This window comes from Streptomyces sp. NPDC032822 (assembly GCF_055578825.1).
This window is the reverse complement of record NZ_JBVIOL010000003.1, coordinates 676,252-732,523: the sequence shown is the minus strand read 5'-3', so window position 1 is coordinate 732,523 and position 56,272 is coordinate 676,252. Positions and strand designations below refer to the sequence as shown.

Sequence of the window (56,272 nt, the reverse complement as noted above, 5' to 3'; positions counted from 1 at the left end):
CAGCTTGCGCAGCGACTCGTTCAGCGCGGCCGTGCCCGAGTCCTTGAGCTTGCCCGCCATCAGGGAGACGGCGGCGCCGGTGAACTCGCCGTCGATGCGGACCGTCGTGGCGTCGCCGTCGGGCGTCAGGGTGTAGCGCGTGGCGACGTTCACGGCCATCGGGCCCTTGCCGCGGATCGCGAGCACCCGGGCGGGTTCCAGTTCCGCGATGGTCCACTCGACCTCGGCGGGGAACCCCATGAGCTTCATGTTCTCCTCGAACGTCCCGCCCACGGCGAGGGTCTCGGGGCCGCCCTTGGGGAAGTTGGTGTGAGTGGCGTTCCACTCGCCGTAACCGGACCAGTCGGTCAGCCGGCCCCAGACCTTCTCCGCGGGTGCCTCGATACGTGCCTCCGCGCTGATTTCCGCCATGCGGCCACCTCTTCGTGTCGGGCTACGGTGTCGCGGAACGTAGCCGCCGGGCCCGGAACATTCAATACTGATGACCCGTCAGGAATGTGCGGAGCGAAGCCACTGAGCCGGTCCGCCCATTCGATCCGCTCGGTCGGTCGGCCTCAGCCGACCCGCTGTATCACCGCCGCGTCGAACAGGTCCCACGCGCGCGGGAGCCTGCTCTCGTCGTGACAGTGCCACGCCTCCCAGAACAGGTCGGCGAGCAGTGCGTCCTCCGGGGCGTAGACCCGGTACACGTACTGGTTGCCGTCCACGGCCGGCAGCGCGACCAGCCAGTACCTGCTCTCCATGTCCCTGTGGGACGAACACCGCGATGTGCCCGGTTGCATTCGGGGCGCACGGCAGGGCGGCGTGCGCCTCTCGGGGGAAGGGGTCGTGATCTCATCCGTAAGGAGGAGATCACGTCCTCCGGGGTCCGCTTTCCGTGGGACACCAAGATGCTTCCTCTCGCGGATGCCAAGAGAAGGCGGGACTGATGGGGTAGAGGGTGTGCAACCCCGTATCCCCCGGCAGTCGGCCGAAGAGCCCGGCGGCAGGCCCCCGGTCCCCGTGGACAACGATGCCAGGCTCAGCGCCGAGTTGGCAGCGGCGGTCACCGGCGCCCGTCGGCGGGCGGTGCGGGACGGGGACCGGCAGATCGACACGGCCCATCTGTTGCACTCGCTCCTGGAGGGCGATGTCGAGGTGCGGGACGTCTTCGACACCGAACCGCAGTTCGCCCGGCTCCTCGGCTATCTCGTGCAGCGCAGCATCGGCTATGGACTGCGCTGGCAGGGCAGCGTCGAGGACTCCGGCGCGGTGCCGGTCGTGACCGACGCCGAGGGCTTCTCGCCGCTGGCCGCGGGGGCGATGGAGGACGCCTGGGCGCGCGCCGCCCGACGTGGCGACGGCCAGGCCCGGGGCATCGACCTGCTCGCGGCGATCGTCGTGGACCCGCAGGCGCGGGCCGTGGAGGTGCTCGGCCGCGCGGGTATCGACGCGGGGGAGTTGTTCGCCCGGATCGACCGGCGCCTACAGGGAAGCGTCTGAGAAACACCTGACGAGCACCCGACGAGCACCCGAGCCCCGAGCCCCGAGCCCCGAGGGTCGTCTGAGGAGTACCCGAGGGTCACCTGAAGTGCATGTGGCGGGGGAGTGCGGCGGTCCAACCGCTGAGACAGGTGTCAACAGGGGTGACGCTCCTGTCATCGCCTGTCATCATGTGCCGGTGCATACCTCTCAGAGCAGTCAGGGCAACCGTGGACGCGGCGTCGGGCTCGGTCTCGCGCTCGGGTCCGCGCTCGCCTTCGGCGGATCCGGGGTCGCGGCCAAGCCGCTGATCGAGGCGGGCCTCGACCCGCTCCACGTGGTGTGGCTGCGGGTGGCGGGCGCGGCCCTGGTGATGTTGCCGGTCGCCGTACGGCACCGTGCGCTGCTGCGTCGCCGTCCCGCGCTGCTCGCCGGGTTCGGACTGCTCGCCGTGGCAGGCGTCCAGGCCTGCTACTTCGCCGCGATCTCCCGGATACCCGTCGGCGTCGCGCTGCTCGTCGAGTACCTCGCACCGGCTCTCGTGCTCGGCTGGGTGCGGTTCGTGCAGCGGCGGCCGGTGACCCGGGCCGCCGCCCTCGGCGTGGTCCTCGCGGTCGGCGGACTCGCCTGCGTCGTCGAGGTCTGGTCGGGCCTGAGCTTCGACGCCCTCGGTCTGCTCCTCGCGCTCGGCGCCGCCTGCTGCCAGGTCGGCTACTTCGTCCTGGCCGACCAGGGCAGCGACTCCGGCACCGAGGCTCCCGACCCGCTCGGGGTCATCGCGTACGGCCTCCTCGTCGGCACCGTCGTCCTGACGGTCGTGGCCCGCCCCTGGACCATGGACTGGTCGCTCCTGGCCCGGAACGCGGACATGGACGGCACGCCGGTCGCCGCCGGTCTGCTGCTCGGCTGGATCGTGCTCGTCGCCACGGTCCTCGCCTACGTCACCGGGGTCGTCTCGGTACGGCGGCTCTCCCCGCAGGTCGCCGGTGTCGTGGCCTGCCTCGAAGCGGTCATCGCCACCGTCCTCGCCTGGGTGCTGCTCGGCGAGCGCCTCTCGGCACCGCAGATCATCGGCGGCGGGGTCGTCCTGGTCGGCGCGTTCATCGCCCAGTCGTCGGCGCCCGCCAAGGGATCCCCGGCGCCGGTGGCGAGCGGCGGCACGGAAAGGGAGTTGTCGGCGCGCGGAACCGCGACCTAGGCACCCGATCATGCACAGTCATCGCCTCGTTCTTCCGCCGTCGGCCGCCTGAGGCGGGCCATCCGGTGAGCAGGGGCGTGCTGAACCGCCCCTGAAGCCCGGCAGCCTGCCGGGCGGATCGGTGCTGCCCGCAGAAGAAGTCCGTGGCCCCCGCCGAGCGGGCGTCCTGTCCCGAACTTCGGCGCCCTCGTGCGCATCTGCGGAGAGAACGCGTGTCGCATACTGCTTCCGGCCTGACCATCGGGCGAGGCCTTCTCCGTCTGATCGTCGCCGGCGTCGCCCGGGGCACAGCCGGCCGGGCGGCCTCACCGGCCTGCCGGGCCGGCGACATCGGGCCCGTCGCCCTGTCCCTCTGGCGCTGCGCGGCCGGCCTCGCGCTGCTGCTCGCCCCGCCTGCCTCGCACGTCTCGGCCCGCGCCTCACGCCCGGCGCCGGTCCAGCAACCGCGCGCGGGCCGCCGCGTCGCGTGGGCCGCTCCGGTCCGCGAGTCCGGCCGCGATCCGGTCCCGGACCTCCGCGGGCCGGTGGCCCGCGTACTTGAACTTCGCCCGTACGGCGACCACGTCGAGCCGCAGCCCGCGGATCCCGGACAGCAGCCTCCCGTACGGCGCCTCGCCCACCGCCGCCTGTGCGGAGCCGCCCTCCGGCTGGAAGTGGCCGACCTGCCGGTTGAGCAGCGCGGCCTTCTCGGCCGGGTCGTCCACCACATGGGCCGTGCAACGGAGTTGGACCGCCGCGTACAGGCTGGTCGGCGTACCGTGCTCGGGCGGGACGTCCGGGGGCGCCTGCCAGGGGCCGGGGACGTACACATAGTCGTCGACCACGCTCAACAGGACCTCCGGGTTCGCCTCCAGGGCGGGCCACAGGGGGTTCGGTCGGGCCAGGTGGGTGAGGGCCTCGCCGCGCTCGGCGTCGTAGGCGAAGTGCAGGGGCTGGACGTACGGCGGCTCGCCCGCGGGGCCGTTGACGGCCAGCTGGCCGAAGTCGTGGGCGGCCAGCCACCGTTGCCAGGTGGCGTCGTCGCGGGGCGCGTCCCAGGGGTGGATCAGCATCTACAGGACCGCCAGGTAGTCCGGGAGTTCGGTGCCGGGAGCGAGGCCGGGGTCGGCGATGGGGGTCGCATACCCCTTGCGCAGTGGGACGACGCCGGCCCAGTGCGCCAGGGCGAGGTCCTCGGGCTCGTCGTTGACACCGCCGGTACGGAGCTTGGCGGAGACCTCGTCCAGATCGAGGCGGATCACGGCGGTGGCGGCCAGCTCCTTCCGGTTCGCCGGCCGGGAGTCGAGGGCGCGGCCCGGGACGACATGGTCGACGAGCGCGTCGAGGGCGGCCCGCTTCTCGTCGGGGTCCCTCACGTCGCGGGCCACGCCGTGCACCACCACGGACCGGTAGTTGATCGAGTGGTGGAAGGCCGAACGGGCCAGGATCAGCGCGTCGACGTGGGTGACCGTCAGGCACACCGGCAGACCTGGGTCGGCCTGGCCCGTCATCCGCAGCGGGCGCGAGCCCGTCGAGCCGTGCACATAGAGCCGGTCCCCGACCCGGCCGTACAGCGTGGGCAGCACGACCGGCGTGCCGTCGCGGACGAAGCCGAGATGGCAGACGTAGCCCTCGTCGAGTATCGAGTGCACCAGGTCCTTGTCGTAGGAGGCCCGGTTCGGCGAGCGCGTGGGGACGGTGCGGTCGGTGGGGGTGTAAGCGGCCGTTGCCGTCTGCGGGGTCCCCTGCATGGCGCTCTCCATTGCACTAGTGCATACTTGGCTTTGTGCTAGGAGATTACCGGATTACGGGTCGGCGTGCAGCGGAGATTTCGGCGAGCATCGAGCAGGCGGTGGGCGTCGGCGCGCTGGCACCCGGGCAACTGCTGCCTCCGATGCGGGAGTTGGCGCTCGACCTGGGGGTGAATCCCAATACGGTCGCGGCCGCCTATCGCACCCTGCGTGAACGCGGGGTCATCGAGACCGCCGGGCGACGGGGCAGCCGGGTACGGCCCAAGCCCGCCACCACCGGACGCGAACACATCCGCGTGGATGTGCCCGAGGGGGTGCGTGACGTGTCGGACGGGAACCCCGACCCGGCACTGCTGCCCTCGCTGGCCCAGGCGTTCGCGGCAGCCGCCGAGCAGAGCGACCGACAGCCGGTCATGTACGGACAGGCCCCCGTCGAACCGGAGTTGGCACGGCTCGCGCGGGCCGGCCTCGACGCCGACGGGGTGCCGGACGGGCCGCTGGCCGTCGTGTCCGGGTCGCTGGACGCCATCGAGCGCGTCCTCGCGGTCCACCTCAAACCGGGGGACACCGTCGCCGTCGAGGACCCCGGGTGGGGCAGCCTGCTCGATCTGGTCCCGGCCCTCGGCCTGCGCACCACCGCGGTCGGCGTCGACGACGAGGGGCCGCTCCCGGACGACGTACGGCACGCCCTGGAATCCGGTGCCCGCGCCCTGATCGTCACCGACCGGGCGCAGAACCCGACCGGCGCCGCGGTGAGCGCCCCCCGCGCGCGCGGCCTGCGGTCCGTGCTCCGCGCCCACCCGGAGACCCTGCTGATCGAGGACGACCACGGCCACGGCATCGTCGACCTGCCCCTGCACCCCCTGGCGGGCGTCACCCGTAACTGGGCCTTCGTGCGCTCGGCCGCCAAGGCCCACGGCCCCGACCTGCGCCTGGGCGTACTCACCGGCGACACCGTCACCGTCGACCGGGTGCGCGGACGCCAGCGCCTGGGTCCCGGCTGGGTCAGCCGCATCACCCAGGGCGCCGTCCTGCGCCTGTGGGCCGACGGCGCGCTGGACACCCCGGCGGTCGCCGCCGCCTACCGGGAACGCCGGGACCTGCTGATCGACGCACTGGCCGACCGCGGTGTCCCGGCCCACGGCCGCTCCGGTCTGAACGTCTGGGTCCCGGTACCCGACGAGACCGGAGCCGTCGCCCGCCTCCTTCACGCCGGCTGGGCCGTCGCCCCCGGCGCCCGCTTCCGCCTGACCGCCCGACCCGGCATCCGCATCACGGTCTCGACCCTCACCGAGCCGGAGACGGGCCCGCTCGCGGACGCCATCGCCTCCGCCGTCGGGCCGGCTCCGGTGCGGAGTTATGTGTAGGACGGACCGGTAGTCGTGAGGGGGACCCTGGTCGCCGGGGCGAGGGCGTGGGCCGGGTGCCGGTGTGGAGTCCGCACCGGTTGCGCCCCGGCTTCCGCCGGGGCCGCGACTGCGGTGTGGCTCACCCCTCCGCGACGGCCGCGGGCGTGGACGGGGATCCGTGTGCCGGTACGACCGCGGAGTCGGCGCCGGGTGAGGCCGAGGCCGCGGACCCACGGCCAGGTGTGTGTCCCGGCCGGGCTCCGGCGTCGGCTCCGGCCCCGGTCCCGGCTCCGGTCCCGGTCCCGGCTTCGGCCCGGGCCCCGGTCCCGGCCTGGGCGTCGGCTCCGGTCCTGGCCCCGGCGTCGGCTGCGGCCCCGGTCCGGACCTCGGTGTCGGTCACGGACCCGGAGTCGGCTCCCGTGCGGGTCCCGACTCCGGGCACGATCCTGACCTCGGTCCCACCCTTCTCCCCCACCCCCGCCACGCCGTCACGCCGCTGGGGCCTCGCCTGGGTCAGTGCCGCTCCCGCCAGGACGATCGCCGCGCCGAGCGGTGTCGACCAGGTGAGGGGTTCGCCGAGGATGGCGACGCCCGCGGCGGTGGCGATGACCGGGATGAAGTAGGTGACCATCTGGGCGGTGGTGGGGCCGACCTCGGAGACCAGGCCGTACTGGAGGAGGAGGGCGAGGCCGGTGCCGAGGGTGCCGAGGGCGGCGACGGCCAGCAGGGGAGTGAGGGCGAAGCGGGTCGGAAGAGTGGTGAAGACAGGGGTGACGACGGCCAGTTGGAGCGTGGCGAGCAGGAGTTGGGCCCCGGTCATCGACAGGTTCGAGTGGCCGGTGCCGGCCAGGGTGCGGCGGATGTAGATCCACCCGATCGGATAGCTGAGCGAGGCCAGCAGGGCCATCGCCGTGCCCGAGGCGTCCAGGCCGTGGAAGCCCTGCCAGGCGCCGAGAACCGTCAGGACCCCGAGGAAGCCCAGGCCGAGACCCGCGACCCTGATCCGGGTCGGCCGGTCCTCGGAGAGGGCGACCAGCGACAGGGCCATGCCCCACAGCGGCGAGGTCGCGTTGCAGATGCCGGCGAGCGTGGAGGGGATCGTCAGTTCGGCGTAGGCGAAGAGGGAGAACGGCAGCGCGTTCACGAAGAACGCGGCCACCGTCAGATGGGCCCAGGTCCGCGCACCGCGCGGCAGCCGTTCCCGCCGCACGGCCATCGTGGCGGCGAGCACCGCCGTACCGAAGGCCAGGCGGCCGAGGGCGACCTGGAAGGGGGCGTAGCCCTCGGTGCCCACCTTGATGAGCAGGAAGCTGAAGCCCCAGATCAGCGACAGGACGCCGAAGCGCAGCCGCCAGTCGAGGGTGCGGCGGGGACGGGAGGCGGAGGCGGGCGAGGCCGTTCCCCGGGCAGGGGGTGTCGTGGTGGCGGTGACGGTGCTCATGAAAGCAACGATGCTGCGCCCGACCTCGTAGCACAATCGAGATTTGGCACCCGGTATCTCGTAGAATCACTTACATGTTGAACCTGGAGCGCCTGCGCACCCTCGACGCCCTCGCACGGCACGGCTCGGTCAGCGGGGCGGCCGAGGGGCTGCACATCACGACGTCGGCCGTCTCGCAGCAGATGTCCAAGCTGGAGCGAGAGGTCGGGCAGCAGCTCCTCGCCAAGAACGGGCGGGGGGTGCGGCTCACGGACGCGGGACGGCTGCTCGCCGAGCACGCGGCGCGCATCCTGTCGCAGGTCGAGCTCGCCCAGTCCGACCTGGAGGCCCAGCGCGGACAGGTCGTCGGCGAGCTCAGACTCTCCGCGTTCCCGACCGCCGCGCGCGGCCTGTTCCCCACCGCGCTCTCCGCCCTGCGCGTACGGCATCCGGCCCTGCGGCTGCGATCCTGCGAGCTGGAGCCCGAGACCGGCATCGCCGGAGTGATCCGCGGCGACCTCGACCTCGCGGTCGTCCTCGACTGGTACAACAAACCGATGCCGCTCCCCGACGGCCTGGTCAAGGCGCACATCCTGGACGACCCCGCGGACGTGGCACTGCCCGCCGCGCACCCCCTCGCCGGCCGTGCCGAGGTGGACCTCGCCGAGTTCGCCGAGGACGAGTGGATCACCTGGGCCGAGGGCGAGTTCTGCCACGAGTGGCTGATGTTCACGCTCCGCTCGAAGGGCATCGAGCCGATCGTCGGCCACCGCGCCGCCGAGACCCATACCCAACTCGGCCTGGTCGCGGCGGGGTTGGGTGTCTGTATCGCGCCGGTGATGGGTCGGCGGCCGATGCCCGCGGGGGTCGTCACCGTTCCGCTGAAGCAGCGGGTGCGGCGGCATGTGTACGTCGTCTGGCGGGCGGACGCCGACCGCCGCCCGTCCATCCGGGCGGCGGTCAAGGCGCTCAAGTCGGCAGCCGAGCAGCTCGGTTGAGAGCCGGAGGCGCTGTCCTCGGCTACGGCGACCCGAGCTTCCGGAAGTCCCAGGACACGATCTTCTCCGGTGTCAGCCGGATCCACGCGTGCCGCCCGTCGTGCGGCATCTCGTCCAGCCGGAAGTTCTTGCGGGCGAACAGGGTCTCGGGCAGGTCGAGTTCGGCGCGCAGCTCCCCGGTGCGCGGGGCCTCGCCCACGAACTCCACGGTGCCGGACAGCTCGACGCCGCGCAGCTCGTCGTACTCCTCGCCGGTGTCCACCACGATCGCGACCCGCTGATCGCGCCGCAGATCCGTCCACCGCTTGCTGCGCACCACCGAGTAGAGCCATATCGACGTGCCGTCCCAGGCGAACCAGAGCGTGCTCACATGCGGGGCGCCGGCCGCGGACACGGTGGCGACCCGGCAGGTGCGCTGGCTGGTGAGGAACTCGTCCAGCTCGCCGGGCGTCATCATGATCTTCCGGCCTCGGCGCTGGGTAACGGTCATGCGGCCCCCTTCTTTCTCTCACGTCGTGTCAGAGGAGATCCTCTGACATCACGTCAGAAAAGGATGGGTCGTCTTCCGTCCTCGCGCAATGGTGGCTACTCTCACCCGCTCCGGACCGTCGGCGACAAGGGGGAACCATGGCGTCGTACGACCGGCTCGGCGAGCTGATCGACCCCACGACCACCGTGCTGCTCACCGTCGAGTGCCAGCAGGGTGTCGTCGGACCGGACGGCGCGTTGCCCGAACTCGCCGAGGAGGCCCGCTCGTCGGGGGCGCTCGCCCACGTCGCCCGGCTGGTCGCCGCCGCCCACGAGGCCGGTGTCCAGGTGATCCACGCCCTCGCCGAACGCCGCCCCGACGGCCGCGGCGCCAACCGCAACGCCCGCCTCTTCCGCGCCGCGGAACGGCTGCCCGTCCAACAGCTGACCGGCACCGCCGCGGTCCGCCTGGCGGCGCCGATCGAGGTCACCGAGGAGGACTTCGTCGTACGACGGCTGCACGGGCTGTCCCCGATCCAGGGCACCGACGTGGACGCCCTGCTGCGCAACCTCGGCTGCCGGACGCTGATCGTCGCCGGGGTCTCGGCCAATGTGGCGATCCCCAACGCCGTGTTCGACGCCGTGAACCGCGGCTACACCGTCGTCGTGCCGACGGACGCCATCGCGGGGGTGCCCTCCGACTACGCCCCCGCGATGATCCGTCACACGCTCGCCCTGGTCGCCACGCTCGCGACCACCGACGAGGTGCTGTCCTGCGTACGGCGGCGGCCCCGCCCCGGCGGACGCGCCTGACGGCTCACGCGAGTTCGATGGAGTCCCCGCTCACGGTGATCTTCGCGGCCGGCAGCGCCTGGGTCGCCGGCCCCTTCTTCACACTGCCGTCCGTGACGGAGAACTCGCTGTTGTGGCACGGGCACGTGATGACCCCGTTGGCCACGCCCGTCACCGCGCAGCCCTGATGGGTGCATTTGGAGGAGAACGCCTTGAAGGTGCCCGCCGACGGCTGGGTGACCACGACCCCCTGCTCCTTGTAGATCTTGCCGCCGCCCTCCGGGATGTCCGACGTCTTCCCGAGAGCGCTGTCGGCCGGACTGTCCTCGGATCCGCAGGAGCTCAGCGCGAGGGAGAAGCCCGCCGCGCCGACCGCCGCCACGACGGTTCGACGGGAGGGTGCCCCCACGGGCGGAAACGGTTCGCTGGTCATCCTGACGTCCCTTCCACGGATGCCTCGTGATCTGTACACAGGTACGGCCTGGGGGCGGAGGCCGTTCAGGGCCCGCGGAGATCTAATCTGGGGCGATGCTCAAGGAAGTCATCGCGACCCGCTACATCACGCCCCTGCGTGAGGGCGGCTCGCTGCCGGGCCTCGTCGAGGCCGACGACCGCGGAACGTACGTCATGAAGTTCACCGGCGCCGGACAGGGCCGCAAGACGCTGGTCGCCGAGGTCGTGTGCGGGGAACTCGCCCGGCGCCTGGGATTCAGGGTGCCGCGCCTGGTGACGATCGACCTCGACCCGGTGCTGGGCCTCGGCGAACCCGACCCGCAGGTGCAGGAACTGCTCCGGACCAGCGGCGGCACCAACCTCGGCATGGACTTTCTCTCCGGCGCCCTCGGTTTCGACCCGCTCGCCTTCACGGTGAGTCCCGAGGAGGCCGGGCGGATCGTCTGGTTCGACGCACTGGTGAACAACGTCGACCGGTCCTGGCGCAACCCCAACCTGCTGATGTGGCAGGGCGAGCCGTGGCTCATCGACCACGGCGCGACCATGATCTGGCACCACAACTGGCCTGGCGCCGAGGCCTCGGCGGCCCGCCCGTACGACGCCTGCGAGCACACGCTCGCGTCCTTCGCGCCGGACGTCGCGACCGCCGCCGCCGAGCTGGCACCGCGGGTCACCGAGGAACTCCTCGCCGAGGTCACCGCCGAGATCCCGGACGCCTGGCTGGCGGGCGAGCCGGGCTTCGACGATCCCGACGCCCTCCGGCACGCCTACGCGGCGCCCCTCCTGGCGCGCGCCGCCGTCATCCACGAGCGCGTCAAGGGGGACCAGTGAGCGACCGCCACATCATCCGGCCCAGCGAGGCCAACGACCGGGACGTCTTCGAGTACGCCCTGCTGCGCGTCGTCCCCCGCATCGAGCGCGGCGAGTGCGTCAACGCCGGGGTGCTCGTCTACTGCAGGGCCCGGTCGTACGTCGGTGCGCGTACGCACCTCGACGAGGCGCGGCTGCTCGCCCTGGACCCGGACGCGGACGTGACCGGTGTGCGGGCCGCCCTGCGTGCCGTCGAGGGAGTCTGCGCGGGCGGGGAAGCCGCCGGTCAGGCCGCCGGTGACGACGCCGGCCGGCGCTTTCGCTGGCTGATCGCGCCGCGTTCGACGGTCCTCCAGCCGGGCCCGGTGCACACCGGGCTCACCCATGATCCGGTGGCCGAGACGCAGCGGTTGCTCGACCTGCTGGTCAGGTAATGGATCACACCCGTCACCTGTGGCGTTGACACCGGGTGCCAGGCCTTCTAGCGTCACGTGTGCTGAAGGTACTAAGCGGTCGCTCACCTGAATGGGCGTCCTTCTCAAGGGCGAGGAGAACCAGCAATGTCCACCACTGAGCAGCGGGTCGCCGTGGTCACCGGCGGAGCGCGCGGCATCGGTGCCGCCACCGCCGTACGGCTGGCCGCCGAGGGTCGCGCGGTCGCCGTCATCGACCTCGACGAGGCCGCCTGCAAGGACACCGTCGAGAAGATCACCGCGGCGGGCGGCAAGGCCGTCGCGGTCGGCGCGGACGTCTCCGACGAGACCCAGGTCGAGGCGGCGATCGCGCGCGTGGTCGCCGAACTCGGCGCCCCGACCATCCTCGTCAACAACGCGGGCGTGCTCCGCGACAACCTGCTCTTCAAGATGAGCGTCTCCGACTGGGACACCGTCCTGAACGTGCACCTGCGCGGCTCCTTCCTGATGACCAAGGCCGTCCAGAAGCACATGGTGGACGCCGGGTTCGGCCGGGTCGTCAACCTCTCCTCGTCCTCCGCCCTCGGCAACCGCGGCCAGGCCAACTACTCCGCCGCCAAGGCCGGTCTGCAGGGCTTCACCAAGACCCTCGCCATCGAGCTCGGCAAGTTCGGCATCACCGCCAACGCCGTCGCGCCCGGCTTCATCGCCACCGACATGACCGCCGCGACCGCCGCCCGGGTCGGCATGGGCTTCGAGGAGTTCAAGGCCGCGGCGGCCACCCAGATCCCGGTGGCCCGCGTCGGTGAGCCCGACGACATCGCCAACGCCATCGCCTTCTTCACGAACGAGGCCGCCGGCTTCGTCTCCGGCCAGGTGCTGTACGTCGCCGGCGGACCGCTCGACTAGGGGATCAGGAACATGACTTCGGTGGAACTCCCCGAGCCTTCGGGCAAGGTCGCGCTCATCACGGGCGCCAGCCGTGGCATCGGCTACGGCGTCGCCGAGGCGCTCGTCGCGCGCGGCGACCGCGTCTGCATCACCGGGCGCAACGAGGACGCCCTCAAGGAGGCCGTCGAGCAGCTCGGCGCCGACCGGGTCATCGGCGTCGCCGGCAAGGCACACGACGAGGCGCACCAGGCCGTCGCCGTCGAGCGCACCATGGAGGCCTTCGGCCGTGTCGACTTCCTGGTCAACAACGCCGGTACGAACCCGGTGTTCGGACCTATCGCCGACCTCGACCTGAACGTGGCCCGCAAGGTGTTCGAGACCAACGTGGTCTCGGCGCTCGGTTTCGCACAGCGGACCTGGCACGCCTGGCAGAAGGACAACGGCGGGGCGATCGTCAACATCGCCTCCGTCGCGGGCGTCTCCGCCTCGCCCTTCATCGGCGCCTACGGCATCAGCAAGGCCGCGATGATCAACCTGACCCTCCAGCTGGCGCACGAGTACGCGCCGGGGGTGCGGGTCAACGCCATCGCCCCGGCCGTCGTCAAGACCAAGTTCGCGCAGGCCCTCTACGAGGGCCGGGAGGCGGAGGCGGCCGCGGCCTACCCGCTGGGCCGGCTCGGCGTGCCCTCCGACATCGGCGGCACCGCCGCGTTCCTCACCTCGGACCAGTCCGACTGGATCACCGGCCAGACGCTCGTCGTCGACGGCGGCATCTTCCTGAACGCCGGCGTGGGCTGAACCCCGCAGGCTTCGGCCACCCCTCGACACGGGCGCTGGTTGACGAAAACGGCGCCCGTGTCGGCGTGTCGGAGGCCCACGGACGGATGACAACGTCGTCATGCGAAATCGATCAACCGGTCGATTCAAGGGAGGTTCAGCGGGCGGAGTGCTGCGGTAGGGTCTGCCGACCCTTGGTACGGCATTTCGAGGAGCAAGCGCGTGTTCATCCGGAACCGGTACCTGCCGCCACTCGCGGCCCTCGCGTCCCTGTCCATGGTGGCCGGATGTGGCGTGTTCTCCTCGGACGACTCCGGAGACGAGAACGCGGTCGTCGTGGGCACGACCAGCGCTCCGGCCACGCTGGATCCCGCGGCCTCCTGGGACAACTCCTGGGAGCTTTTCCGCAACGTGTACCAGACCCTCCTGAACTACACTCCCGGCGCGGCCGAGCCCGAGCCCGACGCCGCCGAGAGCTGCGCGTTCACGGACAAGTCGAGCACCGTGTACAGCTGCACGCTCCGTAAGGACCTGAAGTTCTCCAACGGGCACACGCTGGACGCCCAGGCCGTCAAGCACTCGTTCGACCGGATCAAGAAGATCAACGTCAACGGCGGGCCCGCGGGTCTGCTGGGGACGCTCTCCCGGGTCCAGGTGAAGGGCGACCGCGAGGTCGTCTTCCAGCTCAGCCAGCCCGACGCGACCTTCCCCTTCGTGCTGACCACCCCCGCCATGTCGGTCGTGGACCCCGAGGAGTACCCGGCGAACGCGCTCCGCAAGGACGGCAGGATCAGCGGCTCGGGGCCCTACAGCCTCGCTTCCTTCGACGAGGGCAAGGAGGCCGAGCTGGTCCGCAACGACAACTACAAAGGCATAGCGGACCGCAAGAACAACGCCGTCACCATCCGCTACTTCCAGCAGTCGGACGAGATGGTCAAGGCCCTCAAGGACAAGGAGATCGCGGTCATCTACCGCGGTCTCGGCGCCTCGGACACCGTGGACATCGAGGACAACCAGCAGGAGGAGGGGCTCCAGCTCGTCGCGAACCCCACCACCGAGATCAGCTACCTGGTGTTCAACCCGAGTGACCCGTGGTCCGCGAAGCCCGCGGTCCGCAAGGCGGTCGCCCAGGTCATCGACCGCCCGGCGCTCGCGCACAACATCTACAAGGACACCGTCGAGCCGCTCTACTCCATGATCCCGAGGGGGCTGGTGGGCCACACCACGGGCTTCTTCGACGACTACGGTGCCCCCAGCGTGTCCAAGGCCAAGCGGATCCTCGCGGACGACGGCATCACCGAGCGCGTCCCGATGACGCTCTGGTACACCAGCGACCGCTACGGCTCGACCACCAAGCCCGCCTTCGAGGAGCTGAAGCGGCAGCTGGAGGCCTCCGACCTGTTCACGGTCACCCTCAAGAGCCGCCCCTGGAAGACGTACGTGGCGGGATACCAGAAGGGCGAGTACCCGGTGTTCGGGCGCGGCTGGTTCCCCGACTTCAACGACGCCGACAACTTCATCGCGCCCTTCGTGGGCGAGCAGAACGCACTCGGCACCCCGTACGAAACACCCGAGATCACCGACACCCTGCTGCCTGCGTCCCGCGCGGAGAGCGACCGCGGGGCCGTGGCCGAACAGTTCGAGGACGCCCAGCAGATCCTCGTGGACGACGCGCGGCTGCTGCCCCTGTGGCAGGGCAAGCAGTACGTCGCCGCGAACGAGGAGATCGCCGGTCTGGAGAAGGTCATCGACCCGGCGACGATGATGGTGATGTGGGAGCTGTACTGGAAGACCAGCTGGTAGAGGTCCGGTCGTGCGGTCCGCGGGGCCCACTGTCAGTGCTCGCCTGTAGGTTCTGTGGCCTGGACGTGAGCGCACGTCGCAGTGACCGCACACCGTAAGGAAGTTGACGTGACCGACATCGCCATGCTGCCCGAGTCCTGGCGCGGGGTCCTGGGCGACGAGCTGCAACAGCCCTACTTCAAGGAGCTGACGGAGTTCGTCGAGGAGGAGCGCGCCCAGGGTCCCGTCTACCCTCCGCGCGAGGAGGTCTTCGCCGCGCTCGACGCGACACCGTACGACCAGGTGAAGGTCCTCGTCCTCGGCCAGGACCCGTACCACGGCGAGGGACAGGGCCACGGCCTGTGCTTCTCGGTCCGCCCCGGTGTGAAGACCCCGCCCTCGCTGCGCAACATCTACAAGGAGATGAAGGCGGAGCTCGGCCTGGAGATCCCGGACAACGGCTATCTGATGCCGTGGGCCCGGCAGGGCGTCCTGCTGCTCAACGCGGTCCTCACCGTCCGGGGCGGCGAGGCCAACTCGCACAAGGGCCGCGGCTGGGAGAAGTTCACCGACGCGGTGATCCGCGCGGTCGCCGAGCGCCCCGACCCGGCGGTCTTCGTGCTGTGGGGCAACTACGCGCAGAAGAAGCTCCCCCTGATCGACGAGACCCGCCACGTGGTGGTCAAGGGCGCCCACCCCTCCCCGTTGTCGGCCAAGAAGTTCTTCGGCTCCAGCCCCTTCACGCAGATCAACGAGGCGGTCGCCGCGCAGGGCCACCAGCCCGTCGACTGGACCGTCCCGAACCTGGGCTGACCACCGCCGGGCCGGTTCCCCGCCGAGCCGGCCCGGTGCCGCCTGACCGGGATTGCCGGTGGCGGCGGTTAGCGTCGGCGGGGACAGTCGGCGAGGGTGCGGAGGACGCGGTGGCGGAGCGACAGGGGCAGGCGGCCGTGGACCCCGTGATGACGCGGATCGGACAGGTCGTGATGCTGCATCACGCGGGGGACCGCGAGGAGGCCAGGCAGCGGTTCGCGGGGCTGTGGGCGGAGATCGGTGAGGACGGCGACCCGTTGCACCGCTGCACGCTGGCCCACTACATGGCCGACGCGCAGGACGACCCGTTCGACGAACTCGCCTGGGACCTCAGAGCGCTGACGGCCGCCGAAGAGCTGACGGACGACCGGCTGCGCGAGCACGAGGGCGCGCTCGCGGTGCGCGCCCTGTACCCGTCGCTGCATCTGAACCTCGCCGCCGACTATGTGAAGCTCGGCCGCACCGAGGTGGCCCGCACCCATCTGCGCCGGGCGCGCAGAGCGTCCGACGTGCTGGGCGACGACAGTTACGGGGACGGGGTGCGGGCGGCCATCAACCGGCTGGGGCTGCGACTCGGCGAGGGCGACTCCTCCTCCGCCCGCTGACGGGGGTCACCGCCGGTCCGTCTCCTCGTGCTCAACGCCCGTAGGTCCGGTCGCAGATCATCGACTCCGGGCTGTCCGCCTGCCAGCCCCCGTACCGCTTGCCGAGGGCACAGACGTCCCGCGCGTCCTTGGGGATCGACCCGGCCACGTCGGGGATCTCCACACGCGGCTGCCGGGCCTCGGGACGGCGGGGTTCGGGCCGCACCGGGGGCGCCGGGGGACGGGAGCGCGGGGGCTGGCGGCGCGTCTGCGGCGGCGCCGAGCGAGCAGCCGTACCGGCGTGCGACGCGGTCGATGTCGGATCCGGGCTGCCGGACGGGCCGATCATCGCCAGGGCCTCGCGGGCCGGTGCCTGCACGATCTGCGGCCGGTCCGGGCCGTCCGGCCGGGGCGCCGAGGGCTGCGACGGCGGAGCCGGCGGGCCGGACACGGGCGGACGCTGGACCGTCACACAGCCGGCGAGGGCCGAGACAGCCACGGTGACCAGGAGCGTTGCGGTGGTCGTCGTTCGATGCACCCGCGCAACTCTGCTGGGTCGGACGGCCTTTGGACAGCGGACAAGCACAGGATGCCCCGCACGGGTGACGTCCGTCCCCGGACGGCGGGCTCCGATCCACCACGGATGACGCCGGCCGGCACGCCTCCCGGTCTCCCCGCACGCCGTCGAGACGTTCACGGAGCGGGCCGGCGTGGCCGCCGTATGCTTCCGGCATGACCCCGGCAGGCAACCGCTGAAGGAGACCCCGTGAAGGTCGGCTGCATCGGACTCGGTGACATCGCGCAGAAGGCCTATCTGCCGGTGCTCGGCGGCCGGCCGGGAGTCGAGCTGCATCTGCAGACCCGGACCCCCGCGACGCTGGCCCGGGTCGCCGACGGGCTGCACCTTCCCGAAGGGCAGCGGCACGCGGATCTGGACTCGCTGCTCGGCCAGGACCTCGACGCCGCCTTCGTGCACGCGCCGACCGCCGTGCACCCCGAGATCGTGACGCGCCTCGTCGAGGCGGGCGTACCGACGTATGTCGACAAGCCGCTGGCCTACGAACTCGCCGACTCCGTGCGGCTGGTGGAGCTCGCCGAGGAGCGGGGCGTCACTCTGGCCGTCGGCTTCAACCGGCGCTACGCACCCGGGTACGCGCAGTGCGCCGAGCACCCGCGCGAGCTGATCCTGATGCAGAAGAACCGTGTCGGGCTCCCGGAGGAACCGCGCGCGATGATCCTCGACGACTTCATCCACGTCGTGGACACCCTGCGCTTCCTGGTGCCCGGCCCGGTCGACGACGTGACCGTGCGCGCCCGCACGGAGAACGGCCTGCTGCACCACGTCGTCCTGCAACTCGCCGGGGACGGGTTCACCGCGCTCGGCGTGATGAACCGGCTCAGCGGCTCGGCCGAGGAGATCCTGGAGGTGTCCGGACAGGACACCAAGCGTCAGGTGCTCAACCTCGCCGAGGTCGTCGACCACAAGGGTCAGCCGACCGTGCGGCGGCGCGGCGACTGGGTGCCGGTGGCCCGGCAGCGCGGCATCGAACAGGTGGCGGGCGCCTTCCTGGACGCCGTGCGCGCGGGCAAGGTGCTCAGCGCCCGGGACGCGCTGGCGACTCACGAACTGTGCGAGCGGGTGGTACGCGCGGTTCAGGAGAGGCCCGCCTGATCCGCAGCGTCCGGACGCCCTGCGTGACCCCCCACGCCGCGAGGACCAGCAGCGCCGCGTGCACCGGCCAGTCGCCGAGGCGGACGTACGGTGTGCCGCCGTCGCTCAGCGGAACGTCGTACACCGTGCTCGCGCTCGTGTCGGTGCCGAGCCACGGGCCGACGCGCCGCCCGCTCGCGTCGTAGACCGCGGACACGCCCGTCAGGGTCGCGTGGACCATCGGGCGGCCGGTCTCGGCGGCGCGCAGCGCGGCCAGCGAGGCGTGCTGCTCGGGGGCCCAGCTGCGCTGGAACGACGAGGTCGAGGACTGGCCCACGAGCACGTCGGCGCCGTCCTCGGTGAGATGCCGGGTCATGTCGGGGAAGGCGGTCTCGAAGCACACCAACGGGCCGATCCGCAGCCCCTTCCCGGCGTTCATCACCACCTGCCGGGACCCCTGCCTGCGGTCCTCGCCCGCCGCCTTGCCGACGGAGGTCGCCCAGCCGAGCAGCGAACGCGCCGGGACGTACTCGCCGAAGGGGACGAGCCGCATCTTGTCGTAGCGGTCCCCGGTGAGGCCGTGGGGGCCGACCAGGACGGAACTCTTGTAGATGCCGGGCCGGTCGGAGCGCCGGGCGTCCACGTTGACCAGGATGTCGGCGCCCGTACGGCGGGACAGTGCGGCGATCCGGGCCGCGAGGTCGGGCCGGTCCCCGAGGTCGTGGCCGACGCTGCTCTCACCCCAGACGATCAGGTCGACGTCCTGTCCGGCCAGCTCGCGCGTGAGCTGTTCCTCCCGCGCGAAGCGCCGGTCGGGGCCGTCGACGACCCCCGCCTGGACGACCGCGATCCTGGCCCGCCCCTCGACCTCGGGACGCGGCGACCACACCCAGGCCGCCGAGGTGGCCGCCGCCGCGGCGACCAGCCCGGCGAGGGCCGGCACCCGGGACTCGCGGACCGTGATCAGCACCGCGACCGCGACGTTCACGGCCACCACCAGGAAGCTGAGCAGCCACACCCCGCCCACCGAGGCCAGCCGCAGCGCCGGCTCCACCTGCCACTGGCTCGCGCCGAGCACCCCCCAGGGCCCGCCGAGGCCCTGCCAGGAACGGACGAGTTCGACCGCCAGCCAGCCCGAGGGCACCACGAGCAGTGCGGCGGCGGACGGCGTTCCCGTCAGGCAGCGGCGCACCAGCGCGCCCCACGGTGCCCACAGCGCGCCCAGCAGCGCGGCGATGACGAACGTGAACACATGCAGGCTCGGCAGCAGCCAGTGGTGCATCGCCAGCATGAAGCCGAACCCGCCGCACCAGCCGTCGTACGCCGCCCGCCGCCCGGTCGGAGCCGAGCGCACCAGCACGAGCCAGGGGACGAGGGCGACGTAGGCGAACCACCACAGGGACGGGGCGGGAAAGGCGAGCACGGGCAGGGCGCCCGCCGCCACGGCGACGGCCGAGCGCCGCCACGGAGAGGCGAGCCAGTGGCCCGACGACTTCATACGGCGCCTCCAACCCTGTGGGCTTCGCCAGTGTGTGTGCCCGGACAGGGCCCGCCCACTCAGTTGATCACAGGTGCCGGCTGCCTCTCCGGCAGGCGCCGCCACTTCTCCTGGACGGTCACCTCGCGCAGCCGCCAGCCGTCGTACGTACGCAGCAACCCGAAGGCGTACCGGCCGCCGCACACGAAGTCGGGCGCCGCCGGACCGTCCTCGCCGCCGGCGAAGCGCATCGGATTGACGTAGTCGGCCTGGACATGGGCCGCGTCGCCGGTGTCCTGCTCCAGGAGGTCGAAGCGGACTCTCCGGTTCACGATCAGATGCTGTCGCATCGAGAACAGCCGCATGCTCTCCTCCAGCCACGCGGCGACCTGCTTGGCGTCCCCCTCGATGCCTCCCGCCGAGCGGTAGTCGGCGCGTCCGTCCGGTGTGAACAGCCCCCGGTATGCCTCCCAGTCGCCGTCGTCCACCGCCGTCGCGTAGTCGGTGATCAGTCCGTCGACGGCCAGTCGGTCCATCACGGTCGCGAGCTCCACACGCTGCGTCATTGGATCAGTGTTGGGCATGGCGGGGGCGGAGCCAAGGGCGTGCGGTGATATTCGGCGGCCGAACGGGGATCCGCCCGCCAAGTGCCGTGTCGTGTATCCGGCTTGTGATCAGCGGGGAAGCGAAGCGTGATGGGCGTACCCATAGGGTGATCCCCATGCCTGCCTCGTTGAGCCCCACGAAGACCCGCGCCGCGCTGCGTACCTCGGCGCGTGTCTCCGTCGACCTGCTCCTGGTGTTCGTGATGCTCGCGGTGGCCCTGTGGACGCTCGGCCGGATGTGGTCGATCGTCTGGCCGCTGATCGTCGGACTGCTGCTCACCACCCTCACCTGGCCCGTGACGCGCTTCCTGCGTCGGCACGGCTGGCGCCCCGCACTGGCCGCGTCGGCGGTGACCGTGCTGTTCCTGCTGGTCGCCCTGGGGGGCGTGGCGCTGATCGCGGTGCCGGTGGCGTCCCAGTCCGGTGAGCTGAGCGACGGTGTGGGCGAGGGCATCCAGAAGCTGCGTGAGTGGGCGGCGGGACCGCCGCTGAACGTCGGCGACGACCAGATCACCAAGGCCTTCGACACGGCGACCGCCCGTGCCCAGGAAGGCATGGGCAGCATGGTCAGCGCCGTGGTGACCGGAGTGGGCACGGTGGTCAACGGTGTGGTGACCGCCGTCCTGGCCCTCTTCCTGATGTTCTTCTTCCTCAAGGACGGACCGCGGTTCCTGCCCTGGCTCTCCCGTCAGCTGCCCGGCCGCCTCGCCACCGACATCCCGACCGTGGCCGCCCGCAGTTGGAACACCCTGGGCTCGTTCGTGCGGTCCCAGGCGGTCGTGGGACTCCTGGACGCCGTCTTCATCGGGATCGGGCTGTGGATCCTCGGCGTACCGCTGGTGCTTCCGCTCGCGGTGCTGACCTTCGTCTCCGCGTTCGTGCCGATCGTGGGCGCCCTGTTCGCCGGCTTCGTGGCCGTGCTCATCGCCCTGGTGTCGAACGGCCTGACGGACGCGCTGATCGTGCTGGCCATCATCGTCGTGGTGCAGCAACTGGAGGGCAACGTCTTCCAGCCCATGATCCAGAGTCGCGGGCTCGGCCTGCACGCGGCGGTGATCCTGCTGGCGGTGACCCTGGGCGGCAGCCTGGCCGGCATCGTGGGCAGCCTGCTCGCGGTGCCGCTCGCCGCGATGATCGCGGTCGTCTGGAACTACGTGCGGGAGCAACTCGCCGAGCCGGGCGGGGAGACGGGCGACGAGGGGGAGGCCGACGGATCGTCGCCGACCGGTGCGCCCGTCCCGTCGTAGCGGGCCCGAGGCGGCGTCAGGTGGTGGGTGTTCAGGCCGCCTCGACGACGTTGCCGCGGATCGCGGCCGCCCACTCGACCACCAACAGCTCGTACTCCGCGCGCTCCTGGGCCGAGAGGGTGCCGCCCGCGCGCAACCAGAGCGCACGGATCTGCTCGTTCACTTCTGCAGCAGACCGCACGGAACCAAGGGCCATGGAATCGGGGGACATGCGCACCAGCCTAGGGGCAAGAACTGACAGTGCGCTACCGAATCGCTACGGATCCCGTATGTGATGAGTCACGGGAATTCACCGAACCCACCCGGGAACTCCCGCGAGCCCCCGTCGAGTTGGGACGGAATCCCCAGCTCAGCCCGCCGACTCCGCCGCGTGCGGGCTGAGCACGCCCATCGTGACCAGAATGACGATCACGATGCCGAGGACGATGCGGTACCACACGAACGGCATGAAGCTCTTGGTCGAGATGAACTTCATGAACGAAACTATGTCGACGTGTCCTGAGCGGCTTTGACCTGCTGGTTTCCACCATTTTTCAAGATCGAATGGTAGAGCAGTGGGAGATGGCGCCTTTCCAGTGCCCTCCCTCGCCGACCACGAATGGCGCAGCCACCTGCTTTGCAGCGAATCGGCAATCTCCTGCTCCATGGCCAGGGCAACGTGCGAGTGGAGACCATCCACGCCGGCGACCTCGTGGCCCATGCGGGTCTCCACGGCGATGCGACTGTGTCGATCTTCGTCCAGCCACTCCTTGCCGCCGTGACGAAGCAGGTACAGCCGCTTTCCGGCGTTCGTGGTCGCGGAGAACCGGCCCCTGACCCGCGGCCAAACTGTTCAACAAGGCACTGGCCGCAGTGCGCGCCCCGGTCGCTCACCAGCCCGGATGAGATTTTCGGCAAGGGCAGGGCTGGATGACGATGGTGCGGATGGTCGCCGCGACCATTTCCCCGGATCCCTTCGGGATCACGGAGAACACATTCCTCAGGAAATGGACACGACAGCGCTGCCAGGCGGCGCCGAGCATGACCTTGCGGATCGCGGCCACCAGACCGCTGTGGCTGTCGGAGATGACCAGGCGGACCCCGCCCAGGCCGCGTTCGCGCAGGGAGCGCAGGAACTTGCTCCAGAATGCTTCGGTCTCGCTGTCACCGACCATCACACCGAGCACCTCACGGCCGCCGTCCTCGCTGATGCCGGTGGCGATGACCACGGCCTGGGAGGCGATCCGATGGTTCACGCGGACCTTGCAGTAGGTCGCGTCGAGGTAGAGATAGGGGAAGCGGCTGTGGTCCAGGGGCCGGCCGCGGAAGATGGTGAGCTGTTCGTCCAGGTCACCGCAGATCCGTGAGACCTCGCTCTTGGAGATGCCGCTATCCGCGCCGAGCGCTTTGACCAGGTCGTCGACCGAGCGGGTGGACACCCCGTGCACGTACGCCTCCATGATGACCGCGTACAGAGCCTGGTCGATGCGGCGGCGCCGTTCCAGCAGGCTGGGGAAGAAGCTGCCGCTGCGCAGTTTCGGGATGGCCAGGTCCAGATCGCCGGCCTGGGTGGCCAGGGTCTTCTCCCGATGGCCGTTGCGGAAGGCGGTGCGGTCCTCGGTGCGCTCGTTCCACGGGCGCTGATCCGGCCGCTGAGTTCGGCCTCGATCAGCTCCTGCAGCATGCGCTCGGCGCCGTTGCGGACGAGCTTGATTCCGTCCGCCGAGCGTAGTGACTCCAGCAGGCGTTGTAGGTCAGACCGGGACAAGGCCATCGGGCACCTCCCGGGTTGAACTGGCCGTTCACCAGGGAGATTTGCACGGTGGCCTGCCTTGTGCGCAGGGAGCGGAGACCGTTACCGGATGCACGCCCCGGGCATCCGCCCGCGCACACCCGCACGGTGATCGCCTACACCATCACACGGGACGCCATCCCAGCCTGAACGCCGCGGGCGAGGCATGGGAACGCCAAAGACAAGGTGCGAGGGCAACGCCCGCGGCAGGCACGGGACTTTCTTGGCCCCCGCCCTGTCCGTGCCGAGATTCTCGTCCGTGCAGGTCAGGCCGCATGCTGGTACTCGTGGAGGTGCCGCCGAGGCGGTCGCGTCGTCGTATGTCGAGGTGGGCGATGGCGTCTGGGGGACGCACCGGGTTTCTGGAGGAGTTGCGCGGGCCCAGACCAACTGGTCCGGGCCCGCGCAACGCGATGCCGTGCTTCACCACGTCCTACTCCGGAGGCGGCGTCACCAGCTTCGTAGCGCTGGGGTCGACGTCCGCAGCGCAGGCCAGGGTCGGCAGGTCGCGGTCGAGCAGGCCGTTCATTTCGATGGCCGCCCGGCTGAGCAGGTGGGCGGCCTGGACGGACTGGCCGTCGGCGACGGCGGCGTAGAACCGGGCGGCATAGGTGATGGCGTCGACGTCGCCGATGGTGTCGGACATGCCGATGGCGAAGGGCACGGTGTCGACCAGCTTCCCGGTCTGGGCCGCAGAGTGGCAGGAGTTGAGCAGGACCAGCAGCGGCTTGTCGTCCACGGCGGCGACGGCCCGGGCGAAGGCGCCGGCGCTGACGATGGCACCTTCGTGGAAGCCGTCCTCGCCTTTCTCGAATGCGATCAGGTCCTGCGTGCTGTGACCGGAGAAGTGCACGACGTGGGGACGGAACCTGGTCAGCGCGTCCAGGAAGACGTCCGCCGTCGCGGCCGGGTGGAGATCCAGGTCGACAAGGTCTCGATGGGTGGCACTCTGCACGGCCGCCCGAATCCTCTGCTGCTCCTGGCCGACTCGCAGATCACCGGCGGAGGCGGCCGCGAGCAGCAGCACCCGCAGTTTCTCCGGCTTCGGGGCCCGCAGTTCCCTCATCACCATGCGCACCTCGCCCTCCGTCGCCGTCAGGCGGCTCTCGATCTTCTGCTGCTCAGCTGCGGCACGCCGCTGCGTCTTCTGCTGTTCACGCTGGCGAGCCTTCTCCGCGGCCGCCCGCTCGGCCTGTTCCGCTTTCGCCAGCTTGGCCGACAGGTCAGCTGCCTCTTTGGAGAGCTTGCCCACCTTGGCGCTCCACGTGCTGGCGTCCTGGCCCGCCTTGTTGGCCTCGTTCTCGTACCGCTGGGCAGCACGCAGCTTGCTGTTGACGGTGCTCTGGCTGCTCGCCTTGGCGGCGGCCGATCGCTCCTTTGTGGCCTTCGCGCGCTTGTCGGCTTCCTTCTTGCGGAACTCGCCGACCTTCTTCTCCGCGTCAGCGCGAGCCTTGTTCTTCCTGTCCAGCTGGCTCCGGTAGTAACTGGCGTTCATGGAGGTGCCCTTCTGCGGTTCCCGTTTAGCCAGGTTATGGCCTCCCGCTGACAAGGCTTCGTCTGCCATGACGGCGTTCGAGGGGGACGGGGCAAAGGGTTCCGAGAGGCGGAAGTGTTCGGGCAGGCTAGACAGCAGCCAAGCCCAGGCCTGAAGGTTCTTGCTTCTCACGTTCACACGTTGGAAGCGTCCGTGGAAGGCTGGCACTTCCTCATAGAGGGTCTCGGAGACGAGGAGTGCGCACTCGGATTGCGGCTCGCACAGCGCATCTGAGCCGACGAGCCGATTGACACGCTCCACGCTCTCCCCAGCAAAACCGTACCTCCCCGTAACGACGGCTCCTGAGTCCATCGCGACTCTCAGGCGCATGGTGTGCCCCTGTTCAAGGGCGTGCCGAAGCGCTTGGGCGAGGCCCTCGGCGAATCCAGGTACAGCCCTTGCTTCGTCTGCCCCCGGGGGCAGGAGGATGAGGACGCCATCGCCTTGGTCGTGGCGGACGCACGCGTCAGGCTCGACCCCCGCCGCTTGTATCGCATGGCGAAGAGCACCATCGAGATTCTCGTGCCATGACTGTCGTGAAGGCGCGGTCATCGCCGCGAACCCCACGGTGTCGACGGCGATACACACCCTGCGGATCGCTGGCGCCGCACCATTTTGGAAACGCAGACCAGTGATCATCATGTTGGGATGGGACGGCGGCGCGTAGCCGATGACGCATTCCTCGAGCGGGGCTGGCCCGGCAGGCTTCTCGTCGTCGTCCACGGCCACAACGAAACCTGCGACAAAGGAATCACCCGACAACCCCAGATGGTGCTCGGTCTTTGTGAAAGCAGCCTTCCAAGAGAAGGGCGTTCCGGTCCGTTTGAGCTCCACTGGGCAGTACCGGCCGTCGATGCGCCAGAGCAGGTCGAACCGACGTGTGTCCTCCGGGCCGAGCCGACGTTCACGGTCTAGGTGGAGTCCTCGCCCGTCAAGGAATTGCGAAAGATCCTCGGCAATCTCCGTCTCCGTCATTCGCGAGCCGTCAGACCGGGCGTGGACGTAGAGAAGCAAGTGGAGAAGCAGAAGGTCCGTGTCCTGTGGGGTGCTGCCCACTCGGGCGAAAGCGGCTTGGACCTCCGAAGGGCACAGGTGCAGCAGTGATTCCACATACTGCGCACGCAGACGGGGTCTCACGTCGGCGGGCGGTTCGCCGCGGCGCTCCGCGACCGTGTCCACCAGATTCACGACGGAATCCCAGCGAGGAATATCCGCTTCGCCGGAGAGTGTGGCGATGCCTAGTTCTTCGGACAGCAAGTCCAGGGATTCGTCCAGTCCGTCGTTCGACACCCATGCGAACGCAGGCTCGGCGGAGGGTTCCCCGGTGGTCGGGGACAGCACAGCTCTGTCGGAGGCAGCGTCGTGGGCTTCGGCGTTCGGGAGTCCCAGGCGTGCCTGCAACGCGGGCCCGAGGTAGGCGAACGGTGTGGCGGTCACTTGGTCGTCCGGGCCCAGGGGCCACGCGGGGAAGTCCGAGGAGTGGCCGATCAGGGACTCGATGCGCTCTCCCACCCGCCGACTGCAGTCGAGGAGTTCGGTGGTGGGGACGGCGTCGAGCAGCAGATCCTTTGCTTCGGCTGTGAAGTCGAACAATTGGTGGCGGCCGGTGAACTGCGCGTCCCCGGATGGCAGAAGGGGTTGCATCAGTCCGCCCAGGAGGACCTCGGCCAGCGGTGCGGCCCCCTGCCGCTGGTGGAGGCAGGAGTGGACGAGTTGCATCACGGGCACGGTGACGGGAGCCATGGCCGCCAGATGCGCGGCCAGGCGCACCGCTTCGGGCGAGGCAGCGCGGCCGAAGTCCCGGACGGAGACGCGGCTGGGCTTGCCAGCAGGTGTCTGGGGCCGGTGGGGTGACCACAGGCGTACCGGCATGGGGCGCCCGACCATGGTGTTCACGGCGGCCCAGGTCGAGAAGCCGGTCGGGGTGAGGTCCAGGACGGGGATGGGAACGGGCGGAGGCGGGGCGACACTCGGGGGGAGTACCTGGTCCGTCACTGTCCAGGCGCTGTTCGGCACGCCCGGGCGGGGTGAGGTGACCTGCCAGGTGTCCGCCCGTGCGCCGGAGCCCGCCCACAGTCGACGGGGGAGGGTGTGGATCACGGCGGTGGGACCGTTGCGGGCCCATCCTTCGAGTACGGGTCGGATCCGTCCGTCGCGCCAGGCGGCCGCCGCGCCGTCGGTCACCACCAGCACCATGGTGCGTCCGGAGGCGTCCGTGACGCACTCGGTCGGTCGGGTCGCCACGGTGGTGTTCCACGGGCGCCCTAGTCTGACTCCGGCCTCCTCGGTGGTGTAGCGGATCTGGTGGATCTCCACCTGGCGGAAGGCTCCACTGCGTTCGAGGAGCCCCTTGAGTTCGGCGCACTGGCGCTCCCACAGGAGCATGGACATGCCGCCGTCGATGATCAGGGCCAGCCGAAGCCATCGCTCCGGCTGGGCACGCAGCGCAAGCTGCGGACTGCGGGTGTCGGCCTGGAGGTCGGCCGTCGCCACTTCATCGACCTCGCTGTGCTGTCGGCTCGGGACGCGCCGCTTCAGAGGACGCAGCGCTCTGCCGAGCGGCAGGGTCCGGCCGAGGGCCCGGTCACCTGGGGTCCGCAGGGCCCCGGTCGGTGTTCCGGCTGCGGGGCCGGAGAGCACTGCGAGGTGGGGTTGTTGGGCGGCCTCTGCTTGCGCTGTCAGCTGATCAGCCCCTGCCCTGGGAAGATCTTGCGGGCCCGGCTCCGAGAGAGTGTCTGACAGGGCGGGGGCGGTGCTCGGTGCCTGCGGGTCCGTTGTGCTCCTGGCATAGCGGGTCAGGGGCGCCGCCGGGCCGGACGGGACGCGTGCTGCGAGCCAGAGGACGTCCAGAAAGTCTTCCGGCTCCATAGGCAGCTCGGTGCTTGCCAGGATCCTCCGCAGTTCTGCGAACACGTCTCAGCCGTCCGCGTTGAGCCGGTGCAGAACCGTCCTCAGCAGACCGCCGCCGTCCAGCCGGGCACCGCCGTGGCGCAGGAACACGGCGTTGAGGAGCTGGTCGGTGGCGAGTTCCCCGATGGCTCGCTGGGCCAGGAACGCCTGTACCAGATCACCGGCGTCAGCGAGAGCGTCCGGCCCGAGGTGGCTTTCGATGATCTTCTCCAGACGCTCCTTGTCCGGGTCGCCGAGGTGCAGGGGCAGGCAGCGGCGGCGGAACGCCGGGGGGAAGTCTCGTTCGCCGTTGCTGGTGATGACGACGAGGGGGAACTCGGTGCAGCGCACCATCCCCCTGTGTACCCTCGCCCGCTGGTGCGGATCAGCGGTGAGGACGTCGATGTCGGCCTGGTTCTCGGGCAGTCTGGACAGTTCCGGGATCTCGAAGGTGCCTTCTTCGAAGATGGTGAGGAGGTCGTTCGGCAGGTCGATGTCGCCCTTGTCCAGCTCGTCGACGAGCAGCACCCGGGGGCCCTGCGTAGCAACGAACGCGGTGCCTACCGGGCCCAGCCGCAGGAATGAGCCGATGTCGGGCCCGACTTCCCCCGGACTCCGGTCGAGGCTGCTCTGCTGCAGCCGTCCGATGGCGTCGTAACGGTAGAGCGCCTCCTGGAGTGTGGACCGGCTGTTAACCGGCCAGTGCAGTACCGGGCCCAGATCCAGTTCGTGCGCGATGGCACCCGCGAGCGAGGACTTGCCGGTGCCGGGGTGTCCGGTGACGAGCAGCGGCCGGCGCAGGTGGATAGCGGCGTTGATGACGTCCGTTTCCTCGTGGCCGATCACGTAGGGGGACTCACCCGGTGTGGTGCCGTCTCCCGCACCGCCGAACCGTCGCCAGGGCGGAGCCTCGGGAATCGTGACGCTGCGCCGCAGGCCATCTCCTCGGAAAATGCGCCAGCCCTCGTCATCTGCGGCGGAGCCGGTGGCCGTGGAAGTATCCGTCTCGGGCTGATGCGTCATCGGGGACTCGCCTCTTCGGATTCGGAGGAACCGGTCGGTTCGGACAGTCCGGTGAGCGACAGTACGGGTGGCAGGGGCTGGTCTACGGTTTCCAGCAGTACGGCGGGGCGTAGGGGGTGGGCGATGGGGTCCGCGCAGGTTTTGGCCCGGTAGCTCCGAACACGCTCAGGCAACGACTCCACGGCCGCCTCTGGCTGCAAGGGGGCGAAGTAAGTGTCCGGGACCGGACCTGTTGACTGCCGGTCCCACAGCACGACCGGACAGCCGAGTTGAAGCGCTGCCTGGACCAGCCGCTCCCGGCCCCCCGGTCCGGCCCGCACCACGGCACGGGCCGCGCAGATGTCGTCCATCAACGCCCCGTACGCCGCATATCCCTCGGCATGCCGATCGTCAAGGTAGATCACCTTGTCGTCGTACCGCCCCGCCCATCGGCGCTGCAGTGCGGCCCGGCGCTGCTCCTCGCGATCGTCGGAGGCCAGGGGCAGAACGCGCAGCACAGTTTCCCACTCCACACCTAACAGGGTGGGCCGCAGGTCCCCGTCGTCCGAGCCGTTCCAGGCGTCGACGGGCAGCTGCACGGCGTCCGGTTGCAGCAGGATCTCGACGAGCGCGGTCCCGCCGGTGGCCTCGCGCAGCCACGACACCGTCTGCGCGATGCTACGCACCACCTCCTGTGGTGAGAGGGGTTCCGCGCTTTGCGCGGCGGCCGGTACGAGGTCGCCCGAACCCGTGTGGGTCCACAGCACACAGGTGAAGCGTTCGCCGCCGTCACCGCCGCCGAGGACGCTGCGGTCCGGCGGCTCCGCATCCAGCAGCGCCACGACACGCGGCCGACCGCTGGCTGTGCCAAGCGAGCTACACCACGTCAGCGCGTCGGCGCGCCGCTCTGCCAGACCGGCTTCCTCGACCCCCAGTCTGCGGGCCACCTGGCCTCCCCACTCGCGCAGTTCCCCGCAGACTTGGGGGGTGAGCGCGGCGAGCAGTTCGGTGAAGCGGATGACCGCAGGAACCAGCTGTGTTCCCGGGTGCGCCACGCTCTGCCCGCCTGTGTATTCCTCGAAGTGCTCCACGCACGCCATGAGGTGAGCGACGGTGGGTCTGTGTGCGCCGCCCTCCGCGGTCGGCGGCAACCATGCCTCGGCGAAAGGCTGTGCGTCCCGTACAGCGGCGATTACATGGGCCATCGGCGGCAGTGCCGGGGGCCGGCCGAGCAGTTCCTCCAACGAGGCGTACTCCAAGGGGGACAGCAGACCGGGCGCCCCGTGGCTGCGGCCCAGCGACAGCAACTGGGCGGCCGACCTCCGGTCTTGTATGCCTACCACCTCCACGACGGCGGCCATGGCCCGTTCCACCGTGAGCAGCGCGTGGGCGATCTGCTCATCGGTGGGACATGGCCCCAGCCGCACCTGCGGGCAGTGCGTGGCGAGGTGTTCGACGCACCGGATCCGCAGATCTTCGTCCCTGAGTACGCCGTGCAGGACGAGGACGAGCTGGCTCCGGCCGGTCGACGCCGGCAGCGGAGCGCGGCCTGGTGACACCAGCTCTTCCCGGGAGCCGTCCAGGCTCCGGATCTCGATACTGACCGGAGTCTGCAACTCGGGCGTCCGTCCCTTGACATGGGTGAGGAGAGCGGTCAGATCCGGTCGCAAGTCGACGGAGTTCGCCTCCAGCCAGTCGAGTACGGCGTGAGAGAAGACCCCGCTGCTCAGGGCCGCGTCGTTCTCCGCGACCTGGCCGGCGGCGGCCGCGCACAAGGCGAACTGCTGGACACCACGCCGGCGAACCGTGGGGAAGTCGGCGATCGCGGGCCCCGTCGAGTGGTGATGGTGCTCCAGGAAAGTCGCGCATGCGTCGAAGAGCAGCACCTGCTGTCCGAAGCCGTCCAGATCGTCGCGCTGGAGGTACTCAAGCAGGTTGGCTGTATTGATGCAGCGCTTGTCGTTCGGGGTAGCCTCGGGGCACAGCAACAAACGCCGGTCCCCCTGCGCCAAAACGCCATGGCTGCCCCAGAAGACATAGAGCAGATCGCCGCTGCGCCCGTCGAGGCCGGTGGTGAAAGCATCCATGAGCGGGCCCCGCTGCCAGGTCGGCTGCCAGGTCAGTTCACCGGACTCGGTAAGAGGTTCGAGCCGACACCGGCTGTCCTCCCCAGGGGCCAGCAGGAGCTGGATGTTCGCCTCAGGCACACCGCCTTTGCGCAGCCATCTGTAGAAGCGCAGGGCGTCGTCCACAGCGCCGGGCAGATCCCAGTCGGGGTTCCCGGGGTACCGTTCGAGTCCGACAACCACGGCGTGGACACGTGCCGGGTCGTCGACGGCGTTCAGCTGAGCCATGTGCTGACTGCGTCCCAGACCTTGCGGTTGGACCAATAGGCGCTGTGCGCGAAGGGGAACGGCTGCCGGTTGTCGACCTCGTGATCGGTAGCGATGGTGGAGAAGACCTGCGCGGCCCGGAACGACAGCAGGTCGCGGCGATCGTAGATATTGAGCCAGCGCTGGGGGAAGTGCCTGGGAAGCGGGTGAGGGTGTTCGAGTGAGACCAGGGCACCTGCCTCGTAGAAGAAGGGAGCCTGGGAGCCGACGGTGATCAGCTGGTCGACCCGGTCGACCTCCTCCTGCACCATGAGGTCCACACAGGCCACCCCGCCCAGGCTGTGGGCGATCACGGTGACTGCGTCTCCGGGGGCGTGCTCGATGGTGCGCTTGATCAGCTGACGCAGGGCGTGCCCGCGGGCCTGGTAACGCAGGATGTCGCCGACCGCAGGCAAGATGAGGTCGTCGTTGTGCTTGCCTCGCCGCCGTCGAGCGTGCCTGGTCAGCGCGAGCAGTGGGGGAGTGGCGGCGGCCTTGGCTACCGTTCCCCCCAGCGTGCGCCCCCTCGTCCGTAGCTCAGCGCTGATCAGCGAGAGCAAGGCGTCCCGCTGGAGGCCTTCGAGGGAGTCGACGCCGTCATCCGCTGCCTCTGCAAGCGTCGCGGCGACGACGGCTCGGGCGAATGCGTGCCGGTGCTCATAGCCGCCTTCGTCTGCCGTGGCTGCGGCGTCCCGCAGCTCCGGCGACTCGGCGACCGTCCGCACCGCGCGGTCGAGGGCGCCGTCCAGCCCGTGTTCCGCGAAGGCGTCTCGCACACGGGGAGACGCGACGTAGCCGGAGAGTTCGGCGAGCAGCTTCTGCGCGGGGCTCTGCCCACGCCCCATTCCCGAGGCGACGGCGGGACGAAGGCCCAGCAGACGCAGTTCGTAGCCGGGGTCTTGGTAGAGCACGCCCCAGACGGCCACGTCCTCGTCCTCTTTGCGCCCGCCGCCGGAATCGGTGTAGCCGGGGATACTCACGCCCTCAAGCGCCAGCCCCGCGCCAGCCTCGCGGCCCCAGAAGCAGCCCCGCACTTCTGCCCCGGGTTGCAGCCCCGCTAACGTCGAACGCACCGTGGCGAACGTCTTGTTGTACGACTCCTCGCGCACTCCCGTGCCATGGACGAAAACCACTGAGCGCTGCACGTTCCCCCACCCCGCGGACGCATAGGACCGGACATCGTCGCCCGGCCACCTGATGCTAGTGCGGCTCTCCGCGGCAGGCCACCGCCGACAGCGTCTGCGGGTGCGGCGGCCAGGTGGGCGGTTCTGCGGGGGTACGCTGCGGCCCGTACCGGTCACCGGCGGGAGGAAACGCCACCGCCCTGACCTGCACCGGGCCGTCTGCGGCCCCGGACGCAGGAGGAGCGGAAGGCGTTCGCGAACGACCTGACGCACCCGCAGCTGCCCCTACCGAGCGCCGGTCGGCTCCGTCGACCTCAAGGCGTTCGACGACGACGGCAACTCGTACGAGATCCGTGCGTGCCACGACTGCCTTCCGTGGCACGCGGAGGTCGTGGTCACCGCCGGGGAAGTCCTCGTCAGGGAGTGGCATGCCGTCGGGATGTCCGCAGTTCCAGGAGCTCATCCGGGACTGAGACGGCAATTCATCACTCAGGGCCGGGACACACCCAGATGGGCGATGATGTGGCGGTGAGTCTGGACTTGAGCAACTACGAACTCCTCTGGCCCGCATCGCTGTTCATGTCTGAGGGCGAGCGCGTCCTCCGATCCACGGGCTCCTGGCAGGACCGGGCGAAATGGCTCATGACGGAGGCCCTGGCCGGAACAACCGCAGTCGCCGATTTTGAGGACTTGCCCAACCACACCGCGCCGGCATCTGACCCCTGGGCGACCACCGTCACTGGCTGGGGCACCAAGCGGGCCGTGATGGACCAGCACGACTGGTTCACGGAGCTCATCAGCCGGGCATCCGAGCTCCGGCACGCGGCCGCGCCGCGACCGTACTGGCCGCAGCGCCGCGGCAACGGGCTCTCGCGCGACGGCAGCACTGCGCGGGACGCCCGGCGGGACTTCGCGCGGATCATCGGAGAGTTCGCCGACAACGGCTACCTGGTCGAAGTGTTCAGCGAGGAATGCGTCGACGACCCCAGTGAGCTCCCGGACGCCTCCGAGGTGATCGATCGGCGTCTCGGCATCCCTGACCTGTGGCCCCTGGCACCGGAAACGTGGGACGAGGACACCTTCTACGGTCTGATCGAGGTGTTCCACGACCTGGTGAGCCGCCCCCGCATGCGGCGCTTCCACTCCTACAGCGGCTGCGGATGGCACCACTCGGAGTTCCATAACGGCCCGGCACGCGTCCTGTACCGCTGGAAGGTCAACCAGCTGCTGCGCGAGGCAGGCATCGAGTACGAACTGGCCGCCGAAGGCGAGGATCTCGGGCGCATGGTCGCCGTCACCGACGACGCCCGCAGCGCACTGGTGCACCGCGCCCTCAACGACAGCGCCCCAGACATCACCACCCGGATCCGCCACGCCATCGCCCTCTTCCGGGGACGCGACACGTCAGCCGAGAGCAAGCGATCGGCGATCGTCACCCTCGCGGGCATCCTCGAAGAGCGCCGTGCCCTGATCAAAGAGCAGGTCGGCAAACCCGACGAAGGGGCGCTGTTCGAGATCGCCAACCGCTACGACCTGCGCCACCGCAGGGCCGACCAGCGCGGCGACTACGACGAAGCGTTCCTGGACTGGATCTTCTGGTGGTACCTCGCCACGGTGGAGCTGACCAACCGGCTGATCATGGCGCGGAATCTCACCTGAAACGGCGGATCGACGGCGGCCAGCACGCCGCCGTCGACCTGGCCCCAGGCGGATCACCGCGTGGCACCTCTCCTTTCCTTGCCGACTCAGGCGAAACGGCACCCGCGGTATGGCACTGCTGGAAGCAGCTCTCGACCGGGAACGCTCGGCTGGCGGCTCACGACCGCCGGAGAGTACGCAACGGCACTTCCCCCCAGCCAATTCAAGGGAGGGTGGACCCGGCCTACGATTCAAGATCGTCGGATCGGGCATTGTCCGTTGCGGTAAGCCGCCCCGTCAGTGCGGAGATTGCTCTGCAATTGATAGGGGTCGCCGTGACGGCGATCGTGCCGTTCCTCGCTCGGGTACCACTGCTGGTGTGGGCCCTGCTTGCGATCGTCGCGCTGTACCTGCTGCTGATCATCCTGCTGTCACTCACGGCGGTGTACGCCCGGATGCCGATCCGGCGCCGGGCCGCGGCGGACATGGTCCGGACCCTGTGGTTCACCGGCGGCCGGGAAGAGTGATCCGGCCGGAAGGAGCCCATCCGGCGCTGGAAGATCGAGCTGCTGGGCTTCGACCTCTGACGGTCTGCGGTGGCGATCCGGAACCCTGTCCCTGCCGAGAATCTCGTCCGTGCAGTTCAGGCCGTATGTCGGTACTCGTGGAGGGTGCCGCCGAGGTGGTCACGTCGGCGTATGTCGAGGTGGGTGAGCTGCTCCGAATCGGTGATCGGTGGGGGCAAGGCGTGCAGTGGTCGGGCGTTGGCGATGCCCTGGGGGGCCGGTGGGAGTTGTAGTGCTATTCGAACTCGCGCAGGGCGTGGAGTAGATGGTGCTGGTTCCAGATCAGGGTGTGTTCCAGCAGCTCGTGCCGGCAGGTCCGTACCCAGCGTTCCATGAGCGCGTTCATGCGCGGTATCCGGAGGCCGGTCAGCACGACGTCGATCCCCGCGTCCTTGAGGACGATGTCGAACAGGGCGGGGAACGTGCCGTCTGGTCCCGGATGAGGAACCGTGTCCAGTAGCCGGTGTCCTCGAGGTGCATGACGAGGTTCTTTGCGGCCTGTGTCACCCAGGAGGCGGTCGGGTGTGCGGTGGCGCCCAGGACCCGGATGCGCCGGCTGGCGTGCTCGAGCACGGCGAACACGTACAGCCGCGTCCCGGACAGAGTGATGGTCTCGAAGAAGTCGCAGGCCAGCAGGGCACCGGCCTGGGAGCGCGGAAAGTCCGTCCAGGTGCTGGAATCCCGCTCGAGTGCCGGGTCGATCCCCGCCTCGTTCAGGATCTCCCACATCGTGGAGGCGGCCACCTGCACGCCCAAGACCAGCAGCTCACCGTGGATGCGCCGATACCCCCACCCGGGATTCTCCCTCGCCCGACGCAGGATGAGGGCGCGGATCGAGCGCATGGTACGCGGCCGACCCGCACGCCCCGGCCGGGAACGGGCCGCGTGGCGGCGCGAGACCAGCTCACGGTGCCAGCGCAGCACAGGCTCCGGGCGTACCAGCAGCCGTGCCCGGCGCAGCACACCGCGCGGGAGCCGGTGCAGCAGCGCGGCCAGGAACACCCGGTCACTCGGGGCGAACCGCACCCGATCGCGGCCGAGCTGGCGTTCCAGCACCGTGATCTGATGACGCAGCGCGAGGATCTCCGCGTCCTTGTCCTGGTTGCTCACCGGCAGCAGCCGCAGCAGGGCGAACACGTTCGCCACACCCCGATAGGCAAGTCGAAGCAGCACGACAGATCATCCTGCCGGGGCACTCACCAGGTGCCAGAGCGCCCGCCCAAGCGCCCGAGCTCGACACCACTCGTACACCAGCCCTCACCAAGATGGATGAGTTTTTCGGCAGGCGCAAGGTAAGCAGCTCTGTAAGATCTCGACGATCGACCGGCTGTGAGTTCGGGTCTGACTCAAGCATCAAGGAAGGCTGAGATCTGACTTCGGACCGCATCCGGAGGTCGAATCTGGCGCACGCACTCCGCGGCCTCCACTGGACTTCCGAATACGTTCCGAATACTATGGATCCATGACCATCGCAGCAGACCTCCCCGCGGCGACTCGGCGCTCCTCGGACCTGAGCAAGCGCTCTGCCGAGGTCTTTGCCGAGGCCGAGGACCACCCCGTGACGGTGACACGGCGCGACGGCGAGGCTCTGGTCCTGATGTCGCAGCGCGAGGCCGAGGGCCGTGCCCGCTTGCTGAACTTTGCCGCGCAGCTCATCACCGTCACCCTCGACGACCACGGCTCGCTCGCCGAGCGGATGTCCAAGGCCTTTCCTTGGATGCTCGCGTTGTCGCCGGCCGACCGGGAGTCCTGCGCGCAGGACCTCGTCGATGCGGCGCGCGCGTCGTTCTCCACCGACCAGCCGCACCTCGCGATCGCAGAGCTGACCTCCTGGAAGGAGACGGCCACCGCCGTCGCGGCCGGGCTCAGCAGCGGCAGCGCCGGTCTGGAGTGGCTCGACGACGATGAGACCGTGGAGCGTCCCTAACCGTGGCGGCCGCCAGGAAGGGCGAGCTGGTTCCTCGCCCTCCGAAGAAGATCGAGTACGAGATCCGCTTCGCCACAGCCGAGGCGCAGAAGGGATGGCGCGACCTCGTCGCGACGATCCGCAACTCCATGACGGAGACCTGGGACTTCCTCACGCGGACGCCACTGTCCACGACGCCGACGAACTATCGGCTCAAAGGTGAGCTCGGCGTCATCGACCGTGGCGGCGCGACCCATGAGAGGTGGCAGCACAAACCGACTGCGAAGGGCACCGCGCGCATCTGGTTCTACGTCCACGAGCGCACGGTCTTCCTGGAGCAGGTGCACACGAGCCACCCGAACGAGACGAAGTAGGCCAGCTTCGTAGCGTCGCGCATCGCCGGTGAGCGCGCATCTGAGTGGGATGATCGCTGTGTGACTGCCGCGGCTGGGGACTTTGACTTAACCCGAGGGTGGCGCGGCCTTGGGAAAGGGCGACTCGACCTCCCGATCACTCCGCGGATGGGAAGCCTCTGCGTGAAGCGGCTTCGCCAGCTTGAGATACGGAGCGGGCGAGAACAGCGCCAGCCCCAGGACGAAGTACACCACCAACCGGGCAGAGAGCAGGCGCCTGCGTTACTCACCGCGTCCGCACGCGGCCACTGCCGGTAGTTCGTTGAATCCGGAGGTAGAGGTCAATGTCGTGTCCGGTGGTGACCGCATCGATCAGTGTCTGGAGTTCGGAGGGCGGGTCGGTGTCCGTCCAGGCTCGCCACCATCGGTTGAGGGTGACGGCAGGGGTGAGCCAGGAACGGATGGCCCGTAACGCCTTTGGTCAGCAGGGCCGTTGGGACTGGTGGGACGGAGCCGACCCCCCTCTCTGGCTCCTCGTCGGGGCACGGGTCCGGCGCGGTGGCGCCCAGGGGTCCAGGTGGGGCGAACCATTTGTCCCAGCAGAAGGAGAAGGCGCAGTTGACCAGGGTCTGGTGGCGGCGAATGGCGCGGTCGGAGCGGACTTGGAAGTCTGCCCAGCCGAGTTCGTCCTTGACCTGTTTGTAGCTCTGCTCGATCCACGGCCGCAGGCCGTAGAGACGGACGATCTCGGCGAGGGCAGCCGGCGGGTGCGGGCTGGTGGTGGCGTGGGGAGCGTCGGGGTGGGGCAGGTTGGTGGCCAGGTACCAAGTGGCCTTCTCCGGCAACGTAGCCGGGTCGGTGTTGGCCACGACCAGCCGGCAGGGTGAGTCGGGTCCGTAGCCGCCCAGGCGGGCATCGGCGGCCCACCAGGTCTCGGTGTGCCCGTCGCGGAAGTGACGCTCCACGGGCGTCCAGTCGCCCGGATGCTTGGCGTCGCGCCAGGTCAGGGCGTGGCCGGCTTCGATGGGGGTGTGCGGCTGGTCGGCCGGGGCCCAGGTGCCGCGGTGCGGTTTGAGGGCCACCACTAGGCCAGGCTGGCCTCGCGCAGTGCGAGGGTACTAATCATCGCTGACTCAAGTGGGCGCAGTCGGCGACCACCGCCCGGCAGCCGAAGCCCGCCGCCTTCCCGCGGGCCGCGAGGGCAGCGGCCAGCTGCGGTTTCGTACGGAAGGCCGGATCGGACCGGCCGCGGTCAAAGTGGTGAGCGGGGGTGTAGGGAGTCGCATGCAGCGGGTAGTACACGCGGCCGTCGGTCCACATCGTGGTCACCGTGACGATGCCGTTGTCCGTCTTGACCAACCGGCACAGCCACTGCCGGCCCACGTGCGCGGTCGCCGTGCCGTCCTTGCGGTCCCCGGAGTCGTCGATCACGATGACCCCGTCGTCGTGCGGGGCGGTCGCCGGCTGCTCGCGTAGCAGATCAAGCCGCCGGTCGTTGATGTGCTCGGCCTCCCACGGCGACTCGGACAGGAAGAACTGCAGCCGCTGTACCCCCGGCGTCCCCGCACCGGCCACCGGTTCTGCCCCTGCCAGACAGGTGATCGTCTTGTTCCGCTCCCGTGGCGCCAGCAGCCCGGTCAGGTACTCACGAAAGCCCAGCCGCTGGGCCAGGCCGTCGTCGAACCGGGCCGTGTACTCCTCCAACGGCCCCGGCGCGGGCGGACACGGACGGCGAGCGGTCATCTTCAGCCCCCAGTAAGCCAATTGACTCCTACCACCGACCTACGACCAACCCGGCCTGCAGTCAACCCACACCATCACCGGATCTAACGAACTACCGGTAACCGGGCGGATCGAGGCAGCCACCGGGGTCAGGCCGATCCGCCCAAGTTGGTCGATCACGCTCGCGCCTGTCCGTCGATCGTCAGTCGTCGTCGGAATCGATGAAAGTACCGAGACCGCTTCGCAGCACGGGATGCAGGGTTCGGATTACCGCACTGCCCACAGTCCACTCGATGAACGGTTGTCCAGCCATGCGGAGTCCTTCGAGAGCGGCGACCGCGTCCTCGGGCGTTCGGATTTTCTGTAGAATATCGACGGCAACATCACGCACATGCCAACGATTATGGTTAGTGCCCAGATGGGAAAGCCCGCGGACGGCCTCTCGGAGAATGATCGCATCACCCGTGGCTACGACAGCACGGCGAGCAAAATCCGCAAGGATGTCGCACATTCCGAAATCAAAGGACCCCTCCAGGCAACTCGCGAACGCCTGGAAGATGCCGGTGAAGCCTGCGGGGTTCTGCTGCCACCACCACTCCACTGAACCCGACGGCAGGGCGCTAAGGGCCCAGGAAAATTCCCCCATGTCCTCGTCGTCACTGAAGTCCAGCTCGTCTGCCCAGCGAACGAACTCGTCGAGGGCGGCTTCATCCACGACGCGACCGGCCTTGAGGCGGGGGCGCAGGCGTCCCGCCTTCTCCTCGGCGGTTTCCCATCGCCCGGTCGGCGCCGGGGCGACCGCCGATTCGATGGCCGCCAGCAACTCGGTCGCACTGGCATGGCGCTGGCCGCGATCCTGGGAGATCGCACGCTGGATCACGCCCCGCAGCGGTCCGGCCGGCACAACGTCGTCCACCGGGGTGCCACCCGTCAGAAGCGCCTGCATGATCTTGCCTGCGGAATAGATGTCCGCGCGCTCATCAACATGCTTGGCATCCCTCCACTGCTCAGGGGCAACATAAAATCGGGTTCCAAAGCCGTCGAAGGTGGAGGTGAGGAGACCACTCTCCTCCACTACTCGCGCGAGCCCGAAATCAGCAATAGCCCAAACCCCATCAGGAGTTCGCAGCACGTTCCCCGGCTTCAGATCGCGATGAAGAATCCCTTGACTGTGAATATATGCAAGTCCGGCGCAGATGTCCCGCATCACGGCAGCCACGTCCTCGGCCTTCATGACGCTGCCGACTTCGTCGGAGAGGACGCCTCGGGCTAGCGGCATTGCATACCACAGGCCCAGGTCTTCATCTTTCCCGCTCGCCAGCAGCTTCATGACGTTTGCATGGCCGAACGTGGACATCAGGCGGAGTTCCCGCTCGAACCGAGCAACAGTCTCCACGTCGAGTGCGTGCGTCTGCTGCAGGACCTTTACGGCCACCTGATCGTCATCACCCGCCTCAAGGTCTCGCGCGCCGAACACGACGGCGAACCCGCCGCCATCGATCTCTGCCCCGAGTTCGAATCGGCGCCCGACTGAACGAGGCTGCCCAACGGGGGCGGGGCGCCCCGCCCCACGCCTCAGACCACTGCTTCCCCACCGCCGGATGATGTCCAGATCCCAGATGTCGCCAGCGCTGAGGGAGGCCACCGGGGCCGGGAAATCATCGCTCTGACGGAGCTTGGCGACCTGCTGCCGACTGACTCCGAGCTCAGCCGCCACTTCCGAGACTCCGCCGATACGACGGAACGGCCTAATATTAGTTGTCATGAGGTCAACCATACGTCAATGGTTGACCTCACGTCGCCTATTGCCTCGATGCCTGCGACAGTCGACCTCCTGCGACAGCTTGACGGTCCACATAACCAAGGACTCGACGTACGGGCGCTTCTGCGCACCGATAGACGGGTGTTTCGAAGGTCACTGGGTGTTTTACCTATGGGTCAATGGTGTGATCGACAGGTTTGGTCCCCCCGGGGGCCTGGTGAGCTCGCATCAAGCGACGCGTGGCTCCAGCTGACGGTCGGCGCCCCTGCCCGGCGTTGTGCAGGCGAACTCCGGGCACCGGCACCTACCTCCCTGCGCCGCTCTTGGCCGAGGCATTCGCGGAGTTCCAATACCCGACTCCACCGTTACACCTTCAACCGGACGCGCACAGGGCCGTTATTGGTGGCGGGGAGCGCTTGGACGTTCCGCTCACCATCGCCGCATGAATGATCCTCCGCCCTGTCCCCTTACGGACAGGGCGGAGGCGTCGCCCTGATCAGGGGCGCTTTGCGACCTCCTCTTCGGGCGGTGCCCAGCGACCCTTGCTGTCGAATGGCCAGGGATGGGTGTAGAGATCGCCCTGAAGGAGTGCGCGCAGAGCCTCACGGCTGGCTGGGGGATCCGGCGGAGTCACCAGCTGCGCGCACAGTGGATCAATCCGGTCTGCGTACGCCTCAGCCCACTGCAGCCACTCCAATTCCTCCGCCGCAGCGGACGCGCCGTCGGCTCTCGTGCGGGCCACGCGGCAGAAGGCGCGGATCTCGTCGGCCCGACGCCGTGCCTCCACCTGCTCGACCAGGACATTCGCTCGATGCCGCTCAACTTGCCGATCCCGTGCCTGCGCAACAGCCGCGTACCAGCGGCGTCGCTGCTCGGCCTTGCGGAGTTCCTCTTCCCGCTGCCGGCGTTCGGCCGCCGCGGCACGCTGTTCGAGATCGTGCAGAAGGTGCCCCAGGCGGGACTCCAGTGTCCAGCGTGCGCTGTCCCTGTAGGTGTACGAATTCTGGTACCAGCTTCTGGCAGGCGCACCGAGTTCGAGGCGTCCGTTGAACTCGTGGTCGTACTTGGGGATACGAGTGCAGGGATTGGGTTGCTGTTGGCGGATCTCCTGAGTGCTCGGCTCGTGCGGCACCTTGGTCGTCTGCTCTGTGATCGCGAGCGGGAGCGCGTGTCCGCGGATGACGATGACCATGACCATCTGGTGTACGGCCTGGCCGCGATGATGTTCGGTTCGGGTCTCCACCTGGTAGCCGCGGCTTTCCGCCTCGGTCAGGAGCGCGTGCATGATTCGCAGGGCACGGTCCACCTGCTCCCGTGACACATGCAGAGAAATGACCTCGGGCGTCCCGCGGGTGTCGACTACGGTCTTGGACCTGCCGAGGGCCTTGCGCGTCGCCCGGACGAGCTGATGAGGACGGCCCAGCACCTCGGGGACATCGATGGTCGGCACCGGCGGCGGTTGCGCAGCCTTCTCGGCTTCCTCGTCGACCAACGTGAAGACGCAGTTACCACGCTGCCGTCCGGTCCAGCGCAGCTTGAGCTTTCCCGGTACGTGACCGTGATGGAGCGCGTCGTAGTAGGCGGCCCGCCACCGCCCCCGGGTCCGCGGGCCCGGATCAGCGACGGTGAGCTTCCCTGTATTGGCGGACTGGAGTCGAGCGATCAGCTCGGCTCCGTCGGCAGGAGCGCGCTCGGCCTGTTCGGCATCACCGGCCAAGCGCTCCTTCTCGGCTTGGACCTCCTTGGGATGCTTGCCATGTTTGAGGAAGTAGCGGCCGTCCGACGTCACCACTGCGACGTGCCCGCTACCGCGCCAGCTCCGCTTGATCAGCCCACGCTGCTCAAGGGCCCAAGCCGTGTTCGAACTCTTGGGAGCGATGGGCACGGCACTGGACGCTGCACCGATCTGGCGGAACATGGCAGCCTGCTGTTCAGTCAGCGTGTACTTCACGAGCTTCGGCTCCACCTCGACGAGCTGCGGGCAGACCACCAAGGTAGGGCCGATGAATAGCCTCGGAGCGCTTCCCGTCGCCCGTTCGGGTTCCACCACCCGAACCTGGTCGTGTTGAGGTCAGCCAATGGTGTAGGTGGCTTGCCGGGCTCAACCCGTCGAACAGCGTGCCGGGGCTGCTCTTTGGGCTCGGATCGTACGGCGGCAGGTCCTTGCGTTGGCACCAGCACCCCGCCGAGGTGCGGAAACACAGTCTTCAGCAACTCCCCACACTGACCGAGCATCGCACCATCCGTGACGGAGCGTCACCGGCGCACGTAAGCATGACCGGCTTCACGGAAATCTTGGAAGAGCCAGGATTCACCCGTCGCCGACAGCGGGGCCTTTGCACGCCAACAGCGAACCCACCGGTAACGCAACCGTGCAGCCCCCACGTGAGTCGTACCCGTACACACCAGGCGCCGCTCATCAGCGCCGCACCACCCCTGGGGGACTGTGAAGACCCGCACCACCCTGTACGCCACTGCACTCGCCGCCACCATGCTGCTGCTGGCCAGCTGCTCCGACTCCAACGACAGCGCCGCTCCCGCCGCCACGACATCCGCCCCGGCCTCCACGACCGCCGAGGAACCTGTCTACACCGCTGAGGACTGCAAGGAACTCCTCCAGAAGAACTACGCCGAGGACAACGTCCACGACGCTTCCGACGAGGCACAGTGCGTGGACCTCAGCAACGACGAGTACGTCGCCGCCGCCTCCGACGTGATCGCTGGCCACAAGGACGACATCCTGGCTGACGCCGCCAACGAGGTGTCCTACGACGCAGCGTGGGACTCCATTGACGTGGACACGCAGCAGCTCATCTGTGACACCATGATTGAAGAGGGTCCTGAGCCGGTGGCCGGCCTACTCGACATCACGAGCGAAGACCCGAACATCGACACCGCCGAGATGGCGCAGTACCTGTTCGACACGAAGTGCTGACCGGGCCCGTCACAGCGGGGCTCTACCAGCCAGGTTCTCGACGAAGGCCAGGGACCGCCCCCGCCCGCGAACAGCGCATTCACCCCGCATCGCACAGGTGAAACACAGGGTGGAAACGGTTGCACTTACGGTTGTCGTTGTGGTTTCTACTCGGGTAGTTTGGTTGACATGGGGCACCGTGAGATCTATCCGAATCCGCCGCTGGCGCTCGCGGTCATCGAGCTACGGCATACCGCCACGCCAGCGTTGACCGAGTCCGATCAGGCTGGACTCAAGTCCTTCCTCTCGGAGAGGTTCCCGCTCGCCCGCCCGGCACCCGGCCAGATGGCCGTCACCGTCACGCCCGCAGGCGTCACAAACGAGCAGAGCCCGCCGAGTCCGCGCTATATGACCCGCGACAACACGGCGGCGGTCACCTTCCGCCCCGAAGCGATCGCGGTGGAGACCACGAAGTACGTGCGGCGAAGCGTCTTGAAGGAGGTTCTTCGCCTGGCGGTGGAGGCGCGGCGCAAGGTAACCGAGGTCGATGGCGTGACACGGATCGGCGTCCGCTACATCAATGAGATCCGCGCCAGCATCGACGGACCGGCCGACTGGTCCCAGTGGATCAGCCCGGCACTCACAAGCGTTGCCTCTTTGCAGGGCAGCGACATCGGCGCCGCTCAGTCGTGGCAGGGGATGGCCGTCTTCGGGGACGCCCGAGAAGGCATCGTCCTACGCCACGGAAACCTGGAGGGCTACGCCGTTAACCCAGCTGGGGACCTGCGCCGTCCCACGCCTCCGCCGGGTCCGTTCTACCTCATCGACCTTGACAGCTACTGGGCCCCCGATGGGGAGGTCCCCACCCTCGACTGGAGCAACATCGAACCTCGCTACGACCAAGCTGCGCTAAGCGCGTACGGATTGTTCGAGCAGACGATCACCGACAAATACCGTACGGAGGTTCTACGCCGTGACCAGTAACGTCCGACGCCCCATCACCACCGCGCCGACTTCATCCCTCGTTCAGCCAGACGAGCCCACCACCACGGTCGCCACCCAGCTCGACGAGCTGGCTGAGACGGCGGGTTCGCTCCGCAGCACCACCAAGTTCATGGCGGAGGACACCAGCGCCCTGCACCAGAAGGTCCAGTTCACCTCCTGGCAGCACCGTACGACCGAACGAGGACGCCTTGCCCCCAAGACGCTCCTCGAGGAGATCGGTGACCTCGGGTTCGCCTGGCGCGACGTCGCACGCATGATCGGAGTCAGCGTGCCAGCCGTACAGAAGTGGCGCAGGTCAGGCGGTGTCACGGGAGAGAACCGGCGCAGGCTCGCCAGCCTTCTGGCGCTGTGTGACGAGATCACCGACCGATACGGCATCCAGGAAGTGGCCTCCTGGTTCGAGATGCCCATTTCCGCTCACGCCCCGGTGACCCCAATCGACTTGTACGCAGAGGGACAATCCACCCTCGTGCTGGACCACGCCTGGGGCTGCGACAGCGAAGAGATCCTGACTGCCTACGACCCGAACTGGCGTGACCGGTTCCGCTCGGACTTCGAGGTCTACCTCGACACCGACGGGGAGATGTCCATCCGCCCCAAGGAAGCGTGATTCGTGGCGCACAACATGGACAAGCCCACAGATCCGGCAGACCTGTACCGGGCTTTCGGCGACGACGTGAACCCGGCGCGGCCTGTACTGACTGGGGACGTCTTCGAGGCCGTCGAGGTCACCAACCTCGACGGCACCTCGACCCCCCGCACTGTGATGCTCCTCGACCACCCGTGCTCGCTGCGAGGCGAAGACGGTTTGAACCTCGCCCCTCGGCTCGTCACCGCCGAAGTACGCCCCACCACGCAGGGAAGCTGGCGCCAGGGCAACTACAACCGAATGTTCCTGCCGCCTCCGTTCCCGCTGGCCGACGGCAAGGCCAACCCCTGCGCCGCGTTCTTCGACTCCAGCTACCACGTCACGCCGGAACAGCTCGCGGCTGGACGCCGGATCGCGTGTCTGAGCACCGTCGGCATCAACATCATGCTTCAGCGACGCGTCAAGCACTTCAGCCGTGTCACGGTGCCCACGATGGACTTCCTCGACGCCAACCTCGGAGTCTTCGAGGAAGCGGACTTGATCGAGGACTGGTGTCTGCTCCGCGAAGACGACGACGTGAAGACAGATGAGGCCGTCGCCGAGTGCGTCGCGTGGCTGCGGGAGGATATTGGGGGACGTCGGCGACAGGACCTGCTGAAGGATCCTCAGCAGCGAAGCACGGTTCGCCAGCAGCTGCGAGAAAGGCGCCGAGAACTCCGCGCCCGCCGCCCATAACCGAGGGGAAATTGCCTCGGACTCAGCGACCTCGACGACTGCTCGACGATGTTCGGAGGGACAACGCGATGAGCAGCAATGACCAAGCTCAGGACGGGACGGCGATCGAGAGCGCGATCGATGAGCTGACCAAGGCGAGCGCTCGCCTATCTGAAGCTCAGGCACGGGTCAGCTCCGCTCAGGGAGAAGTGCGGCAGGCAAGCGACGCTGTCCTGGGCCAGCTCCGACGCCTTCGCCGGGAGTCCAATCACGAGATCGGTGCGGACCTTCTGAACGTTGTACGACACCTCTACTGGCACCAAACGAGCATCCAGTCACGTGACATTGCAGAGGCCGCGGGCTTCGGAGTTGGAAACAAGGGCATCCACGGGATGCTTGCAGCCATAGGCCCGATCATGTCGGGCATCCTCTGCACCGGCTGTGGCGCCGAACTGGTCTGCACGAGCCGCTCATGGGTGCCTGGCAGCCCACCACGCTGTCCGACTTGTGTGAGCGAGGAAAACGAAGAACGCAACCGCCGTAGCCGCCTGTTGTCCAAGAGGGCACGGGCTATCGGATCGGCCTTGGTCACGGAACGCGTTCGCGATTGGCGCGCGATCACCACACTCATCCTCGCCTACCCTCCAGCAGCTAATGGAGTGATCCGCGGCAGCCAGGACGATCACCAGCTGGGAGTCTGGAGCAACTGGGAGAAGGCGCAGACGCTTCACAATGCCCTGTTGCAACTCGGCGCCGAAGATGACGAGTCCTTCGGCGTTCCGGCCGCTGTGGTTAGAGATCTGGTCGCCACAGGCTTTCAGAGTGCGGGTTGGGATAGCGAACGGACTCGCCAACTGCTGGACCCCATCACCGCGGAAGCGGCACATGCCATCCTGACCCGCGCTAAGCGAGACCTCGACACGGCAGTAGAAGCCGCCGTTGCGCAAGCCCGGGAACGCTACCGCGACGGATCAGAGGCCGAGCCAGCCGCCGTCTGGCCCTGGGACAACGATTCGCTCTATCTATGGCACCAGATGATCAACGACTGAGGCCTAATCGTCGGACACCAGCCGCACGAATTGGGGGCAGTCGACAGCGTGCCACTCACGTACCAAGATCTCGCCCTCAACTCGGACGACCTCGGCGTGCCATGGCAGGCAGTCGTTACAGGGCCACACCTCGTATGAGGAACCGTCGTCCTGGAACGCTCGCAGGTCGACAGAACCAATCGGGGCAGGGTAGGTCACATTCGGCTTGTGCTCGTCTGCGCTCACGACACCAGTATCAGCAACGAGCCAGGGCGCCGTGTGGTGAAGTAGGTCAGTTACCAGACGTGCGCGTACCGCGCCGAGGGTCAGCTCCCCGCCGGTCATGTGCTGCGCCAGGCCGCAGTGGTGGCCCCGGTCAGCCGGCGCAGTATCACCGCGGTCATCGCCCAGTACACCCGCGACTCCGAACTGGGCGGCAGGTGCTCGTAATCGCGCACCAGCCTGCGGCGCAGCATCCAGATCCCGTAGGTGCGCTCCACGATCCACCGCTTGGGGATGGGCACGAACCCGGTCTGCGCCGGGTTGCGCTCGACGATCTCCACCTCGATGCCCACCTTCTGACCGTGCGCGACGACGGCGTTCTTGAAACCCTGGTCGACCAGCGCTTTCTGAACGGTGTCGGTGTCGGCGGCGACCTTGTCCAGCAGCGCGATGCCGACGGCGTTGTCGTGCACCGACGCGGCGAGCACCACCACCGCGATCACCAGGCCCAACACGTCAACGGCCAGGCCGCGCTTGCGGGCCGGTACTGCGTCGGCTGGACGTCGCGGGGATCGTCGACGGGCTGCGGCCACCGGATTAGCCGGCGGACCTGACGCACGGCCAGGTGATCGAGGTACTGGTGGCGAACCGGCTGACCGCTCCCGTGCCGCTGTTCCGCGTCGGGTACTGGGTGTACTCGTGTGCGGCCGTCAAGGGTCTTGGTGGAGGCTGGTGCGTGTCCCAGCTGGTGCATCGGCGGGTCTCATCGGTGTCTTGCTCGAGGCTTCGGCGATCAGCGGCGGGGTCGCGTCCGGCCGGTGGCAGCAAAATGTCTCCTCAGGGACACGACCGGAACTCGAAGATGCCCGTGGCGAGACGCCGCTGCGATTTTGGCACCACATCTGACTCGCCGCGAGCTGTGCGAAGACGGCCGCTCAGTGTTGATGGCGTTGTGTGATCTTGTACACCGCGAGTCGTGCAGGATCGGCCAGGGCTCAGCGCAGACGGTGTCCTCGTCGTCCAGTCATATCCCGGTGTGCCGGCCCTCGGGCCACCATCGGGTGTGGCTCGGCCCACGGCGTCGTGCGCGGTAGCGCGGGACGGCGCAGATCTCATGGGCCGAACGGCGGGCGAGGAGCGTTCGTGAGTCGGTCTGGTGGAGGGGCCTTTCGAGGATGGGCGGCGTGCGGCGGAGCCGGTGCGCGTGCTCAAATCAGTCAGGAGCTGGGCGAGGCCGCGGAGGCCCTTCACGGCGCGGCGGTGGTGGAGCACCAGCTCCAGGGCCGCGCGCCGGATGGGATCACCACCGGCTGGGGACATCCGGCTCCTCCAGGTCCCCGCGATCAACGGGGACATGGGGGAAATCGCAATAACGGTGTACGGGGCACGGGTCCGCATGGTGAGGCAGTCGAGGTGACGCACGCGTGGGAGGACATGGAAGCGCGCCTCGGCTGGCTTATCCTCACGGCCGCGGCGCTGGACGACTTCACCGGGTGCTGCCTGGGACACGGTGGATGAGCGGCTGCGCTTCCGCGTGGAGAGGGTCGCGGCCTGGGCCGGACATGAACCTCAGCTGACCCATTCCACCCTCTGTACGGAAGGGCCCGCACGGACGTGCGGGCCCTTCCGCGTCATCCCCTACGTTGCGGACGCACACGCCCTAAGAGGGCGTATCCCGCCTCCCCGGTGGGAGACAAGTGGGAGATGATCATGGCGTGGTGCTGCAATCAGGCGCTAGGAAATGCTAGATAGCGCTACCTGCGCGGCCCTGGTTCAGCCGCCGGATTCGCCCGCGTGCGGGCTCAGCGCACCCATGCTGACCAGCATGATCACCAGGATGCCGAGGGCGATGCGGTAGTACACGAACGGCATGAACGACTTGGTGCTGATGAATTTCATGAACCAGGCGATGACCGCGTATCCGACCACGAAGGCGATCACCGTCGCGAAGATCGTCGGCCCCCACGACACATGGTCGCTGCCCATCGCGTCCTTGAGTTCGAACGCGCCGGAGGCGAGCACCGCGGGGATGGCGAGCAGGAAGGAGTAGCGGGCCGCGGCCTCGCGCTGGTAGCCCATGAAGAGGCCGCCGCTGATGGTGGCGCCGGAGCGGGAGACACCCGGGATGAGGGCGCAGGCCTGGCAGAGACCGAAGATCAGGCCGTCCTTGGCGCTCAGGTCCTTCAGCGTCTTGCGTTCCTTGGCCGCGCGGTGCCGACCGCCGTTCTCGTCGCGTGCCGCCAGCCGGTCGGCGACACCGATGATGACGCCGACCACGATCAGCATCGTCGCGGTGATCCGCAGATCGCGGAACGGGCCCTCGATGTGGTCCTTGAGGGTCACCCCGAGCACACCGATCGGGATCGAGCCGACGATGACCAGCCAGCCCATCTGCGCGTCGTGGTCGCCGCGCAGTTCCTTGTTCGTGAGCGAGCGCGTCCACGCGGAGATGATCCGCCCGATGTCCTTGCGGAAGTAGATGAGGACGGCGGCCTCGGTACCGATCTGGGTGATCGCGGTGAAGGCCGCGCCCGGGTCCTCCCAGCCGGAGAAGGCCGCGGTCAGACGCAGATGCGCACTGGAGGAGACGGGAAGGAACTCGGTCAGCCCCTGGACGAGTCCGAGGATGAGTGATTCGAACCAAGACATGAAGTTACGGAGTCCAAGCGCTGATCGTGGTGAGGAGCGACGGGCACGGGCACACCGAGCCGCCGGGCGCGGTGATCAGATGTGTCGAGGGCAGCGTAGCGCCCTGAAGTGACAGTCCTGGCACAGGGGTTTCGAAGGGGCGGCCCGTCCTGGGGGCCGGCGGACCCCGCGCGGCTTCAGCGCACCTCGCGCAGCTGGTGACGCTTGCGCCAGGCCACGGCCGCACCCACCAGAGCCGGCAGCGCGATGCAGGCCATCGCGATCAGAAAGGCCGGGGACGTCGGCGTGGAGGCACGGGCGCCGGCGACGACGTACGCGGCGGTGTTCGGGATCGAGCCGAGTCCCGTCGCCACCAGGAACGGGACGTAGCCCATCCGGGAGACGGCGGCGCAGTAGTTCGCGGCCCAGAACGGCACGCCGGGGAACAGGCGCGCGGCCAGCATCGAACGGAAGCCGTGCCGGCTGAGCTGCCCGTCCGCGGCCTTCAGCCACCGGCCGCGCACCAGCGGGCGCAGCGCGTCCTGCCCGAGCACCCGGCCGAGACCGAAGGCGAGCCCGGCGCCGAGCACCGTGCCCGCGATCGCCGAACCGGTGCCGAGCTGGGAGCCGAAGAGCGCGCCCGCGCCGAGGTTCAGCAGGGGGCGGGGCACGAAGGCGACCGTGCACAGCCCGTATGCCACCGCGAACACCAGGGCCGCTGCGAGGCCGCCGAGCTGGGGCGGCCAGCCGTCCGCCAGCAGGCGCTGCGGTTCGAAGAGCAGGACGGCCGACGCGGCGCCGGCGAGCAACGCGACCAGCAGGGACAGCCGGGCCCAGGGGGAGAAGAGGACTCTGGAGCAGCGCGCGGCGAGGCCCACCGGGGCGGGGGCGGTGAACTCCGGAGCGGCGGTGGCGAGGGCGAGCTCAGTGGCGGCGGCCGGGGGAGTGGCCGTGGCGGTGCCCCCAGAGCGGGTGGTGGCATCGAGCATTCGGCGACACTAACCGAGATGTATGTGTGATCGCCGTATGGATCCCGTCCGTTCCGGGTTCCGGCGCCGCGGAAAACCATTCGACGTGGGACAACGCGTCGGCAATGATCTGCGTCATGTTCCGGCACGCCTTCCTCTTCGCAGCATCCGCGGTCGCGGATGCCCCGAAGGCTGCCGCTCACTTCCCGGCTGCTGTCGACGGCGCCCGAAGCTGACCCTCTCCGGATCGTCCGGCGGACCCCGCAGGGGGAGGGTCGGCACGTCCTCGGGGTCCCCCACACCTACGCAGAGGCTTCGAGGAATCGTCATGCCCAAGACGGCGTACGTCCGCACCAAACCGCATCTGAACATCGGCACGATGGGTCACGTCGACCACGGCAAGACCACACTGACCGCCGCCATCACCAAGGTCCTGGCCGAGCGCGGCTCCGGCACGTTCGTGCCGTTCGACCGGATCGACCGGGCGCCGGAGGAGGCGGCGCGCGGGATCACCATCAACATCGCGCACGTCGAGTACGAGACCGACACCCGGCACTACGCCCACGTGGACATGCCCGGCCACGCCGACTACGTCAAGAACATGGTCACCGGTGCCGCGCAGCTCGACGGGGCCATCCTCGTGGTCTCCGCGCTCGACGGGATCATGCCCCAGACGGCCGAGCACGTGCTGCTCGCCCGGCAGGTGGGCGTGAACCATGTCGTCGTCGCCCTCAACAAGGCGGACGCCGTCGACGACGGCGAGGACACCGAGCTCGTCGACCTCGTCGAGCTGGAGGTCCGCGACCTGCTCACCGCGCACGGCTACGGCGGTGACGCCGTGCCCGTCGTACGGGTCTCCGGGCTGCGGGCCCTCGAAGGGGACCCGCGCTGGACGGCCTCCATCGAGGCGCTGCTCGACGCGGTGGACACGTATGTGCCGATGCCCGAGCGGTATCTGGACGCGCCGTTCCTGATGCCGGTGGAGAACGTGCTCACCATCACCGGCCGGGGCACGGTCGTCACGGGCGCCGTCGAGCGGGGCACCGTACGGATCGGGGACCGGGTCGAGGTGCTCGGCGCCGACGCCGAGAGCGTGGTCACCGGTCTGGAGACCTTCGGCAGGCCGATGGAGGAGGCGCAGGCCGGGGACAACGTGGCGTTGCTGCTGCGGGGCATGCCCCGGGACGCCGTGCGGCGCGGTCATGTGGTGGCGGCGCCGGGCAGCGTGGTGCCCGGGCGTCGCTTCTCGGCTCAGGTGTACGTGCTGTCGGCGCGCGAGGGCGGGCGCAGGACGCCGGTCGCCAGCGGGTACCGGCCGCAGTTCTACATCCGGACCGCGGATGTGGTCGGTGACGTGGATCTCGGTGAGGTGGCGGTCGCGCGGCCCGGAGAGACGGTCACGATGACCGTCGAGCTGGGGCGTGAGGTTCCGTTGGAGCCGGGGCTCGGGTTCGCGATCCGTGAGGGTGGGCGGACCGTGGGGGCGGGGACCGTGACCGCCGTCGAGTGAGGGCTGTTCCCGTGGGCGGGGGACTGCGGGCCGAACGTGGCTGGTCGCGCGGTTCCCCGCGCCCCTGACGGGGCGTTGGCGCCCAGGCACAATGAGGGGGTGAACGACGAGCCCATACCCGTCACCCGAGCCGTCGACCACGGCACCGCCAAGCTGATGCCCGACGTCGACCGGGACCGGGCCTGGCTGCTGACCGTGAACGGGGCGCCGCAGTCGTACGTCGATCTGGACGAGCCGGAACACCTGGAGTTCGAGTACGCGCGCCGGCTCGGGCATGTCCTGGACACCGCCGCGGAGCCGGGTCGGCCGCTCGACGCGCTGCATCTCGGCGGGGGTGCCCTCACACTGCCCCGGTACCTGGCGGCGACCCGGCCGGGCTCGCGGCAGGACGTCGTCGAGGCCGACCGGGGGCTGCTGGCGCTGGTGGCCGAGCACCTCCCCCTGGCCGAGGACGCCGGGATCGCGCTGCACGCCGCCGACGCCCGCACCTGGCTGGAATCCGCCCCCGCGGACTCCGCCGACGTCCTCGTCGCCGATGTCTTCGGGGGCTCCCGGGTGCCCGCGCATCTGACGTCCGTCGCCTACGCCCGCGAGGCCCGGCGGGTGCTGCGGGCCGACGGCGTCTACCTGGCCAACCTGGCCGACTCCGCGCCCTTCGACTTCCTCCGCTCCCAACTGGCCACCTTTGCCGCGGAGTTCGAGGAACTGGCGCTGATCGCCGAGCCGACGGTCCTGCGCGGTCGCCGTTTCGGCAACGCGGTACTCGTCGCCGCACACCGCCCGCTCGACACCCTCGCCCTGACCCGCCGCACCGCCTCCGACGCTTTCCCGGCGCGTGTCGAACACGGTCGTGCCCTGCGGGAGTTCATCGGCCGCGCGGAGCCGGTGCGGGACGCGGACGCCGTGCCGTCGCCTGTGCCGCCGGGCGGGGCGTTCGGTATCGGCTAGCGCGTTCCGCCGGATGGAGCAGCGGTCTTTGACACGCGTCGCGGCGCACGGACAGGTTGATCCGGTGAAACACTTCTCGTCTCTGCTGGTCGCAGCCGCGCTGGTCGGCGCCGCGCTCCCCGTCCTGAACGCCCCTCCCGCCTCGGCGGACGGGTTCAGCTGTCGGCCGGAGTCCCAGGAGTACACCGTCGTGCGGGAGAAGGTGCCGGTGCATGTGCGGTTCTCGGCGGACTCCCGGATCGTCGACCACGTCTACAAGAACAACCAGGTGAACGCCCGCTGGGACTGCACGAACAGTTCCGGACAGCCGTGGGTGTGCATCGCGCGGTGCCAGGTCGACGACGACGTCATCGTGGGGAACTGGGTCTACCGCGGATATCTGCGGTAGACCCAGTTCCGGAAGCCGGGAGGCCGAGAGGGGTGGCCCGGCGTCAGCCCGTCGGGTCCCCGTGGAGCCGTACGGTGCTGAGGATCTTCATGATGGTCTCCTTGGAGACCTCTTCCTTGACGTCCTTGGCGCCGTAGAAGTTCCACGACACGAAGTCCCCGGCCGAGTTCTTGAAGCCGAAGGTGATCGCCTTGCCGTCGGTCACGCACTTGCCCGTCGCGGGTGTGTCCTTCGACGACGCCCAGGCGTAACTGCCCTTGATGCCCGCCGCGGTGGTGTAGGGCGTGGCCTTCTTGTCGAGCGTGATGCTCTTCTTGTCCGGCTGGGTGTAGCCGCCGTAGACCCACCACGCCGGGGTGTTGATCGCGATCTCGTCGGTGTCCTTGGCGCCGTTGGCGCCCTTGGTGCCGGTCGCGGCCAGGGACATCGTGTCGGTCTGGCCGTCCTTGTCGTCGTCGGACTCGCACCACTTGGACTTGAGGATCGCCGGCGCCGACATCGTGATGATCGGCTTCAGCTCGTCGGAGTTGTCCTCCTCGAAGGCGACGGCCGAGGTCGGGGACTGCACCTCCCAGTCCGCCGGCACGTCGAAGGCCGTGCCCCACTTGGGGTTGACGACGATCTTCCAGCCCTTGACGGTCGCCTTCTCGCCCTCACCGCCGCGCGGGTTGTCCTCCGAGGGGGAGGCGCTGGGCTCGGACGCGGTCGCGGACGGCTTCGCGTCCTTGCCGTCGGCGGTGTCGTCCTTGTCACCGCCGCCCAGGACCAGGAATCCGGTCACGCCCGCGGCGGCGACCACGGCCAGCGCGGCCACGATCGCGACGACCTTCGTCCGGTTGCCGCCTCCACCGGGCGGTGGGGCGGGTGCGCCCGCCGGGCCCGGAGCCCCCCACTGCGGCTGCTGCGCATAGGGATTGGGCTGCTGGAATCCGGGCTGCTGGTACGGATTCGGCTGTTGGTACCCCGGCTGCTGGTACGGGTTGTTCTGCTCTTGCGGGTTCTGCTCGCCCCCGGGCGGCTGCTGTCCTGGCCACATGGGCAGCCACACTAGCCCCGCCCGGGACACGATTCGGTCACTGCCCCTTGTCAGGGACGTAGCAAATCAGCGCGCGTCGTCGGTCGCGTAGAGCCGTACGGTCTTCATGATCTCCTTCACCGTGGCGTCCGGAACCTCGTCGCCGACGCCCGCGGCACCGACCAGCGACCAGGACGCGAAGTCGCCGTCGTCGTCCTTGAAGGCGAAGGTCGTCGCCTTGCCCTCGGTGTCGCACTTGCCCTTCGCGGGGGCGCCGGACGACCGGGACGTGGCGACGCTGCCGGTGAGGCCGGAGGCGGTGGTGAAGGAGGCGACCGGACCGGTCGTGACCTTCTTGTGGTCCGGCTGGGTGTAGGCGCCGTAGACCCAGGTCGAGGAGTCGGTACGGGCTATCGCGTCGGTGTTCCTGGCCCCGTTGTTGCCCCTGGTGCCCACACTGGCCAGCGAGGTGTAGTCCGTCTTGCCGTCCTTGTCGTCGTCCGACCCGCACCACTCCTCCTTGAGGAAGGCGGGGGCCTTCATGGCGACGAGGGGCTTCTCCTCCGGATCGTCGTCCTCCGAGACCCAGGAGACCCAGCTCTTCGACTGCGGAGCCCAGTCGGACGGCACGTCGAAGGCGACACCCAGGTCGGGATTGACCACCACCTTCCAGCCCGCCACGGTGGGCTTCAGGTCGTCGGCGCCGCGGGGATTCTCCGAAGCGGAGGCCGAGGCCGAGGTCGAAGGGGTCGACGGGCCGGGTCCTGCCTTGTCGTCCGTGCCGCCGCTCAGGAGCACCGCTCCGGTCACCGCGGAGGCCACGACCACGGCCGCCGCCGCGGTGATCGCCATCACTTTCGTGCGCCGTCCGCCGGCCGGTGGCGCGGGCACCACGGTGGGGGCGTCCCACGGCTGCTGTCCGCCGTAGGGGTTCGGCTGCTGGTATCCGGGCTGCCGGTACGGGTTTCCGTCGGCCGGGTGCTGCTGCGGGCTCTGCCCGTCCCCCGGCGGCTGCTGTCCTGGCCACATGGGCGGTAAGGATACGGCGATCATCCCGCGGCTCTGGCCCCGCGAGGCTACTCATGGGTAACATGCCGGTATGAGCGCAGATCAGATGTCCATCGGCGAGTTGCTCGCCGCCACGGTGCCGATGGTTCGCACCCTGAACCTGGAGTACCTGGAGACCACCCCGGAGAAGGCCGTCCTGGCCCTTCCGGACCAGGGCGAGTACCGCAACCACGTCGGCGGGCCGCACGCGGGTGCGATGTTCACGCTGGGGGAGTCGGCCAGTGGCGCGATCGTCCTGGCCGCCTTCGGGGACCAGCTCTCGCGCGCCGTGCCGCTTCCGGTCACCGCCGAGATCGCGTTCAGGAAGATCGCCCTGGGGCCGGTGACCGCCACCGCGACGCTCGGCCGTCCCGCCGCCGACGTCGTCGCCGAACTCGACGCGGGCCATCGCCCGGAGTTCCCGGTGTCCGTCGCCATCCAGCGCGCGGACGGAGCGGTGACGACGGAGATGACGGTGATCTGGACCCTCCGGCCCAACGGCTGAGTGACGGTACGGGGAGGGCTGGGACCAGAGAGGACCAGAGGGGTTCAGAGGTGAGGAGAGGTGAGGTGCCGGTCGGGGAGCGTGCGACGCGACCAGCACCCTTCGGGGTAGGGCGGGCTCGGCGCCGGTCTGCGAACAGGGGGCGGCACCGGATCGGCGTCCTCGGGCGGGCGGCACGGCCGGAGGTCCCCGCCGCCGCCGACGCGAATCGCGCGCTCGGCAACCGACATCGCCACCGCCGGCCGCCCGATCAGGCGGCGAACCGCTCGCTCCCCGCCGTCCCCGCGCTCTCCAGGCCCGCGACGAACTCCTTCAGCCATGTCGTGAATTCGGGGCCGAGGTCGGGGCGGTCGCAGGCGAGGCGGACGACGGTGCGTAGGTAGTCGGCCTTGTCGCCGGTGTCGTAGCGGAGGCCGTTGAAGACGACTCCGTGGACCGTGCCGCCGGCGGCGAGTTCCTGGAGGGCGTCGGTGAGCTGGATCTCGCCGCCGCGTCCGGGCGGGGTGCGTTCCAGGGTGTCGAAGACGGCGGGGTCAAGGACGTACCGGCCGATGACCGCGTAGGCGCTGGGGGCGTCCTGCGCCGACGGCTTCTCGATCAGGCCGGTGACCCGGACGACGTCGTCCTCCCCGGTCGGTTCGACGGCCGCGCAGCCGTAGAGGTGGATCTGTTCGCGGGGCACCTCCATGAGGGCGACCACGCTTCCGGCGTGCTGCTCGCGGACGTCGAGCATCCGGCTGAGCAGGGTCTCGCGCGGGTCTATCAGGTCGTCGCCGAGCAGGACGGCGAACGGCTGGTCGCCGACATGGCGGCGGGCGCAGAGCACCGCGTGGCCGAGGCCGAGGGGCTCGCCCTGGCGGATGTGGTGGATGTCGGCGAGGCGGGCCGGGTCGCGGACGGCGTCCAGGCGTACGGCGTCGCCCTTGGCGGCGAGGGCCTGCTCCAGTTCGAAGGCGTGGTCGAAGTGGTCCTCGATGGCCCGCTTGTGGCGGCCGGTGACCATCAGGACGTCGTTCAGTCCGGCCGCTGCGGCCTCCTCGACGACGTACTGGATGGCCGGCTTGTCGACGACCGGCAGCATCTCCTTGGGCGTGGCCTTCGTCGCGGGCAGGAACCGGGTGCCGAGGCCGGCGGCGGGAACGACCGCCTTGCGGACGGCGCCGACGGATCGGGCGGGACGGGCGGGACGAGCGGGGGCGGCGCTGGGTGTCGTGTGGGGGACGATCATGCGGT

The 56,272-nt window shown here is 69.3% G+C and carries 49 protein-coding genes and 6 pseudogenes (1 of these 55 cut by a window edge); 27 read left to right on the top strand and 28 right to left on the bottom strand.

All coding sequences use genetic code 11. The features are described 5' to 3' along the window. On the bottom strand, positions 1-411 hold the 5' portion of the coding sequence (locus ACZ5VD_RS12435; protein ID WP_468549947.1) for a type II toxin-antitoxin system Rv0910 family toxin. It extends 18 nt beyond the left edge of the window; 411 of the gene's 429 nt are visible here — the first part of the coding sequence; it begins with the start codon at positions 409-411; its stop codon lies off the left edge, out of view. 143 nt (positions 412-554) lie between these two features. Continuing rightward, the gene (locus ACZ5VD_RS12430) at positions 555-743 is read right to left on the bottom strand and encodes a hypothetical protein (RefSeq protein ID WP_468549946.1); all 189 of its coding nucleotides are present in this window, start codon (positions 741-743) and stop codon (positions 555-557) included. A 199-nt stretch (positions 744-942) separates the two neighbouring features. Between ACZ5VD_RS12430 and ACZ5VD_RS12425 the strand changes: the two genes are divergently transcribed. Both ACZ5VD_RS12425 and ACZ5VD_RS12420 read left to right on the top strand, forming a co-directional pair. Continuing rightward, the gene (locus ACZ5VD_RS12425; protein WP_468549945.1) at positions 943-1,482 is read left to right on the top strand and encodes a Clp protease N-terminal domain-containing protein; all 540 of its coding nucleotides are present in this window, start codon (positions 943-945) and stop codon (positions 1,480-1,482) included. Positions 1,483-1,654: 172 nt separating this feature from the next. Then, positions 1,655-2,659 (top strand): EamA family transporter, encoded by a 1,005-nt coding sequence (locus tag ACZ5VD_RS12420; protein ID WP_468682188.1) that lies wholly within the window; start codon positions 1,655-1,657, stop codon positions 2,657-2,659. A gap of 419 nt (positions 2,660-3,078) precedes the next feature. Here ACZ5VD_RS12420 and ACZ5VD_RS12415 read toward each other — a convergent pair whose 3' ends face one another. After that, positions 3,079-3,711 carry an FMN-binding negative transcriptional regulator gene (locus ACZ5VD_RS12415; protein ID WP_468549943.1) on the bottom strand — a complete coding sequence of 211 codons (633 nt, stop codon included), beginning with the start codon at positions 3,709-3,711 and terminating at the stop codon, positions 3,079-3,081. Continuing rightward, positions 3,712-4,389, bottom strand: coding sequence for a pyridoxamine 5'-phosphate oxidase family protein (locus ACZ5VD_RS12410; RefSeq protein WP_468682187.1), 678 nt, complete (start codon positions 4,387-4,389; stop codon positions 3,712-3,714). 35 nt (positions 4,390-4,424) lie between these two features. Between ACZ5VD_RS12410 and ACZ5VD_RS12405 the strand changes: the two genes are divergently transcribed. Next, on the top strand, positions 4,425-5,756 hold the full coding sequence (locus ACZ5VD_RS12405; protein ID WP_468549941.1) for an aminotransferase class I/II-fold pyridoxal phosphate-dependent enzyme: 1,332 nt from the start codon (positions 4,425-4,427) through the stop codon (positions 5,754-5,756). 480 nt (positions 5,757-6,236) lie between these two features. Here ACZ5VD_RS12405 and ACZ5VD_RS12400 read toward each other — a convergent pair. Next, a pseudogene (locus ACZ5VD_RS12400) lies at positions 6,237-7,179 on the bottom strand (DMT family transporter); the annotation flags it as partial. Between the two features lie 74 nt (positions 7,180-7,253). Between ACZ5VD_RS12400 and ACZ5VD_RS12395 the strand changes: the two are divergent. Then, complete coding sequence (locus ACZ5VD_RS12395; protein ID WP_468549940.1) at positions 7,254-8,156, top strand: LysR family transcriptional regulator; 903 nt, start codon at positions 7,254-7,256, stop codon at positions 8,154-8,156. Between the two features lie 22 nt (positions 8,157-8,178). Here ACZ5VD_RS12395 and ACZ5VD_RS12390 read toward each other — a convergent pair whose 3' ends face one another. Next, a complete protein-coding gene (locus ACZ5VD_RS12390) occupies positions 8,179-8,646 on the bottom strand; it encodes a pyridoxamine 5'-phosphate oxidase family protein (RefSeq protein WP_468549939.1) in 468 nt (155 codons plus the stop codon). A 137-nt stretch (positions 8,647-8,783) separates the two neighbouring features. On the opposite strand from ACZ5VD_RS12390, the gene ACZ5VD_RS12385 reads away from it, so the two are divergent. Then, a complete protein-coding gene (locus ACZ5VD_RS12385; protein ID WP_468682186.1) occupies positions 8,784-9,437 on the top strand; it encodes a cysteine hydrolase family protein in 654 nt (217 codons plus the stop codon). Between the two features lie 4 nt (positions 9,438-9,441). Here ACZ5VD_RS12385 and ACZ5VD_RS12380 read toward each other — a convergent pair whose 3' ends face one another. Then, positions 9,442-9,849 carry a Rieske (2Fe-2S) protein gene (locus ACZ5VD_RS12380; RefSeq protein ID WP_468549937.1) on the bottom strand — a complete coding sequence of 136 codons (408 nt, stop codon included), beginning with the start codon at positions 9,847-9,849 and terminating at the stop codon, positions 9,442-9,444. A 95-nt stretch (positions 9,850-9,944) separates the two neighbouring features. On the opposite strand from ACZ5VD_RS12380, the gene ACZ5VD_RS12375 reads away from it, so the two are divergent. The 7 genes from ACZ5VD_RS12375 (at position 9,945) to ACZ5VD_RS12345 (ending at position 15,960) form a co-directional block, all read left to right on the top strand. Further along, positions 9,945-10,700 carry a HipA family kinase gene (locus ACZ5VD_RS12375; RefSeq protein ID WP_468549936.1) on the top strand — a complete coding sequence of 252 codons (756 nt, stop codon included), beginning with the start codon at positions 9,945-9,947 and terminating at the stop codon, positions 10,698-10,700. After that, on the top strand, positions 10,697-11,113 hold the full coding sequence (locus ACZ5VD_RS12370; protein ID WP_468549935.1) for a DUF3037 domain-containing protein: 417 nt from the start codon (positions 10,697-10,699) through the stop codon (positions 11,111-11,113). The genes ACZ5VD_RS12375 and ACZ5VD_RS12370 overlap by 4 nt, the downstream gene beginning before the upstream one ends. A 126-nt stretch (positions 11,114-11,239) precedes the next feature. After that, a complete protein-coding gene (gene fabG, locus ACZ5VD_RS12365) occupies positions 11,240-12,001 on the top strand; it encodes a 3-oxoacyl-ACP reductase FabG (protein WP_468549934.1) in 762 nt (253 codons plus the stop codon). A 12-nt stretch (positions 12,002-12,013) separates the two neighbouring features. Beyond that, positions 12,014-12,781 carry an SDR family oxidoreductase gene (locus ACZ5VD_RS12360; protein ID WP_468549933.1) on the top strand — a complete coding sequence of 256 codons (768 nt, stop codon included), beginning with the start codon at positions 12,014-12,016 and terminating at the stop codon, positions 12,779-12,781. A gap of 201 nt (positions 12,782-12,982) precedes the next feature. Beyond that, positions 12,983-14,563: an ABC transporter substrate-binding protein gene (locus ACZ5VD_RS12355; RefSeq protein WP_468682185.1), complete on the top strand. Its 1,581-nt coding sequence runs from the start codon at positions 12,983-12,985 to the stop codon at positions 14,561-14,563. Positions 14,564-14,671: 108 nt separating this feature from the next. Continuing rightward, a complete protein-coding gene (ung, locus tag ACZ5VD_RS12350) occupies positions 14,672-15,355 on the top strand; it encodes a uracil-DNA glycosylase (protein WP_468549931.1) in 684 nt (227 codons plus the stop codon). A 110-nt stretch (positions 15,356-15,465) separates the two neighbouring features. Next, entirely contained in the window at positions 15,466-15,960 is a 495-nt protein-coding gene (locus ACZ5VD_RS12345) for a hypothetical protein (protein WP_468682184.1), read from the top strand. Between the two features lie 31 nt (positions 15,961-15,991). Here the strand turns inward: ACZ5VD_RS12345 and ACZ5VD_RS12340 are convergent, their stop codons facing one another. Then, a complete protein-coding gene (locus ACZ5VD_RS12340) occupies positions 15,992-16,477 on the bottom strand; it encodes a hypothetical protein (protein WP_468549929.1) in 486 nt (161 codons plus the stop codon). 228 nt (positions 16,478-16,705) lie between these two features. Here ACZ5VD_RS12340 and ACZ5VD_RS12335 point away from each other — a divergent pair, with 228 nt between their 5' ends. Further along, positions 16,706-17,611, top strand: coding sequence for a Gfo/Idh/MocA family protein (locus ACZ5VD_RS12335; protein WP_468682183.1), 906 nt, complete (start codon positions 16,706-16,708; stop codon positions 17,609-17,611). Here ACZ5VD_RS12335 and lnt read toward each other — a convergent pair. Both lnt and ACZ5VD_RS12325 read right to left on the bottom strand, forming a co-directional pair. Next, a complete protein-coding gene (lnt, locus tag ACZ5VD_RS12330) occupies positions 17,535-19,088 on the bottom strand; it encodes an apolipoprotein N-acyltransferase (RefSeq protein WP_468682182.1) in 1,554 nt (517 codons plus the stop codon). The two genes, ACZ5VD_RS12335 and lnt, sit on opposite strands and share 77 nt — an antisense overlap. A 59-nt stretch (positions 19,089-19,147) precedes the next feature. Continuing rightward, positions 19,148-19,633 (bottom strand): nuclear transport factor 2 family protein, encoded by a 486-nt coding sequence (locus tag ACZ5VD_RS12325; RefSeq protein ID WP_468549926.1) that lies wholly within the window; start codon positions 19,631-19,633, stop codon positions 19,148-19,150. A gap of 155 nt (positions 19,634-19,788) precedes the next feature. On the opposite strand from ACZ5VD_RS12325, the gene ACZ5VD_RS12320 reads away from it, so the two are divergent. Further along, the gene (locus ACZ5VD_RS12320) at positions 19,789-20,919 is read left to right on the top strand and encodes an AI-2E family transporter (RefSeq protein WP_468682181.1); all 1,131 of its coding nucleotides are present in this window, start codon (positions 19,789-19,791) and stop codon (positions 20,917-20,919) included. Between the two features lie 31 nt (positions 20,920-20,950). Here the strand turns inward: ACZ5VD_RS12320 and ACZ5VD_RS12315 are convergent, their stop codons facing one another. The 7 genes and pseudogenes from ACZ5VD_RS12315 to ACZ5VD_RS12285 all read right to left on the bottom strand — a co-directional run bounded on the left by ACZ5VD_RS12315 (position 20,951) and on the right by ACZ5VD_RS12285 (position 31,632). Next, a complete protein-coding gene (locus tag ACZ5VD_RS12315) occupies positions 20,951-21,130 on the bottom strand; it encodes a hypothetical protein (protein ID WP_468549924.1) in 180 nt (59 codons plus the stop codon). A gap of 138 nt (positions 21,131-21,268) precedes the next feature. After that, positions 21,269-21,406 (bottom strand): annotated as a pseudogene (locus ACZ5VD_RS12310) (undecaprenyl-diphosphatase); the annotation flags it as partial. Between the two features lie 415 nt (positions 21,407-21,821). Then, a pseudogene (locus ACZ5VD_RS12305) lies at positions 21,822-22,672 on the bottom strand (IS256 family transposase); the annotation flags it as partial. 451 nt (positions 22,673-23,123) lie between these two features. Further along, entirely contained in the window at positions 23,124-27,092 is a 3,969-nt protein-coding gene (locus ACZ5VD_RS12300) for an SAV_2336 N-terminal domain-related protein (protein ID WP_468682203.1), read from the bottom strand. A gap of 48 nt (positions 27,093-27,140) precedes the next feature. After that, the gene (locus ACZ5VD_RS12295; protein WP_468682180.1) at positions 27,141-28,136 is read right to left on the bottom strand and encodes an AAA family ATPase; all 996 of its coding nucleotides are present in this window, start codon (positions 28,134-28,136) and stop codon (positions 27,141-27,143) included. Beyond that, on the bottom strand, positions 28,133-30,469 hold the full coding sequence (locus ACZ5VD_RS12290; protein WP_468682179.1) for a VMAP-C domain-containing protein: 2,337 nt from the start codon (positions 30,467-30,469) through the stop codon (positions 28,133-28,135). The genes ACZ5VD_RS12295 and ACZ5VD_RS12290 overlap by 4 nt, the downstream gene beginning before the upstream one ends. Continuing rightward, on the bottom strand, positions 30,457-31,632 hold the full coding sequence (locus tag ACZ5VD_RS12285; RefSeq protein WP_468682178.1) for a lipase family protein: 1,176 nt from the start codon (positions 31,630-31,632) through the stop codon (positions 30,457-30,459). Before ACZ5VD_RS12285 ends, ACZ5VD_RS12290 begins: the two co-directional genes overlap by 13 nt. Before the next feature lie 507 nt (positions 31,633-32,139). On the opposite strand from ACZ5VD_RS12285, the gene ACZ5VD_RS12280 reads away from it, so the two are divergent. Beyond that, on the top strand, positions 32,140-33,270 hold the full coding sequence (locus ACZ5VD_RS12280; RefSeq protein ID WP_468682177.1) for a hypothetical protein: 1,131 nt from the start codon (positions 32,140-32,142) through the stop codon (positions 33,268-33,270). A gap of 314 nt (positions 33,271-33,584) precedes the next feature. After that, positions 33,585-33,776: a hypothetical protein gene (locus tag ACZ5VD_RS12275; protein WP_468682176.1), complete on the top strand. Its 192-nt coding sequence runs from the start codon at positions 33,585-33,587 to the stop codon at positions 33,774-33,776. A gap of 116 nt (positions 33,777-33,892) precedes the next feature. Here the strand turns inward: ACZ5VD_RS12275 and ACZ5VD_RS12270 are convergent. Further along, a pseudogene (locus tag ACZ5VD_RS12270) lies at positions 33,893-34,988 on the bottom strand (integrase core domain-containing protein). Between the two features lie 289 nt (positions 34,989-35,277). Between ACZ5VD_RS12270 and ACZ5VD_RS12265 the strand changes: the two are divergent. Continuing rightward, positions 35,278-35,742: a prevent-host-death protein gene (locus ACZ5VD_RS12265; RefSeq protein ID WP_468682175.1), complete on the top strand. Its 465-nt coding sequence runs from the start codon at positions 35,278-35,280 to the stop codon at positions 35,740-35,742. A 2-nt stretch (positions 35,743-35,744) separates the two neighbouring features. Continuing rightward, positions 35,745-36,095 carry a hypothetical protein gene (locus ACZ5VD_RS12260; RefSeq protein ID WP_468682174.1) on the top strand — a complete coding sequence of 117 codons (351 nt, stop codon included), beginning with the start codon at positions 35,745-35,747 and terminating at the stop codon, positions 36,093-36,095. A gap of 87 nt (positions 36,096-36,182) precedes the next feature. Here the strand turns inward: ACZ5VD_RS12260 and ACZ5VD_RS12255 are convergent, their stop codons facing one another. From ACZ5VD_RS12255 to ACZ5VD_RS12240, 4 genes and pseudogenes are all read right to left on the bottom strand, one after another. Then, a complete protein-coding gene (locus ACZ5VD_RS12255; protein WP_468682202.1) occupies positions 36,183-36,347 on the bottom strand; it encodes a hypothetical protein in 165 nt (54 codons plus the stop codon). 68 nt (positions 36,348-36,415) lie between these two features. Further along, positions 36,416-37,817, bottom strand: a pseudogene (locus tag ACZ5VD_RS12250) (IS701 family transposase). Between the two features lie 181 nt (positions 37,818-37,998). Further along, entirely contained in the window at positions 37,999-39,561 is a 1,563-nt protein-coding gene (locus ACZ5VD_RS12245) for a protein kinase domain-containing protein (RefSeq protein WP_468682173.1), read from the bottom strand. 493 nt (positions 39,562-40,054) lie between these two features. Further along, complete coding sequence (locus ACZ5VD_RS12240) at positions 40,055-41,509, bottom strand: hypothetical protein (RefSeq protein ID WP_468682172.1); 1,455 nt, start codon at positions 41,507-41,509, stop codon at positions 40,055-40,057. A gap of 495 nt (positions 41,510-42,004) precedes the next feature. On the opposite strand from ACZ5VD_RS12240, the gene ACZ5VD_RS12235 reads away from it, so the two are divergent. From ACZ5VD_RS12235 to ACZ5VD_RS12215, 5 genes are all read left to right on the top strand, one after another. After that, positions 42,005-42,493 carry a hypothetical protein gene (locus ACZ5VD_RS12235; RefSeq protein WP_468682171.1) on the top strand — a complete coding sequence of 163 codons (489 nt, stop codon included), beginning with the start codon at positions 42,005-42,007 and terminating at the stop codon, positions 42,491-42,493. A gap of 168 nt (positions 42,494-42,661) precedes the next feature. Further along, on the top strand, positions 42,662-43,456 hold the full coding sequence (locus ACZ5VD_RS12230) for a TIGR04255 family protein (RefSeq protein ID WP_451202579.1): 795 nt from the start codon (positions 42,662-42,664) through the stop codon (positions 43,454-43,456). Then, on the top strand, positions 43,446-44,087 hold the full coding sequence (locus tag ACZ5VD_RS12225; protein WP_258040067.1) for a hypothetical protein: 642 nt from the start codon (positions 43,446-43,448) through the stop codon (positions 44,085-44,087). The genes ACZ5VD_RS12230 and ACZ5VD_RS12225 overlap by 11 nt, the downstream gene beginning before the upstream one ends. Before the next feature lie 3 nt (positions 44,088-44,090). Continuing rightward, positions 44,091-44,801 carry a hypothetical protein gene (locus ACZ5VD_RS12220; protein WP_468682170.1) on the top strand — a complete coding sequence of 237 codons (711 nt, stop codon included), beginning with the start codon at positions 44,091-44,093 and terminating at the stop codon, positions 44,799-44,801. Positions 44,802-44,869: 68 nt separating this feature from the next. Continuing rightward, entirely contained in the window at positions 44,870-45,829 is a 960-nt protein-coding gene (locus ACZ5VD_RS12215; RefSeq protein WP_468682169.1) for a hypothetical protein, read from the top strand. Between the two features lie 320 nt (positions 45,830-46,149). Here ACZ5VD_RS12215 and ACZ5VD_RS12210 read toward each other — a convergent pair. The 3 genes and pseudogenes from ACZ5VD_RS12210 to ACZ5VD_RS12200 all read right to left on the bottom strand — a co-directional run. Beyond that, a pseudogene (locus ACZ5VD_RS12210) lies at positions 46,150-46,587 on the bottom strand (transposase); the annotation flags it as partial. Positions 46,588-47,803: 1,216 nt separating this feature from the next. Continuing rightward, entirely contained in the window at positions 47,804-48,679 is an 876-nt protein-coding gene (locus ACZ5VD_RS12205; protein ID WP_468682168.1) for an undecaprenyl-diphosphate phosphatase, read from the bottom strand. Between the two features lie 176 nt (positions 48,680-48,855). Further along, positions 48,856-49,647 carry a TVP38/TMEM64 family protein gene (locus ACZ5VD_RS12200; RefSeq protein ID WP_468549922.1) on the bottom strand — a complete coding sequence of 264 codons (792 nt, stop codon included), beginning with the start codon at positions 49,645-49,647 and terminating at the stop codon, positions 48,856-48,858. 307 nt (positions 49,648-49,954) lie between these two features. On the opposite strand from ACZ5VD_RS12200, the gene tuf reads away from it, so the two are divergent. From tuf to ACZ5VD_RS12185, 3 genes are all read left to right on the top strand, one after another. After that, the gene (gene tuf / locus ACZ5VD_RS12195; protein WP_468549921.1) at positions 49,955-51,136 is read left to right on the top strand and encodes an elongation factor Tu; all 1,182 of its coding nucleotides are present in this window, start codon (positions 49,955-49,957) and stop codon (positions 51,134-51,136) included. 156 nt (positions 51,137-51,292) lie between these two features. Then, entirely contained in the window at positions 51,293-52,084 is a 792-nt protein-coding gene (locus ACZ5VD_RS12190; protein WP_468550007.1) for a spermidine synthase, read from the top strand. Positions 52,085-52,148: 64 nt separating this feature from the next. Next, positions 52,149-52,472 carry a hypothetical protein gene (locus ACZ5VD_RS12185; RefSeq protein ID WP_468549920.1) on the top strand — a complete coding sequence of 108 codons (324 nt, stop codon included), beginning with the start codon at positions 52,149-52,151 and terminating at the stop codon, positions 52,470-52,472. 43 nt (positions 52,473-52,515) lie between these two features. On the opposite strand, the gene ACZ5VD_RS12180 is transcribed toward ACZ5VD_RS12185, so the two are convergent. After that, a complete protein-coding gene (locus ACZ5VD_RS12180) occupies positions 52,516-53,508 on the bottom strand; it encodes a DUF8017 domain-containing protein (protein WP_468549919.1) in 993 nt (330 codons plus the stop codon). A 66-nt stretch (positions 53,509-53,574) separates the two neighbouring features. Further along, positions 53,575-54,516 carry a DUF8017 domain-containing protein gene (locus ACZ5VD_RS12175; RefSeq protein ID WP_468682167.1) on the bottom strand — a complete coding sequence of 314 codons (942 nt, stop codon included), beginning with the start codon at positions 54,514-54,516 and terminating at the stop codon, positions 53,575-53,577. A gap of 85 nt (positions 54,517-54,601) precedes the next feature. Here ACZ5VD_RS12175 and ACZ5VD_RS12170 point away from each other — a divergent pair, with 85 nt between their 5' ends. Next, the gene (locus ACZ5VD_RS12170; RefSeq protein ID WP_468550006.1) at positions 54,602-55,039 is read left to right on the top strand and encodes a DUF4442 domain-containing protein; all 438 of its coding nucleotides are present in this window, start codon (positions 54,602-54,604) and stop codon (positions 55,037-55,039) included. A 250-nt stretch (positions 55,040-55,289) separates the two neighbouring features. Here ACZ5VD_RS12170 and galU read toward each other — a convergent pair whose 3' ends face one another. After that, positions 55,290-56,267: a UTP--glucose-1-phosphate uridylyltransferase GalU gene (gene galU, locus ACZ5VD_RS12165; protein ID WP_468549917.1), complete on the bottom strand. Its 978-nt coding sequence runs from the start codon at positions 56,265-56,267 to the stop codon at positions 55,290-55,292. Between the last annotated feature and the right edge of the window lie 5 nt (positions 56,268-56,272).

Excerpts from the sequence above, each read along its gene's own strand:
- ACZ5VD_RS12230 (WP_451202579.1), top strand. The coding sequence starts at position 42,662 with ATGGGGCACCGTGAGATCTATCCGAATCCGCCGCTGGCGCTCGCGGTC.
- tuf (WP_468549921.1), top strand. The coding sequence starts at position 49,955 with ATGCCCAAGACGGCGTACGTCCGCACCAAACCGCATCTGAACATCGGC.
- ACZ5VD_RS12360 (WP_468549933.1), top strand. The coding sequence starts at position 12,014 with ATGACTTCGGTGGAACTCCCCGAGCCTTCGGGCAAGGTCGCGCTCATC.
- galU (WP_468549917.1), bottom strand. The coding sequence starts at position 56,267 with ATGATCGTCCCCCACACGACACCCAGCGCCGCCCCCGCTCGTCCCGCC.
- fabG (WP_468549934.1), top strand. The coding sequence starts at position 11,240 with ATGTCCACCACTGAGCAGCGGGTCGCCGTGGTCACCGGCGGAGCGCGC.
- ACZ5VD_RS12410 (WP_468682187.1), bottom strand. The coding sequence starts at position 4,389 with ATGCAGGGGACCCCGCAGACGGCAACGGCCGCTTACACCCCCACCGAC.
- ACZ5VD_RS12290 (WP_468682179.1), bottom strand. The coding sequence starts at position 30,469 with ATGGCTCAGCTGAACGCCGTCGACGACCCGGCACGTGTCCACGCCGTG.
- ACZ5VD_RS12215 (WP_468682169.1), top strand. The coding sequence starts at position 44,870 with ATGAGCAGCAATGACCAAGCTCAGGACGGGACGGCGATCGAGAGCGCG.
- ACZ5VD_RS12200 (WP_468549922.1), bottom strand. The coding sequence starts at position 49,647 with ATGCTCGATGCCACCACCCGCTCTGGGGGCACCGCCACGGCCACTCCC.
- lnt (WP_468682182.1), bottom strand. The coding sequence starts at position 19,088 with ATGAAGTCGTCGGGCCACTGGCTCGCCTCTCCGTGGCGGCGCTCGGCC.
- ACZ5VD_RS12375 (WP_468549936.1), top strand. The coding sequence starts at position 9,945 with ATGCTCAAGGAAGTCATCGCGACCCGCTACATCACGCCCCTGCGTGAG.
- ACZ5VD_RS12380 (WP_468549937.1), bottom strand. The coding sequence starts at position 9,849 with ATGACCAGCGAACCGTTTCCGCCCGTGGGGGCACCCTCCCGTCGAACC.
- ACZ5VD_RS12205 (WP_468682168.1), bottom strand. The coding sequence starts at position 48,679 with ATGTCTTGGTTCGAATCACTCATCCTCGGACTCGTCCAGGGGCTGACC.
- ACZ5VD_RS12315 (WP_468549924.1), bottom strand. The coding sequence starts at position 21,130 with ATGTCCCCCGATTCCATGGCCCTTGGTTCCGTGCGGTCTGCTGCAGAA.
- ACZ5VD_RS12180 (WP_468549919.1), bottom strand. The coding sequence starts at position 53,508 with ATGTGGCCAGGACAGCAGCCGCCCGGGGGCGAGCAGAACCCGCAAGAG.
- ACZ5VD_RS12415 (WP_468549943.1), bottom strand. The coding sequence starts at position 3,711 with ATGCTGATCCACCCCTGGGACGCGCCCCGCGACGACGCCACCTGGCAA.
- ACZ5VD_RS12300 (WP_468682203.1), bottom strand. The coding sequence starts at position 27,092 with ATGGAGCCGGAAGACTTTCTGGACGTCCTCTGGCTCGCAGCACGCGTC.
- ACZ5VD_RS12430 (WP_468549946.1), bottom strand. The coding sequence starts at position 743 with ATGGAGAGCAGGTACTGGCTGGTCGCGCTGCCGGCCGTGGACGGCAAC.
- ACZ5VD_RS12175 (WP_468682167.1), bottom strand. The coding sequence starts at position 54,516 with ATGTGGCCAGGACAGCAGCCGCCGGGGGACGGGCAGAGCCCGCAGCAG.
- ACZ5VD_RS12265 (WP_468682175.1), top strand. The coding sequence starts at position 35,278 with ATGACCATCGCAGCAGACCTCCCCGCGGCGACTCGGCGCTCCTCGGAC.
- ACZ5VD_RS12295 (WP_468682180.1), bottom strand. The coding sequence starts at position 28,136 with ATGACGCATCAGCCCGAGACGGATACTTCCACGGCCACCGGCTCCGCC.
- ACZ5VD_RS12320 (WP_468682181.1), top strand. The coding sequence starts at position 19,789 with ATGCCTGCCTCGTTGAGCCCCACGAAGACCCGCGCCGCGCTGCGTACC.
- ACZ5VD_RS12395 (WP_468549940.1), top strand. The coding sequence starts at position 7,254 with ATGTTGAACCTGGAGCGCCTGCGCACCCTCGACGCCCTCGCACGGCAC.
- ACZ5VD_RS12390 (WP_468549939.1), bottom strand. The coding sequence starts at position 8,646 with ATGACCGTTACCCAGCGCCGAGGCCGGAAGATCATGATGACGCCCGGC.
- ACZ5VD_RS12190 (WP_468550007.1), top strand. The coding sequence starts at position 51,293 with ATGCCCGACGTCGACCGGGACCGGGCCTGGCTGCTGACCGTGAACGGG.
- ACZ5VD_RS12385 (WP_468682186.1), top strand. The coding sequence starts at position 8,784 with ATGGCGTCGTACGACCGGCTCGGCGAGCTGATCGACCCCACGACCACC.
- ACZ5VD_RS12170 (WP_468550006.1), top strand. The coding sequence starts at position 54,602 with ATGTCCATCGGCGAGTTGCTCGCCGCCACGGTGCCGATGGTTCGCACC.
- ACZ5VD_RS12245 (WP_468682173.1), bottom strand. The coding sequence starts at position 39,561 with ATGACAACTAATATTAGGCCGTTCCGTCGTATCGGCGGAGTCTCGGAA.
- ACZ5VD_RS12325 (WP_468549926.1), bottom strand. The coding sequence starts at position 19,633 with ATGACGCAGCGTGTGGAGCTCGCGACCGTGATGGACCGACTGGCCGTC.